This is a genomic window from Paraburkholderia sp. GAS199, assembly GCF_050436585.1.
Taxonomy (GTDB): Bacteria; Pseudomonadota; Gammaproteobacteria; order Burkholderiales; family Burkholderiaceae; genus Paraburkholderia.
In genome coordinates this window covers 456,312-502,079 of sequence record NZ_JBNDMM010000008.1, presented here as the reverse complement: position 1 = coordinate 502,079, position 45,768 = coordinate 456,312, and the positions used below count along the sequence as shown (strand labels likewise).

The following is a 45,768-nucleotide window of genomic DNA, read 5'->3' as shown; positions in this document are numbered from 1 at the left end:
GCTTGGCTTGGCTTGGCTTGGCTTGGCTTGGCTTGGCTTGGCTTGGCTTGGCTTGGCTTGGCTTGGCTTGGCTTGGCTTGGCTTGGCTTGGCTTGCAAAAGTCTGGGCGAAAAAAAAGCGCCCGAAGGCGCTTTTTCTGGTCTTTTGCCGTCTGGCTTTGGCCGCTGACGCTACCAATGCCACGCTGCAAACTACACAGCGAAGCACTTACAGGTCGTCGTCATCCGGCTCTTCGGCCTTCAGCGGCTCGCCCGAACGTCGATCGACCCGCTCGCGCAATTCCTTGCCCGGCTTGAAGTGCGGTACGTGCTTCTCAGGCACCAACACTTTTTCGCCCGACTTCGGGTTGCGCCCGACGCGGGAGGGACGACGATTGAGGCCGAAGCTGCCGAAGCCGCGAATTTCGATGCGATGACCGTTGGCAAGCGCCTCCGACATCGCATCAAGCATCGTCTTCACCGCGAAATCCGCATCTTTAAGTACAAGCTGCGGAAATCGCGTAGCCAGCTGGGCGACCAATTCCGATTTGGTCATACTGCAGCAGACCTCTTAAGGCTTACTGGTTCTGGCCGTCGAGCTTGGCCTTCAGCAGCGCGCCGAGGTTCGTCGTGCCGGTTGCAGCCGAGCTCGAATCCGACGAAGCCAGGCCGCGGATCGCTTCCTGTTGCTCAGCCGAATCCTTGGCCTTGATCGACAGGTTGATGCCACGCGATTTGCGATCGATGTTGATGATCATCGCGTTGACCTTGTCGCCTTCCTTCAGCACGTTGCGAGCATCTTCCACGCGGTCTTGTGCGATTTCCGAAGCACGCAGGTAGCCTTCGACTTCCGCCGACAGCTGAACCACTGCACCCTTCGCGTCCACCGTCTTGACCACGCCGTCGACGATCGAACCCTTGTCGTTCATTGCAACAAAGTTGCTGAACGGGTCGCCTTCGAGCTGCTTGATACCCAGCGAAATGCGTTCCTTCTCGACGTCGATGCCGAGAACGATCGCTTCCACTTCGTCGCCCTTCTTGTACTTGCGAACCGCTTCTTCGCCCGTTTCCGACCACGACAGGTCCGACAGGTGAACCAGACCGTCGATGCCGCCCGGCAGACCGATGAAGACGCCGAAGTCGGTGATCGACTTGATTGCGCCTTGCAGCTTGTCGCCCTTCTTGAAGTTGCGGCTGAAGTCGTCCCACGGGTTCGGCTTGCATTGCTTCATGCCGAGGCTGATACGGCGGCGGTCTTCGTCGATCTCGAGAACCATGACTTCGACTTCGTCGCCCAGTTGCACAACCTTCGACGGTGCAACGTTCTTGTTCGTCCAGTCCATTTCCGACACGTGAACCAGGCCTTCGATGCCCGATTCGACTTCGACGAATGCGCCGTAGTCGGTGATGTTGGTGACCTTACCGAACAGGCGCGTGCCCGACGGGTAACGGCGCGAGATGCCTTCCCACGGATCGTCGCCCAGTTGCTTGATGCCCAGCGAGACGCGGTTCTTTTCTTGATCGAACTTGAGGATCTTCGCGGTGACTTCCTGGCCAACCGACAGAACTTCGCTCGGGTGACGCACACGACGCCATGCGATGTCGGTGATGTGCAGCAGGCCGTCGATGCCGCCGAGGTCCACGAACGCGCCGTAGTCGGTGATGTTCTTCACCACGCCTTCCACGATCGCGCCTTCCTTCAGCGTTTCGAGCAGCTTTGCGCGCTCTTCGCCTTGGGTTGCTTCGATCACGGCGCGGCGCGACAGCACGACGTTGTTACGCTTGCGGTCGAGCTTGATGACGCGGAATTCCAGCGTCTTGCCTTCGTACGGCGTCGTGTCCTTGACCGGACGCGTGTCGACGAGCGAACCCGGCAGGAACGCGCGGATGCCGTTGACCATGACGGTCATGCCGCCCTTGACCTTGCCCGTGATCGTACCGGTCACGAGTTCGTTGTTGTCGAGAGCCTTTTCCAGCGACAGCCACGAAGCCAGACGCTTCGCCTTGTCGCGCGACAGGATCGTGTCGCCATAGCCGTTTTCCAGCGCGTCGATCGCGACGGAAACGAAGTCGCCCGCCTGCACTTCTACCTCGCCCGCGTCGTTCAGGAACTCTTCGAGCGGGATGTAGGCTTCGGACTTGAGACCAGCGTTGACGACCACGAAGTTGTGGTCAACACGCACGACTTCGGCGGAGATAACCTCGCCAGCGCGCATGTCTTGCTTGGTCAGCGACTCTTCGAACAGAGCCGCAAAAGATTCGGTATTCGGGTTGGAAGTTTGCAGGTCGGACATAAAAATCAAAATTTGCATGGTTCTCGCGGTGCCCGGCTGGCCGGGACGGTCAGCAATTTCGGCTAAATGCGAATGCCACGCGGGGTTAAAGGGTTAATACACGCTTCGCGACAATTCGCGAAGCACCTACTGACAACTGACTTCTACTGCACCCGCAGCACGACTTTTGTCACGCATGAGGGACTAATTCTTCATACCACTGCACTACTTGCTGGACCGCCTGGTCGACCGACAAAGCGGACGTGTCAAGCAGCTTTGCATCCGCTGCAGGCTTGAGTGGCGCGGCTGCGCGCTGACTGTCACGCTCGTCGCGCTCACGCAAATCCCGAAGCAAGTCATCTATATTAGCAGAAAATCCTTTTTGGATCAATTGCTTATGCCGACGCGCCGCGCGGGCCTCGACACTGGCGGTCATGAACACCTTCAGCGCGGCATCCTGGAAGATGACGGTGCCCATGTCGCGGCCGTCCGCGACCAACCCCGGTTCCTTGCGAAATGCCCGCTGACGCGCCACCAGCGCGGCTCGCACAGGCGCATGCACGGCGATGGCCGAGGCGCGGCTACCCACTTCCTCCGCACGGATGTCCGAAGAAACGTCGACGCCGTCGAGCTGCGCCAGGCCTTCGCGGAACGTGATGTGCAGGTCGTCGATGAGCTGCACGAGTGCGTCGGCGTTGTCTGCGGGAACGTCGTAGCGGAGGCTGGCCAGCGCGGCCAGCCGGTAAAGCGCGCCGCTATCCAGCAAATGGAAGCCGAGGCTCGCGGCAACCAGCGCGGCCACGGTGCCTTTGCCGGAGGCACTCGGGCCGTCGATCGTAATGACGGGCGTCTGGTGAAAGGGACGGGTCGGTTTCATCGAAAAAGTCGCACGTCAGTCGATTCAGGTCGAATCAGGGTTGGGCAAGCGCCGTGAAGCGCTCGAAGTAATCCGGGAACGTCTTGCCGACGCATTTCGGGTCGTTGATCCGGATCGGCACGCCACCAAGGCTGACGAGCGAAAAGCACATGGCCATGCGGTGATCGTCGTAGGTGTCGATCGCAGCGTTCGGAATCAGCTTTTCGGGCGGGGTGACGACGAGGTAGTCCTCGCCCTCTTCCACTTTGGCGCCGACTTTGCGCAGCTCGGTCGCCATCGCGGCGATGCGATCGGTTTCCTTCACGCGCCAGCTCGCGATATTGCGCAGCGTGGTCGTGCCGTCTGCAAAGAGCGCGGCGACGGCGATCGTCATCGCCGCGTCGGGGATCAGGTTGAAGTCCATGTCGATCGGATCGAGCTTGCCGTTGTCGTTGCCGACACCGCGCACTTCGATCCAGTCGTCGCCCATCTGCAGGTTCGCGCCCATCTTGATGAGCGCGTCGGCGAAACCGACGTCGCCCTGAATGCTCGCGCGTCCGACGCCTTCCACCTTCAGCGGGCCGCCGCCGAGTGCGCCGGCCGCGAGAAAATACGACGCCGACGAGGCATCACCTTCCACCATGATCGTGCCCGGCGACTGATAGCGCTGCCCGGCCGGCACGATGAAACGATGCCACTCATGACGCTCGACCTTGATGCCAAAGCGCTCCATCAGCTTGATCGTGATTTCGATGTAGGGTTTCGAGATCAGCTCACCGTCGACCTGCACGGTCGTCACGCCAGATTCCGTGCGCAGCAGCGGTAAGGTCATGAGCAAAGAGGTCAGAAACTGGCTCGACACATCACCGCGCACACGAATCGGAGCCTCGGCAGCGATCTGCGCCGGACGGATCCGCAGCGGCGGATAGCCTTCGTTCTCTTCATAATCAATGCGCGCGCCGATCTGCCGCAAGCCGTCGACCAGATCGCCGATCGGCCGTTCGTGCATGCGCGGCACGCCGTGAATCCGGTAATCGCCGCCGTTGACCGCCAGCGCCGCGGTCAGCGGACGAACCGCCGTGCCGGCGTTGCCGAGAAACAGGTCGGCCGTACGTGCCGTGAACGCGCCGCGCGTGCCGGTGACCACGCAGGTATCGCCTTCGCGCTTCAGGCGCACGCCGAGCTTTTCCAGCGCGTCGAGCATGACGCGCGTGTCGTCGGAGTCGAGCAGGTTGGTGATCGTCGTTTCGCCTTCGGCGAGCGCGGCCAGCAGCAGGACACGATTCGAAATGCTTTTCGAACCAGGCAGACGAACCGTGCCGGATGCACGGGAAAAAGGTCCGAGATCGAGGAATTCCATGATTGAGTCCAGTTTCCGGTTATTTCGACGCGTCGGACGGCGCCGCAGACGCGCTGCGGTGCTCCTGCCACTCGCTGCGCGCCACGCGCGAGCGCGCGAAGACCGCTTCGAGCGCGGGACCGTCGGCGGCGTCGATCGCGGCACGCAGTCGCGCGAGCACCGCCGTGTAGGCGTCGAGTTCTTCCAGCAGCGCAACGCGATTCGCGACGCATACGTCGCGCCACATTTCCGGGCTCGACGCGGCGATTCGCGTGAAGTCGCGAAAGCCACCCGCGGCGAATGAAAATTTCAGAGCGGCGTCGGGCGATTCGAGAATCTGCTCGACCAGCGCGAACGACAACACATGCGGCAAATGGCTGACCGACGCCAGCACACGATCATGCTGCTCAGGCGACATGTCACGCACCACGGCGCCGGTGGCTCGCCACATGGCGGCAATGCGCCCGACGGACGCCGACGCATTTTCCGGCAACGGACACAGCACCACGTTGCGATTCACGTAAAGATCGGGCAACGCGGCATCCGGGCCGCTTGCTTCCCGTCCGGCAATCGGATGGCCGGGCACGAACTGGCCGATCCGCGCGCCGAGCGCCGCGCGTGCAGCCGCGACTACGTCGGCCTTGGTGCTGCCGGCGTCCGTGACGATGGTGTCTGCGTCGAGGAACGGCGCAATGCGTTCGAGCAGTGGTTGCGTCTGCGCGACGGGCGCGGCCAGTAACACGAGATCCGCGCCGGACAGGGCGTCGCGCAAAGCAGCGTCGTCATTCAGCGCCGCGGCGAAGTCGATGACGCCGAGTTCGAGCGCGCGCGCGGTAGATGCCGGCGAGCGACCGACGCCGATCACGGTGCGCGCGCCATCTGTTTCGCCGCGCTCGCGCAACGCGCGCGCAAGCGATCCGCCGATCAGGCCGACACCGAAAATCACCAGCTTGTTAAAAGAAAACGCGGCCACGTCGGTCACAGTAAAAGCGTGTCTTCGTCGGAAAACACGGGGTTCCAGATTGATTGCTTATTCTGCGGCAAGCGCCTTTTCCAGCGCCGCGATAAACGCTTCGTTTTCTTCCGGCAGGCCGATCGTGATACGCAGCCACTGCGGCAAACCGTAATTGCCGACCGGACGCACGATCACGCCCTGCTTGAGCAAGGCCAGATTCACGCGATTGCCCGCTGCGTCGTCGTTGCCCACGCGGACCAGCACGAAGTTGCCGTCCGACGGCACGTACTCCAGCTTGAGCTTGTCGAACGCTTCGGTCAGGCGCCGATAGCCTTGCGCGTTCAGTGCCGCGCTCTTTTCCAGAAACGCCTGATCGTTGAGCGCCGCGATGGCAGCGGCTTGCGCCAGCGTGTTCACGTTAAACGGCTGACGCAGACGGTTCAGCAGATCGGTCAGTTCCGGTTGCGCGATGGCGAAGCCGACACGCAGACCCGCCAGACCGAACGCCTTCGAAAACGTGCGCGACACGAGCAGGTTCGGATAACGGCGCACCCACGCGATGGAGTCGTAGCGCTTTTCCTGCGGCAGATATTCCGTGTACGCCTCGTCCAGCACGACAACCACGTTGCGCGGCACCTTTTCCAGAAACGCTTCGAGCGCCGCGCCTTCGATAAACGTGCCGGTCGGGTTGTTCGGATTGGCGACGAAGATCAGGCGGGTGTCGTCCGTGATGGCGGCGAGCATCGCGTCGAGATCGTGACCGTAGGCCACCGCCGGCACGACGATGGCGCGCGCGCCGACGCCTTGCGTGGCCAGCGCATACACGGCGAACGAGTACTGCGCGTAGACGATCGATTCGTCTTTCTGCACGAACGCGTGCGCAGCAATTTCCAGGATGTCGTTGCTGCCGTTGCCCAGCGTGATCCAGTCAGCCGGCACGCCGTAACGCTCGCTCAAAGCGGCTTTCAGTTCGAACGCGTTCGCGTCCGGATAGCGGCCGAGTTCGCTGGCGGCTTGCGCCATGGCGCGCTGGGCCGACTCCGGCATGCCGAGCGGGTTTTCATTCGACGCCAGCTTCACGATAGTCGCTTCGTCGAGACCGAACTCACGCGCGACTTCCGAAATCGGTTTGCCGGCGATGTAGGGCGCAATAGCGCGCACATAGGAAGGACCGAAAGACGCTGTCATGAAATCTCCAAACGACTTGTAAATGATGAATGTGTGACCGGCTTATTGTGCCCGCGGCGGCAAGCGCCGCCTTTCGCATTAACGGGCGCGCGGATACGAACCGAGAATCTTGAGGAATGCCGCCTTTTGTCCGAGTTCGGCAAGCGCCGCGGCGACAGCGGGATCGTCGCGATGCCCTTCGACGTCGATGTAGAAGTAGTACTCCCACGTGCCGACGCGCGCCGGACGCGATTCGAAACGCGTCATCGAAACACTGTGACGGGCCAGCGGTTCGAGCAGCTTGACCATCGCACCCGGCTCGTTGACGACGGACACGATCAGCGAGGTCTGGTCGTAGCCGCTCGGCCCTGCCGGCTGTTTGCCGATCATCACGAAACGCGTGCGATTGTGCGGATCGTCCTGGATCAGTGCGTACGCCACCTGCAAGCCGTAATGCGTGGCCGCGCGATCGCCGGCGATGGCCGCGACCGTCGGATCTTCAGCGGCCATGCGCGCCGCCTCCGCGTTGCTCGACACCGCCTGGCGCTCCAGATGCGGTGCATTCGTGGACAACCAGCGCTGGCACTGCGCAAGCGCCTGCGCATGAGCGCACACGCGCGTCACGCCCTTGAGCCCGCCGCTGAGCGACAAAAGATTGTGGTGGATCGGCAAGGCCAGTTCGCCGCCGATCGTGAGCTGCGTTTGCAGCAGCAGATCGAGCGTGCGCGAGACCGCGCCTTCGGTCGAATTCTCGACCGGCACCACGCCGAATTCCGCCGCGCCCGCTTCGACCGAACGGAACACTTCGTCGATCGACGGACAAGGCAGACCTTCGATCGACTGACCGAAGTATTCGTGCATGGCCTGTTCGCTATACGTGCCGACCGGACCGAGATAAGCGGCCTTGATGGTCTTTTCGAGCGCGCGGCTCGCGGCCATGATCTCGCGCCAGATCGCGCTGATGTGCTCGCTCGCGAGCGGGCCTTCGCTCATGCCTTGCAGACGCGCGATCACCTGCTGTTCGCGCTCGGGCCGGAAGACCGGCGCGTTGAAATGCTTCTTGACCTCGCCTACTTCGAGCGCCACCGCGGCGCGCTGATTGAGCAACGCGATCAGTTGCGCGTCGAGCGCGTCGATGCGTTCGCGAAGAGGTTTGAGTCGGGTATTGAGTTCGTCGTCCATGCGTGAAAACGGCCCTGCCGGGTAACTACTTGAAAGGATGCGCGTGCCTGATGTCTAAAACGATCAGGCGTTGCGCTGTTCGAATTCCTTCATGTATTCGACGAGCGCCTTAACGCCTTCGAGCGGGACGGCGTTATAAATTGACGCCCGCATGCCGCCGACGGACTTGTGGCCCTTTAGCTGCACCATTCCCCGCGCTTTCGCGCCGGCGAGGAAATCTTCGTTGCGCGACTCGTCCGCGAGGAAAAACGGTACGTTCATCCGCGAGCGCGAGGCGCGTTCGACCTTGTTCAGATAGAAGCTGCTCGAATCGATCGCGTCGTACAGCAATTGCGATTTTTCGAGGTTACGCGCTTCCATTGCGACGAGGCCGCCCTGCTTCTTCAACCATTTGAACACCAGCCCCGCGATGTAGATCGCATAGGTGGGCGGCGTGTTAAACATGGAATTGTTCTCGGCGACGGTCTTCCATTCGAACGCCGACGGGCAGATCGCCTGCGCGCGATCCAGCATGTCTTCACGCACGATCACGACGGTCACGCCGGCCATGCCGATGTTCTTCTGCGCGCCGCCGAACAACACGCCATATTTGGCGATGTCCATGGGACGCGACAGGATATGCGACGACGCATCGGCCACCAGCGGGATATCGCCGAGGTCCGGAATCTCGAACGTCTCGACGCCGTGGATCGTTTCGTTCGTGCAGAGATGCACGTAAGCCGGATCGTCCGAGAGTTGCCATTCGGAACGGCCCGGTGCGCGCGTGAAACCCTCGGCCGTCTGACCGCTCGCGGCAAGATGCACCGTGCCGTACTTCTGCGCTTCCTTGAGCGACTTCTGCGACCACGAACCCGTTACGACGAAATCCGCGCGCTGCTTTGCGCCCATCAGATTCATCGGCACGATGGCGTTCTCGCCGAGACCGCCGCCTTGCAGGAACAGAATGCGGTGACTTGCCGGCACTTGCAGCAGGTCGCGCAAGTCGGTCAGCGCTTCTTCGTGGATCGACATGAACTCCTTGCCGCGATGGCTCATTTCCATCACGCTCATGCCACTGCCCTGCCAGTCGAGCATCTCGTCGGCTGCCTGACGCAGCACTTCTTCGGGCATAGCCGCTGGGCCGGCGGAGAAATTAAAGACGCGCATCGTGAGATCCTGGAAGCTGGCGCGAAAAAGAAAATCGCGCAAAACGGCGAACGTGGCAGCAATGGAGACTGCCGCAGTCAAACTGGCGACACGCATGCAGCCGCGCGAATCGAACAACGCGGTACTCGCACGATTTCAGCGCCGAAAAAGAAAATGGCCGCCTGCGCGTGTGCGCAAACGGCCATTATCGCATTGTCGCTGCCTCCCCGCCAAACCCGGTCGCGGTAAAGCGTACCGGGCCGCGGCGGACGCGACGTAGGCGAGGCCTCGCGGCCCGTGACTTACTTAGCCGGCTTGACCGACGCGACTTCCTTGTCAGCCTGGTCGCGCGTTGCCTTGATCGATTGCGGCATGTACTTCTGCATCAAGCCGTTCACGACGTCGCGGCCAACCTGGTCTTGAACCTGGATGAACTTGCGGCCGGTCGGGCTCTTGTAGAACGCCGTCAGATCTTTGATTTCCGACGTGCTGTAGTACTTTGCGTAAGCGTCGTACTGAGCTTGCATGGCGTCCTGACGGAAGCCGTCCGTTGCGAACACCTGGCCTGCGCCGTCAACCAGCTTCGGCACTGCGTTCTTTTGCAGCGTCGGGACGGAAGCCTGTTTCTGCTTGTCCGTCATCGTCTTGTTTTCGCTAAGGGCGTCCGACAGGATAGCCGGGACGAGTTGCTTAGCCTGCATTTGCGCGCTGTTGCCGATTGCGCCGACGAGCTTCTGCGCATCGATTGCGTCCAGCAGGTCTTTGATCGCTGCCTGCTTGGCCGGATCAACCGGTGCTGCGGCAGCAGCCGGAGCCGCCGGAGCCTGGCTTTGCAGAGCTTGAGCCATGGCGAAGGTCGGCACGAGGGCAGCCAGCAACATCAGTTGTTTGAATCGTTTTTGCATCATTACTCCCTAAGAGAAATTAACTTGAACTGCAAGCCGTGCGGGACGCGTATCGGCCCGATACGCCATTGTCCGCCGCACGGCTTTCAACTAATAACTGAGACTGAAAGCCACCGACGCGATCAGACTGCGCCGCCGTCTTCACTGCCGTTGTCACCTTCGGCAGGACCTTCGACGTCGCCTTCAACATCGCCATCCGCTTCCGCCTCAGCAACCTGTTGCAGACCTGAAAGCTTGGTCCCTTCGTCAAGGCTGATGAGTGTAACACCTTGGGTTGCGCGGCCCATTTCCCGAATTTCCGACACGCGCGTACGGATCAGCACGCCGGTATTGGTGATCAGCATGATCTGCGCTTCCTGATCTACCAGGATCGCGGCGACCACCTTGCCGTTACGCTCCGAGGTCTGGATCGCGATCATGCCCTTCGTGCCGCGGCCATGGCGCGTGTACTCAGTGATCGGGGTGCGCTTGCCGTAGCCGTTTTCGGTAGCGGTGAGCACCGACTGCTGTTCGTCGCCGGCCACGAGCATGGCGATCACGTTCTGGCCGTCTTCGAGTTGCATGCCGCGCACGCCGCGCGCCTCGCGACCCATCGGACGCACGTCGTTCTCGTCGAAGCGAACCGCTTTGCCCGAATCCGAGAACAGCATGACATCGTGCTCGCCATCCGTAATGGCCGCGCCGATCAGGTAGTCACCGTCATCCAGACCGACCGCGATAATACCCTTGCGCAACGGGCGGCTGAACGCTTCCAGCGGCGTCTTCTTGACCGTTCCCAGAGCGGTGGCCATGAACACGAACTTGTCTGCCGAGAATTCCTTGACCGGCAGAACCACCGTGATCTTTTCGCCGTCCTGCAACGGGAACATATTGACGATCGGACGGCCGCGAGAGTTCCGCGAACCTTGCGGCACTTCATAAACCTTGACCCAATACACGCGGCCACGGTTCGAGAAGCACAGGATGTGATCGTGCGTATTGGCGATGAAGAGCGTGTCGATCCAGTCGTCTTCCTTCATGGAAGTCGCCTGCTTGCCGCGGCCGCCGCGCTTTTGCGCACGGTATTCGGACAAGGGCTGCGATTTCACGTAGCCGGCGTGCGACATGGTCACGACCATTTCCTGCGGCGTGATCAGGTCTTCGGTGTTCAGTTCGGTTGCGTTGAGCTCGATCTTCGAGCGGCGCGCGTCGCCGAATTCCGACTTGATCGACGTGAGTTCGTCGACGATGATGGCCGTAATGCGTTCCGGGCGAGCCAGAATGTCCAGCAGGTCGGCAATCTGGGCCATCACTTCGCGATACTCGCCGATGATCTTGTCCTGCTCCAGACCCGTCAGGCGTTGCAGACGCATCTGCAAGATTTCCTGAGCCTGAGTGTCGGACAAACGATAGAGGCCGTCGGCCTGCATACCGAACGACGGGTTCAGGCCGTCAGGGCGGTAAGCCTCGCGGCCACCTGCCGTCGCATTTTCCGTTTCCGCGCGCGACAACATTTCCCGAACCAGCGACGAATCCCACGGACGCGCCATCAATTCCTGCTTGGCGATCGGCGGAGTCGGGGCGGCCTTGATGATCGCGATGAACTCGTCGATGTTGGCAAGCGCCACCGCCAGACCTTCGAGCACGTGACCGCGTTCGCGTGCCTTGCGCAGTTCGTATACAGTGCGCCGCGTCAGCACTTCCCGGCGGTGCGACAGGAAGCACGACAGCATTTCCTTCAGGTTCAGCAGCTTCGGCTGGCCGTCGACCAGCGCGACCATGTTCATGCCGAAGGTGTCCTGAAGCTGGGTTGCCTTATACAGATTGTTGAGCACCACTTCCGGCACTTCGCCGCGCTTAAGCTCGATCACGACGCGCATGCCGCTCTTGTCGGACTCGTCGCGGATGTCGGAAATGCCTTCGAGCTTCTTCTCGTTGACCAGCTCGGCGATGCGCTCCAGAAGTGAGCGCTTGTTCACCTGGTACGGCAATTCGTCGACGATGATCGACATGCGTTGACCGCGGTCGATTTCCTCGAAGTGCGTCAACGCGCGCATCACCACGCGGCCACGGCCGGTGCGATAGCCGTCGCGCACGCCCGCCACGCCGTAGATGATGCCGGCGGTGGGGAAATCCGGCGCCGGAATGATTTCGATCAGTTCGTCGATCGTGGCTTCGGGGTTCTTCAGCAGGTGCTGGCATGCGTCGACAACCTCGTTGAGGTTGTGCGGCGGAATATTGGTTGCCATGCCGACCGCGATACCCGACGAGCCATTGATCAGCAGATTGGGAATGCGCGCCGGCAGAATGGCCGGCTCGTTTTCGCTGCCGTCGTAGTTCGGGGTGAAATCGACGGTTTCCTTGTCGATGTCGGCCAGCAGTTCGTGGCCGATCTTCGCCATGCGGATTTCGGTGTAACGCATCGCGGCAGCGTTGTCGCCGTCGACCGAACCGAAGTTGCCCTGGCCGTCCACCAGCATGTAGCGCAGGGAGAAGTCCTGAGCCATGCGAACGATGGTGTCGTATACAGCCGTGTCGCCGTGCGGGTGATATTTACCGATCACGTCGCCGACGATACGCGCCGACTTCTTGTACGCCCGATTCCAGTCGTTGTTCAGCTCGTGCATCGCGTACAGCACGCGCCGGTGTACCGGCTTCAGGCCATCGCGAACATCGGGAAGCGCACGCCCCACGATCACGCTCATCGCGTAATCGAGATACGAACGGCGCATTTCCTCCTCTAGGGAGATTGGCAGAGTCTCTTTGGCGAATTGATCCATTATCCGTATCTTTTACGTGCCAAGGCGACGGCGTTTCAACTGCATTCAGCCGCACCTTCGCGTAAGCATTGCAGGCGCAACGCATCACGCGATTCTAACATGCCGCGCATCCGCCCCCGACCAGGGTACGTATACCTATTAGAGGGGTGCACGGCGACGGCGCTGCGACGCCCCACTTTTGGTCGGGGCAGGCTCGATTTGTGCGTGGGGCAATCCGCCGCTCAGCCATGACTGGCGGCGCCTCCGGCGAATTGCTTCTGTTGCGCATGCACCACAATTGGAGGGTGATTTGATCGGGGGCAGATTTTTTTATCGTTGGAAGGGAACGATATGGCAAAATGCCAACGCACAAAGAGTTAGACACTGCTCGAAGTCTACACAGCAAGTTTTTTGTTCTACACCGATGTTATACTTCGAGCAATGTATGACTTGTCTTCGTCAACAGGCTCGCAGTAAACCTGCGGTAATCTCAATTTCGAGAGGAGAAATATGAATAAACTTTCAAAGCTCGCGTTCATTGCAGCTACCGCAGTTATGGCTGCATCCGCCATGGCGCAATCGGTGCCGGCGTCGCGACAAGCCACGAACGACAACTGGGTGAATGGTACCGGCGAATACGTGTGGATGAACGGCACGAACGAGCTTTGCTGGCGCGATGCATTCTGGACGCCGGCAACGGCCAACGCAAAGTGCGATGGCGCCCTGGTTGCCCAGGCTCCGACCCCGCCGGCTCCTGTCGCTCCGGTCGCACCGGCCATCACGAGCCAAAAGATTACGTATCAAGCTGACGCACTGTTCGACTTCGACAAGGCTATCCTGAAGCCGGCTGGCAAGGAAAAGCTGGACGATCTGGCATCGAAGATCGGCGCGCTGAACCTGGAAGTCGTCGTCGCAACGGGTTACACGGACCGCATCGGTTCGGACAAGTACAACGACCGTCTGTCGCTGCGTCGTGCTCAAGCTGTGAAGGCATACCTGGTCAGCAAGGGCATCGAATCCAACCGTATCTATACGGAAGGCAAGGGCAAGCGCAACCCGGTCACGACCGGTTGCAACCAGAAGAACCACAAGCAACTCATCGCCTGCCTCGCACCGGATCGTCGCGTGGAAGTCGAAGTTGTCGGTACTTCGAAGCAGTAAGCTACAAGCTGCCGCAGTATCAAAGCCCCGCTTCGGCGGGGCTTTTTTTATGTCCGACTTTCCGTGATGCCACCGTTCGCAACCCCGGTTCGCCGAAGGGTTGCGCCGTGCTTCCAAGGGCCGCGTTTTGCCGCCCTGTCTCCCGACCTATATACTCGGGCTTTATCCTCGAGCGCCCGCTCACCGCTCTCATCGAGGCAGCTTCCGTCATGACCAACGCCGATCCCCACGAACTGCAGAAATTCAGCGACCTCGCCCATCGCTGGTGGGACCCCAATGCCGAGTTCAAACCGCTGCACGAACTCAATCCGATTCGTCTGAACTGGATCGACGCGCATGCGCATCTGCCCGGCAAAACCGTGCTGGATATCGGCTGCGGCGGCGGCATTCTGTCCGAGTCGATGGCCGGTCTGGGTGCGCACGTGAAGGGCATCGACCTGTCGACTCAAGCGCTCGGCGTCGCGGATCTTCACAGCCTTGAAAGTGGTGTAACCGTCGATTACGAAGAGATCGCCGCCGAGGCACTCGCCGCCCGCGAACCCGGCAAATACGACGTCGTCACCTGCATGGAAATGCTCGAACACGTGCCCGAGCCGGCGGCGATCGTCGCGGCCTGCAGGACGCTGGTGAAACCGGGCGGCTGGGTGTTCTTTTCCACGCTCAATCGAAACGTGAAGTCGTACCTGTTCGCCGTGATCGGCGCCGAATACATTGCCCGCATGCTGCCGAAGGGCACGCACGACTACGCGCGCTTCATCCGTCCGTCGGAACTCGCGGGCTTCGTGCGCGCCGCCAGCCTCCGCACGGTCGATATCAAAGGCATCGTGTACAACCCGCTCAGCAAGCACTTCGCGCTGTCCGCCGACACGAGCGTGAACTACATGCTCGCCTGCCGCCGCGACGCCTGACCCTCACCGACCCGCCCTCACTTCTGCCAATCAATGAGCGATCCCACGCCCCTGCCCCAACGCGAAGACAACGACGACGCACTCGGTCTTTGCCAGGCTGTCCTGTTCGACCTCGACGGCACGCTGGCCGACACGGCGCCGGACCTCGCCGCTGCCGTCAACAAGATGCGCCACGATCGCGGCCTGGAAATGGTGCCGCTCGAAGATCTGCGGCCGCTGGCGTCGGCCGGCGCGCGCGGACTGATTGGCGGCGCATTCGGCATCGGTCCCGACGATCACGAGTTTGCCTCGATGCGCGAAGAGTTCCTCGCCAACTACGAAGCCGACCTGTGCATCGAAACGACGCTGTTCCCCGGCATTCCGGAACTGCTCGACGACCTGGACGCGCGCGGCGTGCGCTGGGGCATCGTCACGAACAAGGTGGCACGTTTGACGGAACCGCTGGTCGCTCAACTCGGACTCGAGGAACGCGCCGGCTGCGTGGTCAGCGGCGACACCACTGCGCATTCCAAGCCGCACCCGGCGCCCTTGCTGCACGCCGCGCGCGAACTGGACATGGCGCCGGAACGGGTCGTGTACGTCGGCGACGATCTGCGCGACATCCAGGCCGGCTTTGCCGCCGGCATGAAGACCATCGCCGCAGCGTACGGCTACTGCGGCAACGATATCCCGCCGACCCAGTGGCACGCACAGCACGTCGTGCAATCGCCGGCGGAGTTGCTGAAGCTGTTGCGCGACGTCGGCTAGGCGCGCAGCGTGGCCGGCGCCGCCGCGCCTCAATCAGCCGAGACTTGGCGGTCAATCTATTGTAAAATCTACGCTGGTTCAGATGTTTTGAGCAACTAAACCGCGGGGGCGACCTGGTTTCGACAGGGGTTGCGAAGCGGCCAGGGCATGTCGAGGCCCCGTCACCTCGTAAATCAGCGGGAAAAACGTAACTGCAAACGACGAAACGTTCGCACTGGCAGCCTAAGGGCCGCCGTCCTCTGCCTAGCTCACTGACGGGTTAGAGTCGCAAGACCGGTAGCAATACCGACAGAGGTCATATACGTCAGTTAAGCCTTGGTGGTGTCACGACATCCGGGTCGAAAACCTAGTGAATCGCCTTAGTGCAGCGTGTTCGTCCGCGTCGCTCGGGTTAAATCAAAAGACAGAACTACACATGTAGAACTGGTCGTAGAGTGCTTCTGGACGCGGGTTCGATTCCCGCCGCCTCCACCAGAACACGTTTCAGGCATCACCATCAAGATCGACAAACTACCCGCACGCGGCCTGCCGTTTGCGGGTTTTTTGTTGCCTGTCGATTCTCTGACGTCTGCTGGAATAAAGGTGTCGGCTGCATCGTTTAGTCTCCACGCGCTTTCGCACGCCGCGTCATGCGCGAGACCAAACATCACAATCAGGAGCCGACATCATGCGCAAGACTCTCTTCGCCCTTTCCACGCTGACGCTGCTTGCCCTTCAACAGACCGCATTCGCGGAAGCGCCGAAAGCGATGGACGGCCGCTTCGTCACCGCCGACGGCATGACGCTCTACACCTTCGACAAAGACACGACGCCCGGCGTCAGCGCCTGCACGGGCGCCTGCATGAATAACTGGCCGGCCGCCATGGCGAGCTCTTCCGACAAGGCATCCGGCGACTGGTCCCTGATACCGGCGGCGGACGGCAAGCAGCAATGGGCCTACAAGGGTCATCCGCTGTATCGCTTTGCCGCGGACAAAAAGGCGGGCGACATGAAGGGCGACGGCTTCAAGGACATGTGGCACACCGCCAAGCCCTGATATCACACCCAAGGACCGCAGCAGCAAAACCTGCACGCTGATGCAGATCACGCGTGGTCCGCGAAAACAGAAGCGCCGGCTCAAGGCCGGCGCTTCGCACATTCTTAAGACAAACGCTTACTCGTCTTTCGGACACTGCAGATTGCAGCCGTTCGGATCGCCGTTGTCGCCGCGCTTGCGCATGGCCGACTTCTTGTTCGATTGATATTTGTCCGAAGGCGCGGAGGCAGCAAACGGCATCTGCGGATGTTCGGCTAGACGGAACTGGTCTTGCAGAATACCGCCCGGCACGCCCGGCGAGTTTTGCGCGTAAGCCGCCGAGGCGGTGACGAGAAGCGCACCGGCCGTGACGGCGGCAGCACATGCATTGAGAAGGACGTTCTTCATAGTGTTCGGCGCAACGGGGCGCGCAGGTTAGGCGAAAGCGGAAGCTCAGAGATTATCCCAAACGGGCGCCGCACGCAGCGCCGGGCTTCGCATTAAGTTTACGAGCGCTTACTGATTCGCCTTCCAGGCCAGCAATACAACTGCTTGAGCACTCCTCAGGCAGCCACCGCGCCCAGCCCCGCATCGAGATCGACCAGCGTGCCGCAATCGCGCGGATCATAGCCTTCGAGCTGATCGACACTCTGCCGGAAGACGGCGCCGCGCAGCAACTCGACGACCGTCGCGAGCGGCGTCCGTTCGAGGCGCGTGCGGTCGCAGGCGAAGTAATAGTCTTCGTCGACGATGGGAATGAAATCCAGCCCGAAGTGATGCGCCGCCGGCTCGACGCCGAAGCCGACGTCCGCCATACCGCTCGCCACGAACGCGGCAATCGCCGAGTGCGTGAGTTCGGTGGACGCATAGCCGTTCACCCGATCCGGATCGACACCGACTTTGCGCAGCGCGAGATCGAGCAGCATGCGCGTCCCGGAGCCGGGCTGACGGTTGACGAAACGAATGTCGTCGCGCGCGAGATCGCCCAGACCGCTGATCTTTTTCGGATTGCCTTTGCCAAGGAACAGCCCCTGTTTGCGCCGCGTCAGATGGACGAGCACGTGGCGCTGCGGGTCCAGCCAGCGCCGGTAAGTGTCCGCGCATGCCGCGCGAAATTCGCCGAGCGGCAAATGGAAACCGGCCAGATCGCATTCGCCACGCGCGAGCGCAGCCACGGCGTCGGCGCTGTCGCGGTATTTGATGTCGACCGGCAGATCGTTCGCCACCAGCGCAGTGACCAGCGCCGCCACCGCGTAACCGTGCGACGCGTAGATCCGCACGTCGTCGGCGGGAGGCGCGAGCCAGCGGTTCAGGTCGCTGGCGACCTCGCTCGCGAGCGCCTGCATGTTGCCGTCGAGCCGCTCGGCGCACAACCGCTGCGCGCGCAGCACCGCCTGCCCGAGTTCGGAGAGCACCGAGCCGCGTCCGCGTTCCTTGGCGATGAGCGGACCGCCCAAACGCTCCTCGATGCTGCGCAACAAACCCCACGCATGACGATAGGACAAACCCTTAAGCGTCGCCGCCTGCGCGATGCTGCCGGATTCGTCTACCAGCGCCAGCAACGGCACGACGTCCGACAGGCTTGCCTCGCGGCCGTCCTGCCCCTTCACAACCAGCTGCGCCTGGCACTCGATCCTGATCATATATGCTCTACTCGTTCCTATTGCACGAGGCGTTTAGCACGCCTATTGTTCCGCTATACCATATCGAATAAACAAAGCATAAGTGCACGCATTATGAATGACAAGTGCATATATGACTTCTGGAGGAGCCCCACTTGGACGATTCTCAGGCCTTCACGCCGGATCAGATCGTGCAGCGTCATGCTGCACCGGGCAGGTCGCTGATTGCGATCCTGCACGCGATCCAGGACGACCTCGGCTATGTGCCGCCCGACACGGTCCCGGCGCTCGCGCGCACGATGAACCTGTCGCGCGCGGAAGTGCACGGCGTCATCACCTACTACCACCACTTCCGCACCGAGCCGGCCGCGCCGGTCACGGTGCAACTGTGCCGCGCCGAAGCCTGCCGCAGCATGGGTGGCGAAGCGCTCGCGCAGCACATCGAAACGCACACCGGCTGCCGCTTCGATGCGCATCATGAGCAACACGCGCATGACGCGCCCGATGCCACGGTCGAGCTGCAATCGGTCTATTGCCTCGGCCAGTGCGCGCTCTCGCCCGCGCTGACGATCAACGGCACGCTGCACGCGAAAGTCACGCCGCACAAGTTCGACGCGCTGCTTGCCGCCGCGGCCAAATGCGTGGAGGTGACGGCATGACACGTATCTACGTTCCCCGTGATTCGTCGGCACTCGCGCTCGGCGCCGACGCGCTGGCGCAAGCCATCGAAGCAGAAGCCGCGCGTCGCGGCCTCGCCATCGAACTCGTGCGCAACGGTTCGCGCGGCTTGCTGTATCTCGAACCGCTCGTCGAAGTGACGACACCGGAAGGCCGCATCGGCTACGCGAACGTCGAAGCGGGCGATGTACCCGCTCTGTTCGACGCGGGCTTTCTCGCCGGCGGCGAGCATGCGCGGCGCGTCGGCGTGGTCGACGAAATTGCTTACCTGAAGAAGCAGCAGCGTCTGACTTTCGCGCGCATCGGCATTACCGATCCGCTGTCGATCGACGACTACCTCGCACACGGCGGACTCGACGGCCTGCGTAACGCACTGCAAACCGACGGCGACGCCGCCTGCGAAGCGCTGATCGAATCCGGTCTGCGCGGACGTGGCGGCGCAGCATTCCCGGCCGGCATCAAATGGCGCACGGTGCGCGGTGCGAAAGCGGCGCAGAAGTACATCGTCTGCAATGCCGACGAAGGCGATTCGGGCACCTTCTCCGACCGCCTCGTGATGGAAAGCGATCCGTACATGCTGATCGAAGGCATGATCATCGCGGGCATCGTCACCGGCGCAACGGTCGGCCACATCTACGTGCGCAGCGAGTATCCGCATTCGATCGCCATGCTCGAAGCCGCGATTGCCCGCGCGCGCGCCGCCGGCTGGCTCGGCGACAGCGTGCTGGGTTCGTCGGCGCATCGCTTCGACCTGTTCGTCGCGAAAGGCGCGGGCGCCTACGTGTGCGGCGAAGAAACCGCCCTGCTCGAATCGCTCGAAGGCAAGCGCGGCGTCGTGCGCGCCAAGCCGCCGGTGCCTGCGCTCGTCGGCCTGTTCGGCCAGCCGACGGTCATCAACAACGTGATTACGCTCGCCACGGTGCCGATCATCTTCGCGCGCGGCGCGGCGTTCTATAAAGACTTCGGCATGGGCCGTTCGCGCGGCACGCTACCGTTCCAGCTCGCCGGCAACGTGAAACAGGGCGGCCTCGTCGAACTCGCGTTCGGCGTGACGCTGCGCGAGTTGCTCGACGATTTCGGCAACGGCACCGCGAGCGGACGTCCCGCGCGCGCGGTGCAGGTCGGCGGTCCGCTCGGCACGTATCTGCCCGAAAGCCAGTGGGATATTCCACTCGACTACGAAGCCTATGCGGCAGTCGGCGCGGTGGTCGGTCACGGCGGCATCGTCGTGCACGACGACACCTCCAATCTCGCCGAACTCGCGCAGTACGCGATGCACTTCTGCGCGAAGGAATCGTGCGGCAAGTGCACACCCTGCCGCATCGGCTCGACACGCGGCGTCGAAGTGATCGGCCGGATTCGCAACGGCGACACCTCGACCCGGCAAGTGCAATTGCTACGCGACCTGTGCGACACGATGGTGTCCGGTTCGCTGTGCGCGATGGGCGGCATGACGCCGTTCCCGGTGTTGTCCGCGCTCGACCATTTCCCCGAAGACTTCGGTCTCGACCTCGCGCCGAAAGCGGCTGCGGCCTGATCCAGGAGCCTCACATGTCCGACATGCTCAACTCCCCCGCCGGCGGCTGCGGCTCCGGCAACTGCGCGTGCAAGTCGCAAGCGCAGGCGCGGCAAACCGCCCCCCATTCGTTTTTCGACGACACCGACTACGGCACCCCGGCGCGCCACGCCGACGTCGACGTCACGCTGGAAATCGACGGTCAGTCGGTCACGGTGCCGGCCGGCACCTCGGTGATGCGCGCGGCGGTCGAAGCCGGCGTCAACGTGCCGAAGCTCTGCGCGACGGATTCGCTCGAACCGTTCGGCTCGTGCCGTCTGTGTCTGGTCGAGATCGAAGGCAAGCGCGGTTATCCGGCGTCGTGCACCACGCCGGTCGAAGCCGGCATGAAAGTGCGCACGCAAACCGATCGTCTGCAATCGCTGCGTCGCAACGTGATGGAGTTGTACATCTCCGATCACCCGCTCGATTGCCTCACCTGCCCCGCCAACGGCGACTGCGAATTGCAGGACATGGCGGGCGTGACCGGCCTGCGCGAGGTGCGCTACGGCTTCGACGGCGCCAACCATCTGAAAGACAAGAAGGACGAATCGAATCCGTACTTCACGTACGACGCGTCCAAGTGCATCGTCTGCAATCGCTGCGTGCGCGCCTGCGAAGAAACCCAGGGGACGTTTGCACTGACCATCGCCGGACGCGGCTTCGAATCGCGTGTGGCGGCCAGCGAAAACGTGCCGTTCATGGAGTCGGAGTGCGTGTCGTGCGGCGCATGCGTCGCCGCTTGCCCGACTGCCACGTTGCAGGAAAAGACCGTCATCATGCTGGGCCAGGCCGAGCATTCGGTGGTGACCACGTGCGCGTATTGCGGCGTCGGCTGCTCGTTCAAGGCCGAGATGAAGGGCAACCAGGTCGTACGCATGGTGCCGCACAAGAATGGTCAGGCCAACGAAGGACACGCCTGCGTGAAGGGGCGTTTCGCGTGGGGCTACGCCACGCACAAGGACCGCATCACCAAACCGATGATCCGCGCGAAGATCACCGACCCGTGGCGCGAAGTCAGCTGGGAAGAAGCGCTCAGTTACGCGGCATCGGAATTCCGCCGCATTCAGGCGAAGCATGGCCGCGATTCGATCGGCGGAATCACGTCGTCGCGCTGCACGAACGAGGAAACCTATCTCGTGCAGAAGCTCGTGCGCGCCGCCTTCGGCAACAACAACGTCGACACCTGCGCGCGCGTGTGCCACTCGCCGACCGGCTACGGCCTGAAGGCGACGCTCGGCGAATCGGCGGGCACCCAAACGTTCGCCTCGGTCGATAAAGCCGACGTCATCATGGTGATCGGCGCGAATCCGACCGACGGCCATCCGGTCTTCGGCTCGCGTCTGAAGCGCCGTGTGCGTCAGGGCGCGAAGCTGATCGTGGTCGATCCGCGCCGTATCGATATCGTCGATACCGCTCACGTGAAGGCGTCGCATCATCTGCAACTGCGCCCCGGCACCAACGTGGCCATCGTAAACGCGCTCGCTCACGTGATCGTGACCGAAGGTCTGCTGGATGAAGCGTTCATTGCCGAACGCTGCGACATGCGGGCGTTCGATCAATGGCGCGATTTCGTCGCACTGCCGGAAAACGCGCCGGAAGCAACCGAGGCGCTGAGCGGCGTGCCGGCGCAGTCGGTGCGCGAAGCCGCCCGTATCTTTGCCACCGGCGGCAACGCGGCCATCTATTACGGTCTCGGTGTCACCGAACACGCGCAAGGCTCGACCACCGTGATGGGCATCGCCAATCTCGCGATGGCCACCGGCAACGTCGGGCGCGAAGGTGTCGGCGTGAATCCGCTGCGCGGCCAGAACAACGTGCAGGGCTCGTGCGACATGGGCTCGTTCCCGCACGAACTGCCGGGCTATCGTCACATCAGCGATCCGATCACGCGCGCGCTGTTCGAAGACGCATGGAACGTCACGCTGCAACCCGAACCGGGCCTGCGCATTCCGAACATGTTCGAAGCCGCGCTGGACGGCAGCTTCATGGGCCTCTACTGCCAGGGCGAAGACATCGTTCAGTCCGATCCGAATACGCATCACGTGGCATCGGCGCTGTCGTCGATGGAATGCATCGTGGTGCAGGACATCTTCCTGAACGAGACCGCCAAATACGCCCACGTACTGCTGCCGGGTTCGTCGTTCCTCGAAAAAGACGGCACCTTCACCAACGCCGAGCGCCGCATTTCGCGCGTGCGCAAGGTCATGCCGCCGATTCCGGGCTACGCCGACTGGGAAGTCACGGTGATGCTGGCTCGCGCGCTGGGCTACGAAATGGAGTACACGCACCCGTCGCAAATCATGGACGAGATTGCGCGTCTCACGCCGAGTTTCCATGGCGTGTCCTACCGGAAGCTCGACGAACTGGGCAGCATCCAGTGGCCGTGCAACGAAAACGCGCCAAACGGCACGCCGACCATGCACATCGACGCGTTCGTGCGCGGCAAGGGCAAGTTCGTCATCACGAAGTTCATCGCGACGCCGGAGAAGGTCACCCGCAAATTCCCGCTGCTGCTCACCACGGGCCGCATCCTGTCGCAGTACAACGTGGGCGCGCAAACTCGGCGCACCGAAAACTCACGCTGGCACGACGAGGACCGTCTGGAGATTCATCCGCACGACGCGGAAGATCGCGGCATCAAGACCGACGATTGGGTGGGCATCGAGTCGCGCGCGGGGCAAACCGTGCTGCGCGCCAAGGTGACCGAGCGCATGCAGCCGGGCGTGGTCTACACCACGTTCCACTTCCCCGAATCGGGCGCGAACGTGATCACCACCGACAGTTCGGACTGGGCCACCAACTGCCCCGAGTACAAGGTCACCGCCGTGCAGGTGATGCCCGTGCAGCAGCCGTCGCAATGGCAGCAGGACTACTCGCGCTTCAATAGCGAGCAGCTCGATCTGCTGAAGCAGCGCGAGCTGGTCAACGTCAGCTCCGGGAAATAAGGCAAGCCATGGACACACAGAATCTGATCGACATGGCGAACCGCATCGGCGATTTCTTCGATTCGATGCCCGACCGCGACGAAGCGCTCGACGGCATCGCCGATCACATCCGTCGCTTCTGGGAGCCGCGTATGCGGCGCGCGTTGCTGAAGTCGCTCGACGTGCCTGAGACGGGCGGCATCGAGATGTCGGGCATCGTGAGGGAGGCGGTGCTCAAGCATCGCGAGAGTCTGACGCCCGCCGCGCCCGCAACGGTTTGACGTGACCCGCTCGACACGGGACGGCCGCCGCTCTTACAGGGCGGCCTGCTCGGGAATGTCGCTGCCCACCGTGAACCACGACTCGCAGTGCCGCAACAGGCCGAGCAGATCGGTGCCGGTGCGTCCGCGTGCGCTGATGTAGCCGTCCGGCCGCACCAGATAGAACGACGGCCGCGTACGCCCATACGATTCGCTCAATGCCGGACCGCCCTCGCCCGTGGTGTCGGTCACGCGCCAGACGCGCACCGCGCCCGGCAGCAACTTCTCCACTTCCGTCGCCAGCCGGTCCAGCTCCGCGTCCGGCTGCGGCGCGTGCTTCGCGGCCGGATCGAGCGGCGTCTGGTCGGCGGGCAGCGGCGGCACCAGCAGGAACAGCGAGAAGAACGCTGGATCGTGCAGATCGAAAATACAGCCGACACCCGGCGCGCGCCCCAACGGACCGTCCACCACATGCACCAGCGCATCCGGCGCGCGCTCGCCGGCACGCGGACCACCGTCGAGAACACGCTCCAGCGTCAGCGGACTGCGACGATACTGGATCGCGAGTTCGCTGATGGTGAGACGCGCGGCGTCGCGCAACGGACCGAGCGCGGCGAGCACCGGCATCACACGTTCGCGCAGCAGCTTGAGCGGTCCGTGGTCCGCCTCGGCCATATTCGTGATGAAGCCGGTTTGCCGCAGCACGTCACGCTCGATTGGGTGACGCTCCGCGTGGTAGGTGTCGAGCAGACGGTCGGGCGCCGCACCGCGCAACACGCGGGCGAGCTTCCAGCCGAGATTGAAGGCTTCCTGGATGCCGGTGTTCATGCCCTGCGCGCCGGCCGGGCTATGGACATGCGCGGCATCGCCCGCAAGAAAAATGCGATCGACGCGCAGCTTCTCCACCATCCGGCTGTTGAGATGGAAATACGACGACCACGCGAGATCCGACACCGCGACCCGTTGCTGCACGCGACGCGCGATCAACGCACGGCACTCTTCCAGCGACGGCGCCGGCACCTTGTTCAGCGGCGGCTCGCCGAGCACGGCCGGCGTGGGCGGCGGCGCCTCGGCGGCGTGTTCGGCGGGATGATCCGCAATCAGCCGATGCCGCCCGTGTCCCATCGGAAACAGGGCGACCAGACCTTCGCCTGACGCGAAGATGTGGAATTCGTCGTCGGGCCAGTCGGTTTCGGCGTGGAGGTCGGCAAGCAGGAACGTCTGCTCGAAGGTCTTGCCCGCGAAATTCAGGCCGAGCCGGTGGCGAATCGTGCTGTGGGCGCCGTCGGCCGCGATCATGTAGGACGGATGCAGAGTCTCGGTGTGACCGTCCGCACGACGCAAGGTGGCCTGAATGCCGGTGACGCCCTGCGAGAACATGGTCAACTCGACGCCGCGCTCGATGCTCACGCCGAGCGTGGCGAGATGCTCCGTGAGCAATCGCTCGGTCACGGCCTGGTCGAGAAACAGCAGATACGGATAGCGCGTTTGCAGCGGATCGAAGTCGAGCTGCGCGAGACGCATGCCGTTGGAAAAGAGATTGGCGATCCGGGCGCGGTGGCCCAACTCCAGAAACGGTTCGATCAGGCGATGTTGTTCGAGCAGTTCGAGCGTGCGCGCCTGAATGCCGATGGCGCGCGAATACGGATTCGGCACCAGCGCCTTGTCGATCAGGCGCACCGGGATGTGTGCGCGCGCAAGACTCATCGTCGCGGCGAGCCCGGTCGGACCCGCGCCCACGATCAGCACCGGCGACGCATCGTTCGAAGCAGCGTCCATGCAGAACTCCGGAGGCAACAGTGCGCTCTAGTGTACGCCGCCGCTCGCCGGCCCGGCATTGCGCCGCATCAATCGCGGCGGTGCGCGTCGTCCGGCCGAATCCGGGTGCGTCCGGTCGAGTGTGGGAAAATGCGTGCTTCGCTTCACCGACCATGCCACCCCAGCGTCATGCAACCTGTATTTGATCGCGCTTACGCGGCGCATCGCGACGGCCGCCTCGACGACGCCGAACGCGGCTACCGCGCCACGCTCGACAGCAACCCCGCGCACGTGGACGCGCTGCACCTGCTGGGCGTTCTGCGCCACCAGCAGGGCCAGCACGCCGAAGCCGCCGACCTCGTGCGGCGCGCGGTCAACCTGCGCCCCGAAGACGCCGCGCTGCAACTGAACCTCGGCAACGCGCTGAAAGCGCTCGGCCAGGTCGACGACGCGATCGAGCAGTTTCGCAACGCGCTGACGCTCGCGCCATCTTTTCCGATGGCACACTACAACCTCGGCAATGCTTACGCGTCGCTCGGCCGTCACGAAGACGCCGCCGATGCGTTCGAAAAATCGCTGCGACTGCAACCAAACGACGCTTCCTCGCACAACAATCTCGGGAACGCGCTGCACGCGCTCGGCCGGCATGCGGACGCCATCGAATCGTTCCAGCGCGCGCTCGCGCTGCGCCCCGGCCACGCCGGCGCGCTGAACAACATGGGCATGTCGCTGAATGCGCTCGGTCGCGCGGACGAAGCGATTCCCTGCTTCCGGGCCGCGTTGGCCGCCGAACGCCGTTTCGTGGCCGCGCACTTTAATCTGGCCAATACGCTCGACGCCACCGGCCGGCACGAAGAAGCCGTCGCGTCGTTCCAGGCGGCGCTCGGTTTGCAACCGAATCTGCCGCCGGCCATCTTCGGTCTGGGCAACGCGCTGGCGGCCTTGGGGCGTCATGCGCAGGCGCTGCCCTATTTCGAGCGCGCGGTCGGTCTGGACCCGCAGTTCGCCGTGGCGTGGCTGAGTCTCGGCACCGCGCATCAGGCGCTGGGTGCGCACGCCGCCGCAGTGCGCGCGTTCGATCAGGCGTTGCGGCTGCGCCCCGACCTCGCCTCCGCGCATATGAACCGCGCCCTCGCGTGGCTCGCCCAGCGCGATTTCGCGCGCGGTCTGCCCGAATACGAATGGCGGCTGCAGACCATGGCGCAGCCGGTCATCCAGACCTTGCCGCGCTGGCATGGCGAGCCCATCGACCAGCGCACGCTGTTGATCCACGCCGAACAGGGCTTCGGCGATACCCTGCAGTTCGTGCGCTTCGTGCCGCTCGCCGCGCAACGCGCCGCGCGGGTCGTGCTCGAAGTGCAGCCGCAACTGGTGCCGCTGCTGGAGCCGGTCGCACAGGCCTGGCGTGTGACGCTGATCGCTCAGGGTGCGCCGCGTCCAGCGGCCGATCTGCAATGCCCGTTGCTGAGCTTGCCGCTGGCGCTCGGCACGAGCTACGAAACCATCCCGGCGCGCACGCCTTATCTTGGCGTGCCGCCTGCCTACAGTCGCAAATGGCGCGGTTCGCTCGGCGGTCATGCGAAGCGCAAGATCGGCATTGCGTGGTCGGGCCGCATCCAGCAGAACGAAAACCGCTCGATGCCGCTTGCCGCACTCGACCCGCTGTTTGCGCTGGAAGGTATCGACTGGATCGTGCTGCAAGCCGAATTGAGCGAGGCCGACCGCACGGCGCTCGACAGCCATCCGCGTGCCGGTTCGATTCACCGCTTCGACAGCAAGATCGCCGATTTCGCGGACACCGCCGCGATCATCGACCGGCTCGACGCGGTGGTCTCGATCGATACGTCGATCGCGCACCTCGCGGGCGCGCTGAAAAAGCCGCTCTGGCTGATGCTGCCGTTCGCCGCGGACTGGCGCTGGTTCGCGGGCGAAACGCACAGCACGTGGTATCCGTCCACGACGCTGCTGCGGCAGCCGCAACCCGGCGCATGGGACGCCGTGGTCGAGGTGGTCGCAAACGAATTGCGGCGCGGCTGACGGCGGCCCTTCCCGGACTCGCCGGCGGCAAGAAAAAAACCCCGCGTTCTCACGAACGCGGGGTTTTTCGTTTAACCGTGATTGCGGCGCAGAGCGCCGCGGCACTCAGGCCGTGCGGTACTGGTCGCGCGATTCCGGCGTGCGATACAGCACCAGCGTCGCGATCAGGCCGCAAATTGCCGCCACGCCGAGGAACAGGCCGGGCGCCGCCTTGTTGCCCGTGGTGTGAATCAGCAGCGTCGAGATAGCCGGCGTGAAACCGCCGATCGTCGTCGCGAGGCTGTAGGCCAGCGAGAAGCCCGCGGTCCGCACTTCGACCGGCATGACTTCGGTCAGCGCCACGACCATTGCGCCGTTATAGCTGCCGTACAGGAAGGACAGCCACAGTTCCACCACCAGCAGACGGGCGAACGACGGCTCCGCGACCAGCCACTGCAACGCCGGGTAAGCGGTGACGATGGTCAGAATCGTGAACGCGATCAGCACCGGACGACGGCCGATACGATCCGACAGCGCACCTGCCAGCGGCAGCCAGAGCAGATTCGACAGACCGATACAGACGGTGACGACGAGCGTGTCGATGGCCGACAGTTTCAGCACTTCCTTGCCGAAGGTCGGCGTGTAGGCGGTGATCATGTAGAACGACACCGTGGTCATGATGACCATGCCCATGCCGCCCAGCACGATGCCCCAGTTCGCAGCCATCGTCTTCATGATTTCGCCCATGCTCGGACGATGCTTGCGTGCCTTGAACTCCTCGGTTTCCTGCAGCGAACGGCGAATCAGGAACAGGAACGGCACGATCAGGCAACCGATCAGGAACGGCACGCGCCAGCCCCAGGCGCCCATCTGGTCGGCCGGCAGCGTCTTGTTCAGCATCACGCCGATCAGGGCGGCGAACACCACCGCCACCTGCTGGCTGCCCGACTGCCACGCGCAGTAGAAGCCCTTGTTGCCCTTGGTCGCGATCTCGGACAGATACACCGAGACGCCGCCCAGTTCGACCCCGGCGGAGAAGCCCTGCAGCAGGCGCCCGAACAGCACGAGCACCGGCGCGAGCACACCGATGGTGGCGTAACCCGGTATGGCCGCCACCGTGAGCGTACCGAGCGCCATCAGGCCGAGTGTGAGGATCAGGCCCTTGCGACGGCCGTGGTGGTCGATGTAGGCGCCGAGCACGATCGCGCCGAGCGGCCGCATCAGGAAGCCTGCGCCGAAGACCGACAGCGAGAGCATCAGCGAGGCGAATTCGTTACCGCTGGGGAAATAGGTCTTGGCGATGGCCGAGGCGTAATAGCCGTAGACCATGAAGTCGTACATCTCAAGAAAGTTGCCGCTGACCACGCGGAAGACTGTCTTGACCTTGGATTCGTCGGCTGGGGTAGCGTGTGAGGCAGTAGACATGACATTCTCTGATGAGCCCGTCGCCACACGACAGAGCGGCGCTCAGGCAGTTGAAACGATCCGCTGCGTTCTGGCGAGCGGATGCCGCGGGCAACATTCTTGTGGATCGCGCCGGGGGGCGCAGCATTTTCATGCCGAACGCATTGCCGCGCTATCAGGGTAAACGTTGTGAAACAGGCTGCGCCGGCTCCACGTAATGTTACCCGTGAAGACGCCAATGCGTGAGCGGCGGCTTCATATAGATGGCGCTGCAATCATGCGTGCATGCTGTTCGATGCGCTCGCGATACACTTTGCCGCCACGCATGTCAGTCAATCGTCACACTATTCCGATGCAAACCAAACGCGCGCTTTCGTTGCGCCCAGCAACTACCGGCGACGCCGCCCTCATCGCTTCGATCCACAGCGCCAGCTGGCAGGCCACTTACCGCGGCCTTCTGCCCGACGCTTTCCTCGACACGGACGTGACCCGCGAGCGGGCCGCCTATTGGGAAGCACGCATGCGCGCGCCCGGCGGCGAGCGGCGGTCCGTGCTGATCGCGGAACTCGGCGGCGAACCGGTGGGTTTTGTCTGCGTCGAGCAGCAACCGGACTCTCTGCACGGCGTGCTGCTCGACAATCTGCACGCCTTGCCGCAGCACCAGGGCATCGGCGCGGGCAAGCTGCTGATGCACGCCGCCGAAGACTGGGCGCGCGCGCAGGGCGCCACACAGTTGTATCTTTACGTCCTGGAAGGCAACACGCCGGCCATCGGCTTCTATGAGCGGCACGGCTGGCAATTCGTCGGCGCCGAGCCCGACCAGATGGGCGGCGTGGACATCACGGCGCTGCGTTACGTGCTGCGACTGGACCGCATCGAACAGCCCGCTTTCTAGCCGAGTCGGCGAACCGGCTCGATGCGCCGGTCCTTTCGGAACGGTCCGATCGTGAATTGGGCTGCGTCCTGGCATCATCTTCCGCACCTAGCTGCGGAAATTCCCGATGTCGACCACCGTCCCTCTTACCCTGATCGAAGGGTCCATGGCGCTGCCGCGCCTTCGTCCACTCCGCGGCGTGCCGAAGCCGTTCGGTTGCGAATGGGCCTTGCAGTCCGCCGGCGGCGCGTTGCACGCGGAGTTGACTGCCCCGAAGTTGAGCGCCCTTTACGCGGCCGCGCTCAATACCTTTTGTATGGGCCCGGAAACCATTCGGTCTTTCTGCCAATGGGAGCCGCTGAGCGAGCAGGCCGTGGCGCCGCCGGTCTTGACCTCAGCGAGCGTCGAGATTAGCGCTGTGCCGGGTACGGTGTCCGGTCTGGTGCCGGAGGATGCGCGGCCGGTCTTGGCCCAAACCATTCGCGAACATGGGACGCCGCTTCCAGTTCCGGCAGCGGCTGTCGAATCTGCTGCGGCTGTGACAATTCGTGACGGGCGGCGTGGTGGCTCGTCATCGTGGGGCGGACTGGCGGGAGGGGTTTGTGTGCTTGGCGGTGCAGCGGTGTTGGCGTGGCTCGGGTTGGGACATTTTGTCCAACGGCCCGCGCCGCGCAAGTTGGCGGCGGTTAGTCAGATTTCACCTCGATATGCGAGCCCGTTGGTCGCCGCAGTTCCGCGCGTGAAAAATTCGCGCGCGACGTTGCCGGAGGTTGCGGCGCCGGCAGCCGCGACGAAAGTCGAGTCGCCATCGACGGCCAATTCGGCGTCGAGACTCGTGAAGGCGAAACGCAGTTCGCCGGAACATGTTTCCTTGTCCGCCGCGAACGATTCGGTCCACGGCTCACGCGTCTCGCGTGGCAAGACCAACCCGCATACGACGAATACGGCGCGAGCGAACGGTACCTCCACTCATGCGCAGTTCAACGCATCGGCGAAACTCCAGGTGAAATCGCCGCCGGTCCATGCCGACGCTCATCCGGCCAATCCCCTCGTTCACGCTGACGACACCCGCAAACCATCGGCACCGGGCCTTTACTCGCCGCCCGCGCGGCTCGATGTCGACGAATACGCGTCGATGGCAACAGGCGCTTTCGTGCACGCGCGGACAGCGTCGACCTCGAACGCGTCGCCTGGCACCCAGCCGGACTGGACGAACCGGCTGTCACAGCGACGCGTGACCGAAGCGCCCGACCAGTTCACCAAGTAAGCATCGCACGCGGCGAAAACGCACGCCGCTCAAACGACAGCCGAAAAAAAACACCTCGGACAGTTGGAAAAAGTTCCAACCATCCGAGGTGCGTTTTTCAAACCCGATCAGGCCGCCTTCACGCCCCGCTTACTTTTGCGTCGGCAATCCGAGTTCCGTCTGACGCTGCAATTGCATGACTTCGCCTTGCACCTGACGCAATTGCGCCTGCGCCTTATCCTTCTCCACATGCAGCGCAGCCGCTTCGCCCTGCGTTTGCCGCTGATAGTCCGTGACCTTGGCTTCCTGCGTGCGCGCAATGTCCAGATCGGCCTGCAGCCGTCGGGCGCGATCTTCCGACAACGCGATCACGTCTTCGATATACGCTTTTTGCGCCTGCAATTGCGTGCGACGTATTTCGACGTCCGCAAGCTGCACGGTTTGCTGAACGAAACCGCCATAAACCGCTTCGGCGCGACCCATGTCTTCGGTTCTGATCACGCGCCAGAAATGCTTGTCTTGAAATAGCGCGACGTAATAAGCCATCTCACGCGGATAAAAGAACAGACTTGCGCCATAACTGCCGTTGTACGTGGTGCGCAATTCGCTGAGCTTGCCGTCGTGAATCATTTGCATCAGCTCCGCGACATTGCCTTGCGCATCGCCCGCGACGGCGCCAGCCGAGGCGGAACTGCGCAGCGCGTCGACGACGGGCTGCGCCGTCAGCGTACTCAACGACGGACGCGTGCCGACGAGCGGCGCAGCCTCTTCGCCTTGCGCCGCCAGCACGCTGACGCCATGCTGCAACAGCGCGCACGAGGCCGCAAGCAGCATGGTGCGCCGTACTATTAAGGGGTACTTCATACGTGCATACTCCATGCAAATCCAGAACAGCCCAGGATTATCGCGCGGATTCGTCATGAAGCGAAGCTTTGGAGTCCGTCGTAAATACGCTTTAAATCGAGATAAAACCTTCTCAACGAATTCGATTTAAAAGACACGACGATCGCGAAAGAAACACATTCAGATAAGCCGGAAAGGCAATGATCCGACTCATTCGGAACGGTCCGAATTTGCATTGGACACGTGCGATTCCAACGTCAAACGTCGTCGATGATTTCGGGATAGAGAGTGAGGACGGAAAGAAACAGAAAACGCGGCACTCGAGGCGCGCCGCGAAAATCTCTCGCGCCCCGAATGCGTGACGACACAAAAAAATCAGAAGCGCGTTTCGCGTGCGACGCGCAGAAACGTGTCGAGCAATGGTGTGCAGTCGAGCAATTCCGGGCCGCCCGCGCGATGAAACTCCGGATGCCATTGCACGCCCATCACGAACGGCGCGCGCCGATACCGCACTGCCTCGATGATGCCGTCCGAAGCGGACACCGCTTCGATGTTCAGATCGCGGCCCAGCGTTTTGACAGCCTGATGGTGGATCGAATTGACGATTGCGTCGCGATGACCGGGGAACATGTTGGCAAGCGTCGAACCGTCCGGGAAATGAATGCCGTGCCGATGCTGATCGTAGTTTTCGTTGACGTGCGCGCCGGCCGTGGGAACGTCGGTGGCAATGTCCTGATACAAGGTTCCTCCGAACGCCACGTTGATCAACTGGCAGCCGCGACACACGCCGAGCACCGGCTTGCCGGACTCGATGAACTCATGCAGCAGTTCCAGTTCGTACATGTCGCGCACGCGGTCGCCCGGCCATTCGGGGCTGCTCGCCTGCTCCGCGTAAGACTGCGGCGAAACGTCCGCGCCGCCTTGCAGCAGCAGACCGTCAAGATGTTTGGCGTAATCGCGCAGACGGATATTGCTCGGGTGCAACATGCCTTGGTGGCCGACCGTCGGGATCATGAACACCAGCACGTCGCGCGACATGACCCAGTGCGCAATGGATTCTTCCAGGTATTGCAGCGTCTTGCCGCGCAAACCCTTGGCGCCCGGCTCCGGGTGAAAGATGCGCGCCGACACGCCGATGCGCAGCGTGCGCTGCGTGATGCGCTGCCCTGCCCGGTCGAAAATCTGCCGCGCGCGCGCCGCGATAATCCGGCCGAACACGGTCCACGCCGAGTCGTTGTGCTTCAGATAGCGCGGCGGCGACGGCGGCAATGCATTCGGCGGCGGCGGATTGGTGGCCGAAAAATCCGGCGCGGCACCAAAACCCGGCGGCGGCGAGCCGGCCTGGCGCGCCTTGGGCTCGGTGGTTTCCTGCGTCACCGTGGCATCTTCCGCGGCCGTCAGTTCACCGTTGAGCGCTTCGCTGCTGGATGGCGTGATGACATGCGAGATGGGATGCACGTCGGTCACGCGGGCGTCGCGCGCATGCACTTCGGCTTCCTGCTTCGCGGTGGATGCGGCCGCCGAACTGCGCGCCTCGGCGGCGTCGCGCCGGCGCGCGCTTTGCGGATCTTCCGGCGTGACGGCGGAGGCGCTGTCGGGGTCGTCGGTGGACGAACGCACCGCGGCTTCCTCCGACGGCGTTACCGTCTCCTTGATCGGCGACTGGATGGAATCTTCGTGCGAGGGCGGCAACGACGCCGCCGGATCGGCCGGCGCAGCAGGTTTCGAAGCGCCGGCAGGCGGTGTCGCAGCGGCTGCCGTAGTGGATGTCGGCGCGGCGGGGCTGCCTGGCGACGACGGCGGGTTGCCGGACGCGCCGGCATTTTCAGGTTTGTTTTCGCTCATGACTGTCGGACTGGCGCCTTCCACGCGAACGAATGAATATGCCCTGATTATCCGCTAGCGCGCCAAGCCCCGCAAACTCGCACACAATTGCTCACATTGTCGCGGGAACCGGCAAAAAACGCGCGTCACGCCGGAAACGGCGATTTATGGATCCGGCTGCTCGTCGAAAGTCTCGCGCAGGGCGATCTGCATGCTCGCATGGATTTTCACGCACCAGCGCCACAGCAGCGCCAGCAGCAGGGCCGCGCAGATCAGCACGGCGGCCAGCAGGCCGGTCGGCGGCAAAATTCCGCCCGAAAGCGCCGCGACCAGCAGAAACACGCCGACCATCGACACCACCGGTACGAGATCCGAAATCGCGTAACGGATTGCGCTCGTGAAGCGCCCCGCCGTCGCCGGTTGCACGCTGACTTCGGCCAGCAACAGCGCGAGCGACTTCGTCTTGCGATAAACGGCCACGAGAAACGGCATCGAAACGACCAGCGCCGCACTCCACAGCACGACGCGCTGCATCGGCTCGGAATCGAGCCAGTGTGAAAGCAGCCGGCTCGTGTAAGGCGCGCTGTAGGAGACGATCAGGAAAATCGCCGCGACCAGCGCGAGATTGACGGCAACCTGCAGAATGATCCGCCGCGTCATGCTGAAAAGCGTCGGCTCACCGCTTTCCGTGCTCAGACTGCGCAGCCACTGGCCGTACATGTTGAACACGTTGGCGAGCGTGCGCGGCATGGACCGGCCGAGCCGCTGGGTCAAAGGATCGGCCGCGCGAATCAGGTAAGGCGTGAACAGCGTCGTCAATGCCGACACGGCCACCGCGATCGGGTAGAGAAACGCGCTCGTCACCTTCAAGGTCAGACCGAGCGAGGCGATGATGAAAGAGAACTCGCCGATCTGCGAGACCGTCATGCCGACCCGCATCGCGGTGCGTCCGTCTTTGCCGGCGAGAAAGGTGCCGAGTCCGCACGAGACGATCTTGCCGACGATCACCGCCACCGTGATCACTGCGATCGGCCACGCATAGTCGACCAGCACGGCCGGGTTCAGCATCAGCCCGATCGTCACGAAGAAGATGGCGGAAAACGCGTCGCGCAACGGCGCGATCAGATGTTCGATGCGATGCAGATGACGCGATTCGGCCATGATCGCGCCGATCAGGAACGCGCCGAGCGCGATGCTGTAGTCGAGCTTCACGACCAGCAGACAGAAGCCGAAACAGAAACCCAGCACCGACACCAGCAGCATCTCGTCGCTCCTCGCGCGCGCCACGTAATTCAGCGCGCGCGGCACGACCAGAATGCCGACCACCAGCGACACCGTCATGAAAAGCAGCAGCTTGCCGAGCGTGACGACCGCGACACCCGCGCTCAACTGTCCCGTCTGCGCGATGCCCGAAAGCAGCACCAGCATCGCAATGGCCAGAATATCTTCGACGATCAGAATGCCGAAGACGAGCTGCGCGAAGCTTTCGCGCTTGAGCCCCAACTCCGAGAGCGCCTTCACGATGATCGTCGTCGACGAGATTGCGAGGATCGCGCCGAGGAACAGCGAATCCATCGGACTCCAGCCGAACGCGCTGCCGATCTCGTACCCGAGCCAGAGCATCAGCACGATTTCCGACAGCGCCGCGACGATCGCCGTCGCGCCCACCTTGAAGAGCTTGCGCAGGCTGAATTCGAGCCCGAGCGAAAACATCAGGAAGACCACACCGAGTTCGCCCAAGGTCTGGATGGTCTGCTCGTCGTGGATCAACTGAAACGGCGGCGTGTACGGACCGATGATCACGCCGGCCGCGATGTAACCCAGCACCACCGGCTGTTTCAGGCGATGGAACAGCACGGTGACGACGCCGGCGAGCGCCATCACGACCGCCAGATCCTGAATGAAGCCGATGCCATGATGCATAGATGCGTCCCTTACAAAAAGTAATGTCTCAAAAACGCAGTGTAACGCAGGTGCATGAGCGGCCCACACCGTGCAAACGCCCTGAGCGTCTGGCATGGCGGCCCGTGGCAACGGTCGGCGCCGTCATGGCCGGCCAAAACATTTTTGACACGCTGGACGCCAGTGAAATATCACAATAATATTTGACGCATATTTTCTTGGGAGTGGACTGATGCAGCAGGTGTCTTTCAATGTAGTCGAGCGTTCGGGCAGCCATGTCGCGGATCTGGCCGAGGTCAACCGGCTGACGATCGCCGGCTGGGCCGGACGCGATCAGGCAGCGATCGAGCATCACATTGCCGAACTGGCCGAACTTGGCGTGAAGCGTCCGTCCACGACGCCGTGCTTCTACCGGCTCGGCGCGGAGCTGCTCACGCAGGCCGAACAGATCGACGTAGTCGGCGTGAAGTCGAGCGGCGAAGCCGAATGCGTGCTGGTGCGCTCGCAGCACGGTCTGCTCGTCACGGTCGGCTCGGACCATACCGACCGCGAAGTCGAGGCCTACGGCGTGACCGTGTCCAAGCAGGTCTGTCCGAAACCGGTGGCGCGCGACGCCTGGCGTTTCGACGACGTCGCCGGTCACTGGGACCAGCTCGAACTGCGCGCCTTCGCCGTGACCACCGCCGGCGAGCGACGCGTGTATCAGCAAGGCAGCGTGGCGTCGCTGCTGCCCGCCGCCGATCTGCTGGAACGTGCGCCCCTCGCGCAGGGCGCGGCGATGTTCTGCGGCACGCTGCCGGTGCAGGGCGGCATTGCCGGCATGGTCGACGGCGACGCGCTCGAACTCGAATTGCACGATCCTGTCCTGAACCGCACGCTGCGCCACGCCTACCGCGTGCGCGCGCTACCTATCGTCGAATGAGGCATCCATGAGCTCCCCATCGCTATCCGCAGCCGCCGACGCATCGTCCGAGGCGAGGCTCGAAGCCGCCGCCTTGCGCAAGATCACCTGGCGCATCATGCCGTTCCTGTTTCTCGTCTACGTGCTGTCGTATCTGGATCGCGTGAACATCGGTTACGCGAAGCTGCAATTCACCGGCGACCTCGGCCTCTCGAACGCGGCCTACGGACTCGGCGCGGGGATCTTTTTCTTCGGCTACTTCGTGTTCGAAGTGCCGAGCAACCTGCTTCTGAAGAAGTTCGGCGCGCGCGCCACGATTGCCCGCATCACGATGCTGTGGGGCCTGCTGTCGTGCCTGATGATGTTCGTGCGCTCCGAAACCATGTTTTACGTGCTGCGCTTTTTCCTCGGCGTGGCCGAGGCCGGCCTCGTGCCGGGCGTCGTGCTGTATCTGACGTTCTGGTTTCCGTCGGACCGGCGCGCGCGGATGGTCGCCGTGTTCATGGCCGCGATTCCGGTGGCCGGCATCATCGGCGCGCCGCTGTCGGGTTTTCTGATGTCGGCGCTGCATGAAACGCACGGCCTGCGCGGCTGGCAGTGGATGTTCCTGATCGAAGGCATTCCGTCGATCCTCGCGGGCTTCTGGGCGCTCGCCGTTCTGCGCAACACGCCCGCCGAAGCCGCCTGGCTCACCGACGAGGAAAAACGCGTGGTGCTCGGCCGCCTCTCCCGCGAAAACACGGCCGCGGCGGCGGCCGGCGCCGAGCACAGTCTGGCGGTCGCCTTGCGTTCGGGCCGTTTCTGGCTGCTCACGCTGATCTACTTCTGCCTTGTCACGGGCAATGCGGGTTTCTCGTTCTGGCTGCCGCAGATCGTCAAGGATCTCGGCGTGACCAATCTCGTCGCCAACGGCTTCGTGACCGCCATTCCGTATCTCGCGGCGGGCATCGGCATGATCCTGATCGGCCGTTCGTCGGATATCACGGGCGAGCGCCGCTGGCACTACGCCGTGTGCTGCTTCATCGGCGCGGCGGGACTGCTCGGCAGCGCCTCGGTCACTAATTCGATTCCACTGGCCGTGACCGGCCTGTCGATCGCGTATATCGGGATTCTCGCGGGCTTCGGCATCTTCTGGTCGATGTCCACCACGTTCCTGCAAGGCACGGCCGCGGTCGCCGGCATTGCGGTGATCAACTCGATCGCGAACCTGGCCGGCTACGTGAGCCCGTACGTGCTCGGCATCGTCAAGGACGCCACGCATAGCGTGACGTTCGGGCTGGTGCTGATCGCGGGCGCGCTGATCGTGGGCGGACTCGTCACGCTGATGATGCCGCGCGTGAAGGTGCAGCACGCCGCCGCCGTCGCGCCGAGCCGTGCCTGAATTGCGCGTGATCTGCGCCTCACCTGCGCCCGTGCGGTCCTGCCGCGCCCGGCGCACGGCAGCCCCGGCGCGTGACAGACACAGGCACACGCACAAGCCCGCGCCCGCCACGCGCCGATCGCGCAAAACCTTGCTCTACAATGCGGACGACACCGTCCGCTTCCCTTTCACATGACGCTCCTGCAGACCGCACGCCCTTCGAAGTCCACCCGCGAGACCGCGTCCGCCAGCCTTGCCGAGCAGGCGTACGCGTTCGTCAAGCGCGAGATCATCACGATGCGCCTGCGGCCGAGCGAAGTGCTCAACGAAGCGGAACTCATGACCTTGACCGGCATCGGCCGCACGCCCGTTCACCAGGCGCTGCACCGGCTGGTTCACGAGGGCATGCTGACCATCATGCCGCGCAAGGGCATCATGGTCCGTCCGGTTTCGCTCGACGACGTGCTCGCGATCATCGACGTGCGGCTCGTCAACGAAAGCTATTGCGTGGAACTGGCCGCGCGCCACGCCCAGCAGCATGACTACGACGCCATGCAAGCCCTGCTGCAACGCTCGGAAGTGTGCGTCGCGGCGCACGATATCGAAGGCATGATGGATATCGACCGCGAATTCCATCTGGCGATTTCCGCGGCGTCGCGCAACGCGGTACTGGCCGACATCCTGCGCGGCCTGCACGAGCGCTCGCTGCGTTTCTGGTTCATTTCGCTGTCCGAGCCGCACCATCTCGAAGACGTCCACGAAGAGCATCTCGAACTGTTCAACCTGCTGCGCGAACGCGATGCCGAAGGCGCCCGCCGCTCGGTGCAAAAGCATATCGAAGCGTTTCGCGCGACCCTGTTCAACCGTATCTGACGGAAGACGCCGCGGCGGCGCACGCGAACCAACCCCGCCGCGCGCGCCTCGCCTCCAACCCGGATCACTACCGACACCATGGCCACCGACTTCACGCCCTTCCCGCCGCTCGCCCAACTCGCCACCGACCTCGCCACCGGCCGCACCACCAGCCGCGCGCTCGTCGAAACCGCGCTCGAACGCATCGCCGACCCGGCCGGCCAGGGCGCGGTCGCCTTCATGCACGTGGACGCCGACAGCGCCCGCGCCGCCGCCGACGCCCACGACCGCCTGCGCGCCGCCGGCACGGTGCTGTCGCCGCTCGCCGGCATTCCGGTGTCGGTCAAGGATCTGTTCGATATCGAAGGCCAGCCGACCCGCGCCGGCTCCGTGGTGCTGGCCGACGCCCCCGCCACCACCGCGGACGCGGTTGCCGTGGCGCGCCTGAGGCGGGCCGGCGCGGTGATCGTCGGTCGTACCAACATGAGCGAATTCGCGTTTTCTGGTCTAGGCCTGAATCCGCATTACGGTCACCCGCTGTCGCCGTATCAGCGCGGCGTGAAGGGCGACGAGCGCATTTCGGGCGGCTCGTCGTCGGGCGCGGCGGCCTCGGTCGCGGACGGCATGGCCGCTGTCGCGCTCGGCACCGACACCGGCGGCTCGATCCGCATCCCGGCCGCGCTGTGCGGCCTGACCGGCTTCAAGCCGACTGCCGCGCGCATTCCGAAGCAGGGCGGCGTGCCGCTTTCGCCCACCCTCGACTCCTTCGGCCCGATCGGTGTTTCCGTGGCGTGCTGCGCGCTGGTCGACCGCATGCTGGCCGGCCTCGAGCCGCGCATCCCGGCGGCCCGGCCGCTGGAAGGCGTGCGCCTCGGCATCCTCACGAATTTCGTGACCGACGGCGTCGAACCGGCCGTCGCGGCGGCCGTCGAATCGGCGCTCAAGCATCTCGAGGCGGCGGGCGCGATCGTCAGCGAAGTGCGTTTCGCGCCGCTCGACCGTCTGCCGGAGATCAACCGTTTCGGTTTTTCGCCGATCGAAGCCTACGCCTGGCACCGTCCGCTGCTCGACAAGCATCGTGACCTGTACGACCCGCGCGTGCTGGTGCGCATCCTCAAAGGCCAGCCGGCCAGCGCCGCCGATTACCTCGACCTGGTCGCGGCGCGCGAAGCCATGCTCGAAGAAGCCGCCCGCACGCTGTGGCAGCGTTTCGACGCCGTGGTCGCGCCCACCGTGCCGGTGTTGCCGCCGCGCGTGGCCGATCTGATTCACGACGACGACGCTTTCGGCCGCACCAATGCCTTGATCCTGCGCAATCCGAGCGTATTTAATTTCCTGGATACCTGCGCGTTGTCGCTGCCCTGCCACCTGCGCGGCGAGGCGCCCGTGGGCCTGATGCTGGCCGGCGCGCCGCACGCCGACGACGCCCTGCTCGCCATCGGGCGCGGCGCCGAGGCCGTGCTCAACGCGATCCGGTAACGCAAGCGGCATCGGGTCGCCGGCTCGACGGCCCGATCAGCGACAGGGCGGAGCTTCGCGCTAGAATCGCGGGCAGCCGCCCTTTGCGCCCTAATCCGTTTCTCGACAGCCACACGATCCATGAATAACGACAACGCCATGCTGCGCCGCGAGCGCTCCCTGCTGGTTCTGCTGGGCCTGATCTGTATCGGGCTGGTGGCCGGCGCGCTCTATCTGCAGTATTTCCTGCACGAAGACCCGTGCCCGCTGTGCATCATCCAGCGCTACTTCTTCCTGCTGATCGCGATTTTCGCCTTCCTCGGCGCGCGCTTCGACAGCTGGCGCGGCGTGCGTCTGCTGGAAGTGCTGGCGGCGCTTTCCGCGCTCGCGGGCGTGGTCACGGCGGCGCGGCACGTGTATGTGCAGGCGCATCCGGGCTTCAGCTGCGGTTTCGACGCGCTGCAGCCGCTGGTCGACAGCTTGCCGCCCGCTCACTGGCTGCCGGGCGTGTTCAAGGTGGCGGGCCTGTGCGAAACGCCTTATCCGCCGATTCTCGGCCTGTCGCTGCCGCAGTGGTCGCTGGTCGCGTTCGTCGTGATGTTTGTGCCGCTTGCGCTGAGCCTGGTTCGCAATCGCCGTCGCATCGCCTGACGCCGTGCGCGAGCCCGCGCAGTCGATCGCGCGCTCCGCTCCGCCTCTTTCTAAAAAAAGCCGGCCCCGGCAGCGCGCTTCACGGCGCTGCGAAGGCTGGCTTTTTTACGTCCACGCGTGGCGTCCGGCACTTGGCACCTGACCAGCCGGGCGCATCTCCCCAGCTCTTCCAGCCTTCCAGACCGCCACGGTCCAGCCCCAAAACTGCCGGCGCGCGTCGCTCCAATCCTCCCCAAAGCCCCGTCCGACGGGCTTTTCGCCGCTTGCCGCCGGCCGACGCAACTTCCGGCTCCGTGATGAATCGTACTTATCACATGACCGCTTCCGAATAGGCTTCATGCGAGTTGGGAAATATTTTCGGGACAAGGTAGTGATATCGTCGTAACTGGATGGCGATCTACGTGCGCGAGGCCGGCTTTGGCGCGACCCCATGCGTAACGCGCGCCCGGTCCGCACTGTCTTCTGGATTCGCCATGACATCGCAAACCATCCGCTTTTATCGCCAGGGGTCCGTCCGTGAGATCACGGACGTGCCGGCGTCGCGCACCGTGCTGCAGCACCTGCGCGAGGATGAGCATTGCACGGGCACCAAGGAAGGCTGCGCGGAAGGCGACTGCGGCGCCTGCACCGTCGTCGTGGGCGAACTGGACGCGCACGGCGGCGTCGCCCTGAAAGCCGTCAACGCCTGCATCCAGTTCCTTCCCACGCTCGACGGCCGCGCCCTCTTCACCGTCGAAGACCTGCGTGCCGCCGACGGCGCGCTGCATCCCGTGCAGCAGGCCATGGTGGACTGTCACGGCTCGCAATGCGGTTTCTGCACGCCCGGTTTCGTGATGTCGATGTGGGCGCTGTATGAAAACCAGCCCGCCGACGCCGGCCTGCCCACCCGCGACGAAATCAACGCGGCGCTATCCGGCAATCTGTGCCGCTGCACCGGCTACCGGCCGATCGTCGACGCCGCGCAGAAAATGTTCGACTACCCGCACTATCCGCGCGTCGCACTGGATCGCGGCGCGCTGGCCGGTCAGTTGCGCGGCATCCAGCGTGGCGACACGTTCGAATACCGTGCGCCCGACGCGCGCGGCAAGTCGTTCGGCTCGCCCGCGTTCTACGCTCCGGTCTCGCTCGACGCCTTTGCGAAACTGCGCGCAGAACTACCGCAAGCGCGGCTGCTCGCCGGCAGCACCGACGTCGGCCTGTGGGTCACCAAGCAGTTCCGCGATCTGGGCGACATCCTGTACATCGGCAACGTCGCCGAACTGAAAACAGTCGCGCGCGACGCGCAAACATTGACCATCGGCGCGGCCGTCACGCTCGAAGACGCCTACGCGGCGCTGTCTGCCGACTATCCCGAACTGGCCGAGTTGTGGACGCGCTTCGCCTCGCTGCCGATCCGCAACGCCGGCACGCTGGGCGGCAACGTCGCGAACGGCTCGCCGATCGGCGATTCGATGCCCGCGCTGCTCGCGCTCGACGCCGAAGTCGTGCTGCGGCACGGCGCAAAAAGCCGCACCTTGCCGCTCGATGCGTTCTACCTCGGCTATCAGAAGACCGCGCTCGCCGCCGGCGAATTCGTTGCGGCGCTGCGCGTGCCGCGTCCGCTGGGCAAACTGCGCTTTCGCACCTACAAGGTGTCCAAGCGTTACGACCAGGATATCTCGGCGGTCTGTGCGGCCTTCGCCGTGCATATCGATGACAACGGCACGATCGAAGCGGCGCGCATCGCGTTCGGCGGCATGGCGGCCACGCCCAAACGCGCGGCGCAAACCGAGGCGGCGCTGATCGGCGCAACATGGAACGAAAGCACGGCGCGCGAGGCGATGAACGCGCTCGTCGCGGATTACCAGCCGCTCACGGACATGCGCGCGTCGAGCGCTTACCGCCTCAAGGTGGCGCGCAATCTGCTCTGGCGTTTCTACCTCGAAACGCGTCACGAAGCGCCGCTCGCGTTGTTTGATGTGAACGCGTTCGCCTTCGAGGCGCATGTTCACGAAGCCGCTATCGCGAAGGAGTCGCCATGAACCGGACCGATCGATTCGTCGAGGAAACCGCGATCGGCGTGTCGTCGCCGCATGAATCGGCGGCGCTGCACGTGAGCGGCGAAGCCACCTACACCGACGACATCCCCGAACTCCACGGCACCGTGCATGCCGCGCTCGGGCTGTCGCGTCATGCGCACGCGCGTATCGTGGCGATCGATCTGGACGCCGTCAGAAAGGCGCCGGGCGTGATCGCAGTGCTGACCGCCGAGGACATCCCCGGCGAAAACAATTGCGGCCCCGTGCTGCACGACGACCCGATTCTCGCGACCGGCGAAGTGCTTTATCTCGGTCAGCCGGTGTTCGCCGTGATCGCTGAAAGCCACGATCTGGCGCGCCGCGCGGCCGCACTGGCGAAGAGCGACGACGTGGTCCGCTACGAGCCGCTCGATGCGATTCTCACGCCGGCCGACGCGCGCGCCGCGAAGCAGTTCGTGCTGCCGCCGCTGCATCTGAAGCGCGGCGAGCCGGCGCAGAAAATCGCGGCCGCGCCGCATCGGATCAGCGGCACGTTCGAAGTGGGCGGTCAGGAGCAGTTCTATCTGGAAGGCCAGGTCGCGTACGCCGTGCCCAAAGAGATGGACGGCATGCTCGTCTACAGTTCGACGCAGCATCCGAGCGAAATGCAGCAGGTGGTCGCGCATATGCTCGACTGGCCCGCGCACAACGTCGTGTGCGAATGCCGTCGCATGGGCGGCGGTTTCGGCGGCAAGGAATCGCAGTCGGCGCTGTTCGCCTGCGTCGCGGCGCTCGCGGCGCAACGGCTGCGCCGGCCGGTCAAGCTGCGCGCCGACCGCGACGACGACTTCATGATCACCGGCAAGCGCCACGACGCGATCTATGAATACGAAGCCGGCTTCGACCACACCGGCCGCATTCTCGGCGCGCGGGTGGAAATCGCCTTGCGCGCCGGCTATTCGGCCGATCTCTCCGGCGCGGTCGCCACGCGCGCCGTCTGTCACTTCGACAACGCGTACTACCTGTCGGACGTCGATATCGTCGCACTGTGCTGCAAGACCAACACGCAATCGAATACGGCGTTCCGCGGTTTCGGCGGACCGCAGGGCGCGCTCGTGATGGAAGTGATGCTCGACAGCATCGCCCGTCAGCTGCAATGCGATCCGCTCGACGTGCGGCTCGCCAATTTTTACGGCGTCGGCGACCGCGACACGACGCCGTACGGTCAGAAGGTCGAAGACAACGTGATCGCGCCGCTGACCGACGAACTGCTCGCCTCCAGCGATTACCACGCGCGCCGCGCCGCGCTGGCCGAATTCAACGCGACGAGCCCCGTGCTCAAACGCGGCCTCGCCTTCTCACCGGTGAAGTTCGGCATCTCGTTCAACGTGCCGTTTCTCAATCAGGCCGGCGCGCTGGTGCACGTCTACCGGGACGGTTCGGTGCTCGTCAACCATGGCGGCACGGAGATGGGTCAGGGGCTCAACACGAAGGTCGCGCAAGTGGTGGCCAACGAACTCGGCTTGCCGCTGTCGCGCGTCCGGGTGACGGCCACCGACACTTCGAAGATCGCCAACACCTCGGCGACGGCCGCCTCGACCGGCAGCGACCTGAACGGCAAAGCCGCCGAAGCCGCCGCGCGTACGATTCGCGGCCGGCTCGCCGAACTCGCCGCGAAGCAGCTCGGCGGCCACGCCCGTGACGTGCAGTTCGGCCACGGCGAAGTGTCGGTGAACGGCGGCGCGATGCCGTTCGAGCAACTCGTGGGCGCGGCGTATCTGGCGCGCGTGCAGTTGTGGTCCGATGGTTTCTACACCACGCCGAAAGTCCACTGGGACGCGAAAACGCTGACGGGTCATCCGTTCTATTACTTCGCCTACGGCGCGGCCGTGTCGGAAGTCGTCATCGATACGCTGACGGGCGAATGGAAGCTGGTACGCGCCGACGTGCTGCACGACGCCGGCCAGTCGATCAATCCGGCCATCGACATCGGTCAGGTGGAAGGCGGCTTCATCCAGGGCATGGGCTGGCTGACCACCGAGGAATTGTGGTGGAACCGCGATGGCCGCCTGATGACGCACGCGCCGTCCACCTACAAGATTCCCGCCGTGAGCGACACGCCCGCCGCGTTCCACGTGCGGCTCTATCAGAACCGTAACGCCGAGCCGACCGTGTTCCACTCGAAGGCGGTCGGCGAGCCGCCCTTGTTGCTGCCGTTCTCCGTGTTTCTGGCGATCCGCGATGCGATCGCGGCCGCCGTGCCGGACGCGGACCGCGCGCCGCCCTTGCGCGCACCGGCCACGCCCGAGGCGATTCTCGACGCGCTCGATGCGTTGCAAACGCCGGGCGCCGATGCGCCGGGCAGCGAAACCGCCGTCACCGTGGCGGCAACATGATGTCGAACCGGCACAACCCGCAGGCGGCTCGACGAAGCCGACAAAGCCGACAAAGCCGACAAAGCAGCGGAGCACAACCGGCGCGATGCGACACGAACGCCTCGCGCCACGCACAACCGGTCACGCGGACACCCCGCGCGGCCATGTCTGGAGAACCGCCGGATGCAAGCCTGGCTACCTGACCTGCAACAACTGCTCGCGCACGGCGACGCCGCCGTGCTGGTGACGGTCGCTCGCGTCGAAGGTTCGGCGCCGCGCGAGGCCGGCACCAAAATGATCGTCACGCGCGATTCGGCGAAGCACACCATCGGCGGCGGCCATCTCGAATGGAAAGCGATCGAGACCGCGCGCCGCGTACTGCGCGACGGCATGCGCTCGCCGCACATGCGCCGGCTGGAGCGTTTCGCGCTGGGGCCGAGTCTCGGCCAATGCTGCGGCGGCGCCGTGATTCTCGCGTTCGAGCGGCTCGATATCGGCGATCTCGGCTGGATCACCTCGCTGGCGAAGCGCGTGGCCGCCGGCCAATCGACGGTGCGTAGCGTATCATTCGGCCCCGCACCGGATGCGGTGATGCTGTCCGACCCCGAACCGGGTGTCGACGCCGCCGACTGCCTGCTGTGGGACGGCGCCGGCTTCGACGACAGCGGCGCCCTGCTCACCGAGACCATTGCGCCGGGCGACTTCCATGTCGTGCTGTTCGGCGCGGGTCACGTGGGCGCGGCGCTGGTGCGCGTGTTCGCCACCCTGCCCTGCACCGTGCGCTGGGTGGACGAACGCGACGCGCAGTTTCCGCCGCTCGACACGCTGCACGCGCCGAACGTGAAGATCGACCCGAACGACGCGCCCGACGAAGCCATCGACCAGGCCGCGCCCAACACGTATTTCATCGTGATGA

The 45,768-nt window shown here is 63.9% G+C and carries 36 protein-coding genes and 1 other RNA gene (1 of these 37 cut by a window edge); 20 read left to right on the top strand and 17 right to left on the bottom strand.

The genetic code is table 11. The features are described 5' to 3' along the window. Positions 1 to 207: 207 nt before the first annotated feature. The 10 genes from P3T18_RS29170 to gyrA all read right to left on the bottom strand — a co-directional run bounded on the left by P3T18_RS29170 (position 208) and on the right by gyrA (position 12,491). Positions 208 to 534 (bottom strand): integration host factor subunit beta, encoded by a 327-nt coding sequence (locus tag P3T18_RS29170; protein WP_429303408.1) that lies wholly within the window; start codon positions 532 to 534, stop codon positions 208 to 210. A 22-nt stretch (positions 535 to 556) separates the two neighbouring features. Beyond that, entirely contained in the window at positions 557 to 2,290 is a 1,734-nt protein-coding gene (rpsA, locus tag P3T18_RS29165) for a 30S ribosomal protein S1 (RefSeq protein WP_429303407.1), read from the bottom strand. 151 nt (positions 2,291 to 2,441) lie between these two features. Beyond that, entirely contained in the window at positions 2,442 to 3,128 is a 687-nt protein-coding gene (cmk, locus tag P3T18_RS29160; RefSeq protein WP_429303406.1) for a (d)CMP kinase, read from the bottom strand. A 34-nt stretch (positions 3,129 to 3,162) separates the two neighbouring features. Beyond that, positions 3,163 to 4,467 carry a 3-phosphoshikimate 1-carboxyvinyltransferase gene (gene aroA, locus P3T18_RS29155; RefSeq protein WP_429303405.1) on the bottom strand — a complete coding sequence of 435 codons (1,305 nt, stop codon included), beginning with the start codon at positions 4,465 to 4,467 and terminating at the stop codon, positions 3,163 to 3,165. Positions 4,468 to 4,486: 19 nt separating this feature from the next. Then, the gene (locus P3T18_RS29150) at positions 4,487 to 5,428 is read right to left on the bottom strand and encodes a prephenate dehydrogenase (RefSeq protein WP_429303404.1); all 942 of its coding nucleotides are present in this window, start codon (positions 5,426 to 5,428) and stop codon (positions 4,487 to 4,489) included. A 48-nt stretch (positions 5,429 to 5,476) separates the two neighbouring features. Then, positions 5,477 to 6,589: a histidinol-phosphate transaminase gene (gene hisC, locus P3T18_RS29145; RefSeq protein WP_429303403.1), complete on the bottom strand. Its 1,113-nt coding sequence runs from the start codon at positions 6,587 to 6,589 to the stop codon at positions 5,477 to 5,479. Positions 6,590 to 6,667: 78 nt separating this feature from the next. Beyond that, positions 6,668 to 7,750, bottom strand: coding sequence for a prephenate dehydratase (gene pheA, locus P3T18_RS29140; RefSeq protein ID WP_429303402.1), 1,083 nt, complete (start codon positions 7,748 to 7,750; stop codon positions 6,668 to 6,670). 63 nt (positions 7,751 to 7,813) lie between these two features. Next, positions 7,814 to 8,896, bottom strand: coding sequence for a 3-phosphoserine/phosphohydroxythreonine transaminase (gene serC, locus P3T18_RS29135; protein WP_429303401.1), 1,083 nt, complete (start codon positions 8,894 to 8,896; stop codon positions 7,814 to 7,816). 281 nt (positions 8,897 to 9,177) lie between these two features. Further along, complete coding sequence (locus P3T18_RS29130) at positions 9,178 to 9,780, bottom strand: DUF2059 domain-containing protein (RefSeq protein WP_429303425.1); 603 nt, start codon at positions 9,778 to 9,780, stop codon at positions 9,178 to 9,180. Positions 9,781 to 9,902: 122 nt separating this feature from the next. Continuing rightward, on the bottom strand, positions 9,903 to 12,491 hold the full coding sequence (gene gyrA, locus P3T18_RS29125; RefSeq protein ID WP_429303400.1) for a DNA gyrase subunit A: 2,589 nt from the start codon (positions 12,489 to 12,491) through the stop codon (positions 9,903 to 9,905). A gap of 537 nt (positions 12,492 to 13,028) precedes the next feature. On the opposite strand from gyrA, the gene ompA reads away from it, so the two are divergent. The 5 genes from ompA to P3T18_RS29100 all read left to right on the top strand — a co-directional run bounded on the left by ompA (position 13,029) and on the right by P3T18_RS29100 (position 16,370). After that, complete coding sequence (gene ompA, locus P3T18_RS29120) at positions 13,029 to 13,679, top strand: outer membrane protein OmpA (protein ID WP_429303399.1); 651 nt, start codon at positions 13,029 to 13,031, stop codon at positions 13,677 to 13,679. Between the two features lie 209 nt (positions 13,680 to 13,888). Next, positions 13,889 to 14,587 (top strand): bifunctional 2-polyprenyl-6-hydroxyphenol methylase/3-demethylubiquinol 3-O-methyltransferase UbiG, encoded by a 699-nt coding sequence (ubiG, locus tag P3T18_RS29115; protein ID WP_429303398.1) that lies wholly within the window; start codon positions 13,889 to 13,891, stop codon positions 14,585 to 14,587. A gap of 33 nt (positions 14,588 to 14,620) precedes the next feature. After that, positions 14,621 to 15,334: a phosphoglycolate phosphatase gene (gene gph / locus P3T18_RS29110; protein ID WP_429303397.1), complete on the top strand. Its 714-nt coding sequence runs from the start codon at positions 14,621 to 14,623 to the stop codon at positions 15,332 to 15,334. 104 nt (positions 15,335 to 15,438) lie between these two features. Next, positions 15,439 to 15,808, top strand: a transfer-messenger RNA (tmRNA) gene (gene ssrA / locus P3T18_RS29105). 193 nt (positions 15,809 to 16,001) lie between these two features. Next, positions 16,002 to 16,370 (top strand): COG4315 family predicted lipoprotein, encoded by a 369-nt coding sequence (locus P3T18_RS29100; protein WP_429303396.1) that lies wholly within the window; start codon positions 16,002 to 16,004, stop codon positions 16,368 to 16,370. Positions 16,371 to 16,487: 117 nt separating this feature from the next. On the opposite strand, the gene P3T18_RS29095 is transcribed toward P3T18_RS29100, so the two are convergent. Further along, entirely contained in the window at positions 16,488 to 16,757 is a 270-nt protein-coding gene (locus P3T18_RS29095) for a hypothetical protein (protein WP_429303395.1), read from the bottom strand. A gap of 155 nt (positions 16,758 to 16,912) precedes the next feature. Further along, complete coding sequence (locus P3T18_RS29090; protein ID WP_429303394.1) at positions 16,913 to 17,992, bottom strand: substrate-binding domain-containing protein; 1,080 nt, start codon at positions 17,990 to 17,992, stop codon at positions 16,913 to 16,915. A 134-nt stretch (positions 17,993 to 18,126) separates the two neighbouring features. Here P3T18_RS29090 and P3T18_RS29085 point away from each other — a divergent pair, with 134 nt between their 5' ends. The 4 genes from P3T18_RS29085 to P3T18_RS29070 are packed head-to-tail and all read left to right on the top strand — an operon-like array spanning position 18,127 to position 23,412. Continuing rightward, the gene (locus P3T18_RS29085; RefSeq protein ID WP_429303393.1) at positions 18,127 to 18,630 is read left to right on the top strand and encodes an NAD(P)H-dependent oxidoreductase subunit E; all 504 of its coding nucleotides are present in this window, start codon (positions 18,127 to 18,129) and stop codon (positions 18,628 to 18,630) included. Continuing rightward, the gene (locus P3T18_RS29080; protein WP_429303392.1) at positions 18,627 to 20,186 is read left to right on the top strand and encodes a formate dehydrogenase beta subunit; all 1,560 of its coding nucleotides are present in this window, start codon (positions 18,627 to 18,629) and stop codon (positions 20,184 to 20,186) included. Before P3T18_RS29085 ends, P3T18_RS29080 begins: the two co-directional genes overlap by 4 nt. Positions 20,187 to 20,200: 14 nt before the next feature. Then, complete coding sequence (fdhF, locus tag P3T18_RS29075) at positions 20,201 to 23,152, top strand: formate dehydrogenase subunit alpha (protein ID WP_429303391.1); 2,952 nt, start codon at positions 20,201 to 20,203, stop codon at positions 23,150 to 23,152. A gap of 8 nt (positions 23,153 to 23,160) precedes the next feature. Then, positions 23,161 to 23,412, top strand: a complete 252-nt coding sequence (locus P3T18_RS29070; RefSeq protein WP_429303390.1) for a formate dehydrogenase subunit delta — start codon at positions 23,161 to 23,163, stop codon at positions 23,410 to 23,412. A gap of 33 nt (positions 23,413 to 23,445) precedes the next feature. On the opposite strand, the gene P3T18_RS29065 is transcribed toward P3T18_RS29070, so the two are convergent. After that, entirely contained in the window at positions 23,446 to 25,170 is a 1,725-nt protein-coding gene (locus P3T18_RS29065; protein WP_429303389.1) for an FAD-dependent monooxygenase, read from the bottom strand. Between the two features lie 168 nt (positions 25,171 to 25,338). Here P3T18_RS29065 and P3T18_RS29060 point away from each other — a divergent pair, with 168 nt between their 5' ends. After that, positions 25,339 to 27,186 carry a tetratricopeptide repeat protein gene (locus tag P3T18_RS29060; protein ID WP_429303388.1) on the top strand — a complete coding sequence of 616 codons (1,848 nt, stop codon included), beginning with the start codon at positions 25,339 to 25,341 and terminating at the stop codon, positions 27,184 to 27,186. Between the two features lie 105 nt (positions 27,187 to 27,291). On the opposite strand, the gene P3T18_RS29055 is transcribed toward P3T18_RS29060, so the two are convergent. Beyond that, entirely contained in the window at positions 27,292 to 28,590 is a 1,299-nt protein-coding gene (locus tag P3T18_RS29055; protein ID WP_429303387.1) for an MFS transporter, read from the bottom strand. A gap of 331 nt (positions 28,591 to 28,921) precedes the next feature. Between P3T18_RS29055 and P3T18_RS29050 the strand changes: the two genes are divergently transcribed. Continuing rightward, positions 28,922 to 29,464, top strand: coding sequence for an N-acetyltransferase family protein (locus tag P3T18_RS29050; protein ID WP_429303424.1), 543 nt, complete (start codon positions 28,922 to 28,924; stop codon positions 29,462 to 29,464). Between the two features lie 106 nt (positions 29,465 to 29,570). Beyond that, a complete protein-coding gene (locus P3T18_RS29045) occupies positions 29,571 to 30,710 on the top strand; it encodes a hypothetical protein (protein ID WP_429303386.1) in 1,140 nt (379 codons plus the stop codon). A gap of 129 nt (positions 30,711 to 30,839) precedes the next feature. Here the strand turns inward: P3T18_RS29045 and P3T18_RS29040 are convergent, their stop codons facing one another. The 3 genes from P3T18_RS29040 to P3T18_RS29030 all read right to left on the bottom strand — a co-directional run bounded on the left by P3T18_RS29040 (position 30,840) and on the right by P3T18_RS29030 (position 35,279). Continuing rightward, positions 30,840 to 31,553 (bottom strand): DUF2968 domain-containing protein, encoded by a 714-nt coding sequence (locus P3T18_RS29040; protein ID WP_429303385.1) that lies wholly within the window; start codon positions 31,551 to 31,553, stop codon positions 30,840 to 30,842. Between the two features lie 354 nt (positions 31,554 to 31,907). Beyond that, positions 31,908 to 33,377, bottom strand: a complete 1,470-nt coding sequence (locus tag P3T18_RS29035) for a gamma-glutamyl-gamma-aminobutyrate hydrolase family protein (RefSeq protein WP_429303384.1) — start codon at positions 33,375 to 33,377, stop codon at positions 31,908 to 31,910. A gap of 144 nt (positions 33,378 to 33,521) precedes the next feature. Further along, on the bottom strand, positions 33,522 to 35,279 hold the full coding sequence (locus tag P3T18_RS29030) for a cation:proton antiporter (protein ID WP_429303383.1): 1,758 nt from the start codon (positions 35,277 to 35,279) through the stop codon (positions 33,522 to 33,524). A gap of 211 nt (positions 35,280 to 35,490) precedes the next feature. Between P3T18_RS29030 and P3T18_RS29025 the strand changes: the two genes are divergently transcribed. The 8 genes from P3T18_RS29025 to xdhC all read left to right on the top strand — a co-directional run. Then, positions 35,491 to 36,180 carry a DUF2848 domain-containing protein gene (locus P3T18_RS29025; protein WP_429303382.1) on the top strand — a complete coding sequence of 230 codons (690 nt, stop codon included), beginning with the start codon at positions 35,491 to 35,493 and terminating at the stop codon, positions 36,178 to 36,180. A gap of 7 nt (positions 36,181 to 36,187) precedes the next feature. Then, on the top strand, positions 36,188 to 37,540 hold the full coding sequence (locus P3T18_RS29020) for an MFS transporter (RefSeq protein ID WP_429303381.1): 1,353 nt from the start codon (positions 36,188 to 36,190) through the stop codon (positions 37,538 to 37,540). Between the two features lie 171 nt (positions 37,541 to 37,711). Beyond that, positions 37,712 to 38,392: a GntR family transcriptional regulator gene (locus P3T18_RS29015; protein ID WP_429303380.1), complete on the top strand. Its 681-nt coding sequence runs from the start codon at positions 37,712 to 37,714 to the stop codon at positions 38,390 to 38,392. A 78-nt stretch (positions 38,393 to 38,470) separates the two neighbouring features. Further along, positions 38,471 to 39,850: an amidase gene (locus P3T18_RS29010; protein ID WP_429303379.1), complete on the top strand. Its 1,380-nt coding sequence runs from the start codon at positions 38,471 to 38,473 to the stop codon at positions 39,848 to 39,850. 120 nt (positions 39,851 to 39,970) lie between these two features. Continuing rightward, positions 39,971 to 40,480, top strand: coding sequence for a disulfide bond formation protein B (locus tag P3T18_RS29005; protein ID WP_429303378.1), 510 nt, complete (start codon positions 39,971 to 39,973; stop codon positions 40,478 to 40,480). 473 nt (positions 40,481 to 40,953) lie between these two features. Further along, positions 40,954 to 42,501 carry a xanthine dehydrogenase small subunit gene (xdhA, locus tag P3T18_RS29000; RefSeq protein WP_429303377.1) on the top strand — a complete coding sequence of 516 codons (1,548 nt, stop codon included), beginning with the start codon at positions 40,954 to 40,956 and terminating at the stop codon, positions 42,499 to 42,501. Continuing rightward, positions 42,498 to 44,873, top strand: coding sequence for a xanthine dehydrogenase molybdopterin binding subunit (gene xdhB / locus P3T18_RS28995; RefSeq protein ID WP_429303376.1), 2,376 nt, complete (start codon positions 42,498 to 42,500; stop codon positions 44,871 to 44,873). The genes xdhA and xdhB overlap by 4 nt, the downstream gene beginning before the upstream one ends. A 162-nt stretch (positions 44,874 to 45,035) precedes the next feature. Next, positions 45,036 to 45,768: the 5' portion of a xanthine dehydrogenase accessory protein XdhC gene (gene xdhC, locus P3T18_RS28990; RefSeq protein WP_429303375.1), read on the top strand. It continues 281 nt past the right edge of the window; the window shows 733 of its 1,014 coding nt (coding positions 1-733); the start codon lies at positions 45,036 to 45,038; its stop codon lies off the right edge, out of view.

Excerpts from the sequence above, each read along its gene's own strand:
- hisC (WP_429303403.1), bottom strand. The coding sequence starts at position 6,589 with ATGACAGCGTCTTTCGGTCCTTCCTATGTGCGCGCTATTGCGCCCTAC.
- serC (WP_429303401.1), bottom strand. The coding sequence starts at position 8,896 with ATGCGCGTCTTTAATTTCTCCGCCGGCCCAGCGGCTATGCCCGAAGAA.
- P3T18_RS29050 (WP_429303424.1), top strand. The coding sequence starts at position 28,922 with ATGCAAACCAAACGCGCGCTTTCGTTGCGCCCAGCAACTACCGGCGAC.
- P3T18_RS29090 (WP_429303394.1), bottom strand. The coding sequence starts at position 17,992 with ATGATCAGGATCGAGTGCCAGGCGCAGCTGGTTGTGAAGGGGCAGGAC.
- P3T18_RS29065 (WP_429303389.1), bottom strand. The coding sequence starts at position 25,170 with ATGGACGCTGCTTCGAACGATGCGTCGCCGGTGCTGATCGTGGGCGCG.
- P3T18_RS29130 (WP_429303425.1), bottom strand. The coding sequence starts at position 9,780 with ATGCAAAAACGATTCAAACAACTGATGTTGCTGGCTGCCCTCGTGCCG.
- P3T18_RS29095 (WP_429303395.1), bottom strand. The coding sequence starts at position 16,757 with ATGAAGAACGTCCTTCTCAATGCATGTGCTGCCGCCGTCACGGCCGGT.
- cmk (WP_429303406.1), bottom strand. The coding sequence starts at position 3,128 with ATGAAACCGACCCGTCCCTTTCACCAGACGCCCGTCATTACGATCGAC.
- P3T18_RS29005 (WP_429303378.1), top strand. The coding sequence starts at position 39,971 with ATGAATAACGACAACGCCATGCTGCGCCGCGAGCGCTCCCTGCTGGTT.
- P3T18_RS29020 (WP_429303381.1), top strand. The coding sequence starts at position 36,188 with ATGAGCTCCCCATCGCTATCCGCAGCCGCCGACGCATCGTCCGAGGCG.
- rpsA (WP_429303407.1), bottom strand. The coding sequence starts at position 2,290 with ATGCAAATTTTGATTTTTATGTCCGACCTGCAAACTTCCAACCCGAAT.
- aroA (WP_429303405.1), bottom strand. The coding sequence starts at position 4,467 with ATGGAATTCCTCGATCTCGGACCTTTTTCCCGTGCATCCGGCACGGTT.
- P3T18_RS29030 (WP_429303383.1), bottom strand. The coding sequence starts at position 35,279 with ATGCATCATGGCATCGGCTTCATTCAGGATCTGGCGGTCGTGATGGCG.
- P3T18_RS29045 (WP_429303386.1), top strand. The coding sequence starts at position 29,571 with ATGTCGACCACCGTCCCTCTTACCCTGATCGAAGGGTCCATGGCGCTG.
- P3T18_RS29060 (WP_429303388.1), top strand. The coding sequence starts at position 25,339 with ATGCAACCTGTATTTGATCGCGCTTACGCGGCGCATCGCGACGGCCGC.
- P3T18_RS29035 (WP_429303384.1), bottom strand. The coding sequence starts at position 33,377 with ATGAGCGAAAACAAACCTGAAAATGCCGGCGCGTCCGGCAACCCGCCG.
- P3T18_RS29055 (WP_429303387.1), bottom strand. The coding sequence starts at position 28,590 with ATGTCTACTGCCTCACACGCTACCCCAGCCGACGAATCCAAGGTCAAG.
- xdhA (WP_429303377.1), top strand. The coding sequence starts at position 40,954 with ATGACATCGCAAACCATCCGCTTTTATCGCCAGGGGTCCGTCCGTGAG.
- gph (WP_429303397.1), top strand. The coding sequence starts at position 14,621 with ATGAGCGATCCCACGCCCCTGCCCCAACGCGAAGACAACGACGACGCA.
- P3T18_RS29015 (WP_429303380.1), top strand. The coding sequence starts at position 37,712 with ATGACGCTCCTGCAGACCGCACGCCCTTCGAAGTCCACCCGCGAGACC.
- gyrA (WP_429303400.1), bottom strand. The coding sequence starts at position 12,491 with ATGCGCCGTTCGTATCTCGATTACGCGATGAGCGTGATCGTGGGGCGT.
- P3T18_RS29025 (WP_429303382.1), top strand. The coding sequence starts at position 35,491 with ATGCAGCAGGTGTCTTTCAATGTAGTCGAGCGTTCGGGCAGCCATGTC.
- pheA (WP_429303402.1), bottom strand. The coding sequence starts at position 7,750 with ATGGACGACGAACTCAATACCCGACTCAAACCTCTTCGCGAACGCATC.
- P3T18_RS29080 (WP_429303392.1), top strand. The coding sequence starts at position 18,627 with ATGACACGTATCTACGTTCCCCGTGATTCGTCGGCACTCGCGCTCGGC.
- xdhB (WP_429303376.1), top strand. The coding sequence starts at position 42,498 with ATGAACCGGACCGATCGATTCGTCGAGGAAACCGCGATCGGCGTGTCG.
- P3T18_RS29010 (WP_429303379.1), top strand. The coding sequence starts at position 38,471 with ATGGCCACCGACTTCACGCCCTTCCCGCCGCTCGCCCAACTCGCCACC.
- P3T18_RS29100 (WP_429303396.1), top strand. The coding sequence starts at position 16,002 with ATGCGCAAGACTCTCTTCGCCCTTTCCACGCTGACGCTGCTTGCCCTT.
- P3T18_RS29070 (WP_429303390.1), top strand. The coding sequence starts at position 23,161 with ATGGACACACAGAATCTGATCGACATGGCGAACCGCATCGGCGATTTC.
- fdhF (WP_429303391.1), top strand. The coding sequence starts at position 20,201 with ATGTCCGACATGCTCAACTCCCCCGCCGGCGGCTGCGGCTCCGGCAAC.
- P3T18_RS29170 (WP_429303408.1), bottom strand. The coding sequence starts at position 534 with ATGACCAAATCGGAATTGGTCGCCCAGCTGGCTACGCGATTTCCGCAG.
- P3T18_RS29040 (WP_429303385.1), bottom strand. The coding sequence starts at position 31,553 with ATGAAGTACCCCTTAATAGTACGGCGCACCATGCTGCTTGCGGCCTCG.
- ompA (WP_429303399.1), top strand. The coding sequence starts at position 13,029 with ATGAATAAACTTTCAAAGCTCGCGTTCATTGCAGCTACCGCAGTTATG.
- ubiG (WP_429303398.1), top strand. The coding sequence starts at position 13,889 with ATGACCAACGCCGATCCCCACGAACTGCAGAAATTCAGCGACCTCGCC.